We start from the raw sequence: 54,901 nt of genomic DNA on the forward strand, positions 1-54,901 counted from the left end.
CGGAGACCCCTCCCCGCCCTCCCGTCCCTATCTCCCCCACCCACCCCCCCTCCCCCCCCCCTCCCCCCCCCCCCCCCACCGCGCCCCCACCCCCCCCCCCCCCCCCCCCCCACTTCGTGAGTGGGCGCTCGGCGCTCGTCCGCTGAGCCGGACGAGGCCGGCCCTTGGCCCGTAGGGGCCCTGTTTGGATCGGATCGGTGAGCCTCTCGGCGGTCGGGGTACTCGAAAGGTCCACATGGACGGCACATCAAAGAAGGGGCGTGCCATGCCTGCGGGGTCGAGCAGCAAACGCGAGCGGCAGTACGAGCATGTCAAGGAAAGCGCGCTGGAACGCGGTGAGTCCACGAGCAGGGCCAAGGAGATCGCGGCGCGAACGGTGAACAAGGAGCGGGCCAGAGCGGGCGAGTCGAAGACCGCGAGCAAGGCATCGCTCCGCGACCCCAAGTCGGCGTCTCAGCGCGGTGGTGAGCGTTCCCATTCCGGCGCCCAGGGACCCACCCGCGACCAGTTGTACGAAGAGGCCAAGAAGCGCGACGTCCACGGCCGCTCGTCCATGAGCAAACAGCAGCTGAAGGATGCGCTGGGCCGCTGAGAGAGGTCCCGCGCGGCCTTGTGCGGTAAGCCTCCGTGCGGCGGGGCCCGGCGCACGGAGGCACCGCACCTGCTGTGGGCAGAGCATGCGTCACGGGAAGGGCGCCGCCCAGCACTGCCGCGCGTTCGGGGCGGGCGGTCCATCCCGTGGTTCGGCGCCCGTGGTTCGGCGCGTGGCCGGTCCGCGGTCGACCCCGCAAGACGCGGACACGGCACCAGACGAGGGCGCGGCAAGGGCGCGGCCCTGTATGCCGGCCGTCGGCAGAGAGGAACGTGGATGCAGAGCGACGGACAGGACGACGGGCGCGATGAGTCGCCTCAGGAGCGAGCCGACCGCAAGTGGGGTGACCTGCTGCAGGAGATCCGTGTGGCGCAGACCGGCGTGCAGATCCTGTTCGGTTTTCTGCTGACAGTGGTGTTCACACCGACCTACCGGCAGCTCTCGGGGCCGGACCAAACGCTGTACATGGTCACCATCGTGCTCGGAGCCATGGCCACGGGAGCTTTGGTGGCTCCCGTGGCATTCCACCGGATCGTGTCAGGGCAGCGCATCAAACCAGAAGCTGTCATCTGGGCCTCCCGGCTGACCCTCCTCGGCCTCTCACTGCTGCTGTTCACCATGACCTCGTCCCTTCTGCTGGTGCTTCGCACGGCCACCCACGACGACGGGTACGTGCCATGGATCGTCGCGGGTGTCGCGGCGCTGTACATCCTGTGGTGGCTCGTGATCCCGATGGCACTCCGGATGCGCAACACGAGCGATAAGGACACCGGCGGAGGGGAGTGACCGGCACTCGGTACAGGACGCTCACGGCACGGGCGATGACGAGGAGCGATGGGAGAAGCGCGGGTACGCCCTCGTCGCGCCTCGTGAGTTTCGCGCATGGAGAGCGGCATCGTGCCCGTTGCCGAATTGCCCGTCCCGCTTGGGCTTACGGGGCGTAGGTGAGTGTGACGACGCCGGTCGCGCCCGGCGTTGCCGCGACGAACCGCAGCGAGCGCGGCAACGCGGTGTCGAAGAGCCGCTTTCCCGTGCCGACGACGACGGGGTGGACGCTGAGGTTCAGCTCGTCGATCAGGTTGTGCTGGAGCAGGGTCCGCATCAGCGTGAAGCTGCCGTACATGACGATATTGCCGCCGGGTTCCTGCTTGAGCTTCGCGACGGTCTGCGCCGCTTCACCGGTGAGGGCGGTGGCGTTCCAGGGCAACGGGCCGCTGAGCGTGTTCGTGACGACGGCCTTGGGAAGACCGTGCATCGCCTCGGCGTACGGTCCGGTGTTGTTCGACCAGGCCTTCTCGAGGATCTCGTAGGTAGCCCGCCCCAGCAGGAAGGTGTCGCTGGCCAACAGGGCGTCGGTGGCCCGCTGGCGAGCGGTGTCGTCGAAGTACTCCAGTGCCCAGCCGCCGCGTTCGGTCTCGCCGAACCCGCCCGGATCCTGGACCACGCCGTCGAGCGTGACGAATGCTCCAGCGATGAGCTTGCGCATGATGATCTCCGTCCTGGGGCCGGTGATTCCGGCTTTGTGGAATGAAGACCCGGGCCGGCTCCAAAAGGAATCGGCCCGCCCCCCCCGGGGCCGGCCGAGGGTTCGCGACAGTGCCTGATCGCGCCCACTCTCCTCCTGCACTCCGCCTGGCTCGAGGCGCATGAAGGGTGGGAGCGGCCTGGTGTACATAAAAACAGTTCGGGCTGTTGCCCGCTGACGAGGTCGACTCGCCGGCTGGCTTCGCGGCCTGGGTGACGAGGTTTGCTGCCGAGTCGGATGCCGTGTGAGGTCGACGCAGGCCCACCAGGTGAGTCGCGTCTGGCGATGGATCGTGGAGGACGGTCGGGTGCTGGGAGGGATCGCGCTGAGATGGAAGCTGACTGAGGATCAGGACATCGTGCCCATGGTCCTGGAGGGCCTGACCCGACCTGGGCCGCCAGACCATGGGGTCACCAGGCCGCCAACAGCGCGGCCGAGGTCGCCGTCCTCCTTGGCCCCGACCCGCGGCCGACCGGACACAGCCGCGGCCGCGGCGCGGGCATTGGTGGCGGTTCACCCGGGCAGTGACCGCCCCGCTGGTGTCACGCTCACCGATCTCGTCGCGGATGAAACCGCCACCGACCTTCGGAGATGACGTCCACTTTGTTGTCACTGACGCGAATTGCCGTGTCGTCGTCGATGAAATAGATCGGGAAGTCCGCCCGCTCGACGATGCGATCAGCCCAGGCGTCGTCCCGCTCCGGGAAATCCGGCGAGTACAGGTGCGGCTTCAGATACCAGTCGAAGAGACCGAACGGCGGCTCCACCGTCGTAGCGCCGAGCACGTGCAGGTCCGCGGCATCCCCGATGACGTCGGAGGAATGTTCGGTCAGATTCCGGCTGAAGATCATCGATCCGGCGCTCACCCCCACATAGACCCGGCTCTCCAGCGCTTCCAGGAAGCCCTCGGCCAGACCGTTGCCGGTGATGCTGCGCGCGAGATGGTAGTGACTGCCGCCCTCGACATAAATAACGTCGGCGTGCAACAGCCGGTCAAGCACCATCTGCCGAGGCAGGCCGTTCAGCTCCAGGATGTCGAACTCCCGCCAGCCGAGACCGTGCAGTCGGTTCATATCCGCGACGAGCCACCCGTGGTCACCGGGCTCGGCGGCGGATGCCGTGGGAACGTACACGATGTTCGCCGACTCGAACGGCTTTCCCAGCAGGTCCCGCAGTGCATCCCGCAGCGTCGCGTTACGCAGGCCGCTCGCCGTCAACAGAAGTTTCACCGGGCGAGCCAATCATGGCTGCCAGGCGCGCGCAATGCACCAGGGGGCCGCCACCGCCGTCATCCCTGCTGAACCAGGCTGCCGGCTCGGCCACCCGCTGCTACGGAACGCTACCCATGCCCGGACCAGCAACAGTTCGTAGCGTCGGCGGGCTGTCCCCAAGGACTGCTGCTACTTCTCGTGAACATCCACGGGTCTCAAGATCATCAACTGCTGTCCAAACAGGCAGACAAACGCTGCCACTTGAAGTGAACGAAGCCACCCGGGCGAACGTCGGGAGGGCAGATCGCGATTGTCCAGGCTCGGCTCAGCGCCAGGAACTACTGTCGCGAGCATGGTCGAACACGATGTCCTCCGTGTAACCCGCGAGGCCTACGACGATGTTGCCCCCGTCTATGCGCAGCGGTTCCGCGACGAGCTGCGTGAAAGTCCTTTGGACCGCGCGATCTTGAGTGTGTTCGCCGAGGCCGTAGGTGCCAGTGGGAACGGTCAGGTCGCGGATCTGGGGTGTGGACCTGGCCATATCACCGCTCACCTGGACGAGTTGGGGCTGGCGGCGTTCGGTGTCGATGCCTCTTCCGCGATGGTCGAGTTGGCTCGGCAGGCCTATCCGGGCCTGCGGTTCGACCTGGGCTCGATGGCCGCGTTGAACATCGCTGACGGCGCCCTGGGCGGCGTACTCTCCCGTTGGTCCATCATCCACACTCCGCCGCGAGAACTCCCCGTCATCTTGGCGGAGTTCCACCGCGTGCTGGCACCTGGCGGTCACCTTCTGGTCGGCTTCTGGGCCAACGAAGATCCGTCTCATCCGACGCAGGTCTTCGATCACGCAGTCGCGCCGGCCTATCGCTGGTCGCCTGATCACCTCTCAACGATGCTGCGCGAGGCAGGGCTGGCCGAAGTGGCCCGGATGGTTCGCGAGCCTCAGCCCACCGACCGACGGCAGTTCCAGGCGATTCATCTGCTCGCACGCAAAGCTCCGGCAGGGGCTGTCTGACGGAACGTATGGCCGCGTGGCCGCGTGAGATTCATGCAGGGTGTAGGCGGTGCGGAGTCAGGCGCACGGTGTGCTGGGTGGCTTCGGGCAGGGTGCAAGCTCTAGTTGGCCGCGGTCGACGCGGTGCTCGCCGCTCATGCCGACTGCTCGCCGCGCTGCCGCAAGGACGCCGAACTGCGACGAGAACTCCACCGCGATCAGCAACGTGCCGCACGCCTGGGCGGGCGCACCCGGCTCCGCCCGGAGCCCGCCGCGCGCAGCGGCCTGCCCCCAGGCAGGCCGACGCAGCGTCAACCGCCCCAGAAGCGCGGCCCATTGGAGCGCGCCGCGACCCGCAATTGCCCTCACTGCGACCGGCCGGTCACCATCGCCGCGTTGCTGGCCACCTCCGAGGCTGCCCGCCCGTCATTTCCGGCCGCATCCCTGACGTGGTCCCGATGCGCCGCTCCTGAACGCACCGGATGGCACGGGCCCGTCGGCCTCCTGCCGGCAGGCACCCACGGCCTGTCGGTCACATCGACAGTTTCTCCCACTTCGCCTCCACGCTCCAGGTCCGAGTGCCGCGCGCGAAGTCAGCGAACACGGCGACGACTTGCTCGAGGTCGGGGAGCACGCAGCGGTAGTGACGATCAGGCGAACCGTCACGGTGCTCGACTCCGAAGCCGCCCGACGCCGCACCGGCCCGCGACCCGGTCCCGACCTGGACATACCGGCCCTCGCTCCCCTCCAGGATCACGAACCAGTTCTCCGCCGACAGGCGCCGCACCGCCCGCTCAACGCTCTCGGTGTCCGGATCCTTCACCTGCAGGCCGACACACGACTGCAGCCGCAGCGCGGCCGGTCCCCGCAGGCCAGGCGGGACATGGACCACCCCGGCCTGGGGATCGAAGCAGACCAACCCGTGTTCACCGGCCAGTTCGACGACGCGCGGAGCCACCTCGGCCACACGGCCCCACCCCATCGGCATCAGCACGCATTCCGCGGAGACGTCCAGGCCGGCCGACCAAGGCGAATCTGGAGCCGGCGCCTCGGGAAACTCCACAATCAGGGACTCGTGGAACCTCGCCACGGCTGGGCTCCCGACAACCACTCCAGATACGCCCTCGCACAGCTGCCCGTGCTTCTGCACCGCCTCCGCGCGAGACGGACGCGTCTGCTCGAACCACACCGCAAGATCAAAACTCATGATGCCCCCACCCGCCGGAGCCCGCCCCCGATCGCCGGCGATCCTAAGCGGCACCACTGACAGCCCCAGGGTCACCTCCCGGAACGCGCTCTTCGCTCCCCACCCTCCCGACACCCTTCAAGATCCAGCAGAGTGGGGAGAAGAGCATCCTTGGGGAAAATTCGGGCCCTGGCCGCAGTTCCGTGAACGACGGGTGAGGTTGTCCGGTCACCCCAGCGATGCGCTCGCCGCACGCAGCTCGCCCAGGGCCGCCAGGGTGTACCGGGCGAGCCCGTCCTTGGCGTCACGGTCGTCCTCGGACCATTCGGCGTACCCCCGTTTGAAGGCGAGGACGCCCAGCTCGCCCGCGAGAGCCGCGGTCGGATCGGGTACGCCGCGGGCGGTCAGAGCGGTTGTCATCGAGGCCGCGAGGCTGACGCTTTTGAGGGCGTCACGCTCTTGAAGTTCGGCGCTGGCGGCAACGGCCGCCTTAAGGCGAGGGGCGAGCTCGCGATTCATGGGGTGCATCGCGCTCGCGGCGCGTTCGAGACCGGCAGCGACCGCCTCGATCGGGCTGGCGTCACCGGGCGCCTCGGCGATTCCCTCGGCCAGCAACAGGCTCAGCGTCTCCTGCCCGGCCACCAGCAGCTCGCGCTTACTGACTTCAGCTCGTCGGGGTGAATCTTCACGAAGTTCCTGATGGGTGTGGGTAGGTGACTGTATCCGTGGTGTGTGAGGTATGCGGATGGGGGCGGACTGACTCCGGCCGGACGTCAGCGTCGGGAGACGGTACGGATGCAGGCGGCTGAACTGTCCGAGCAGAGGATCAAGCCGTCGGAAGTCGCACGACGGCTGCGGGTGAGCGTGAAGTCGGCCTATCGGTGGCACGGTTTGTGGCGGGACGGCGGTGTTCAGGCACTGGCCTCCTGTGGTCCGAGCGGGAGCCGGTGCCGCCTGTCTCCGCGGTGTCTGGAGAAGCCGGCCGTGTTTCTGGAACAGGGTCCGGCCGCGCATGGCTGGGTGGAGGACCAGGTGTGGACGGCAGCGCGGGTGGCCACGCTGATCGGCAGGAAGTTCCACGTTTTCTACAGCGTCTCCGGGGCCACCAGGTTGATGCACCGGCTCGGCTTCAGCCCGCAGGTCCCGGCCCGGCGGGTCGCCACACGGTGACGAGCAGGCCGTCACCGTGTGGCGGGAGGTGACCTGGGCGGAGGTAAAGGGATCCGGGCGGCCTGCGGGGGCTACGTCTGCTTCGAGGACGAAGCCGGCTTCACCCGACGGCCGCCCCGAGGACGGACCTGGGGCCGACGCGGAGTGACTCCGGTCGTCACCATCAGCGGCCGGCGTTCGGGGCGGCTGTCGGTGGCCGGGCTGATCGCGATGCGCCCGGGTTCCCGGACCCGGCTGTGCCACCGTCTGCGCACCCACACCACTGGCAAAAGCACACGTCGCAGCATGGACGAGCGGGACTTCATCGAGCTGATCGACGGAGTCCACCAGCTGGTCAAGGCCCCGATCGTGCTCGTGTGGGACCGGCTGAACACTCACGTCTCCCGCAGGATGCGCGACCTCGTCGCCGAGCGTGAGTGGCTGACGGTGTTCCTGCTGCCTGCCTACTCACCCGGCCTGAACCCCGTCGAGTGGGTATGGGCCCACGTCAAACGAAGCCTGGCCAACCTCGCAGTCATGGCCCTGGACCGACTCGAAGTCCTCGTCCGCAACCGGCTCAAGCGCCTTCAGTACCGGCCCCACACCCTCGACGGCTTCATAACCGGCACCGGCCTGACCCTCGGCATACCAGCCTCACCCTGAAAAGCCGAAGTCAGTAGGGTAGGTCAGGGCGGTCAAGGGTGGGCGAATGCCCAGCGGCCGGGATCCAGGCCCAGGTCTGCTTCATGCCCCACCACGACCACCGGATCGAGGTCTACTACGCGGCTACCGGCCGCTACCTCGGCCCGGCGGGCCTGGCCGACCTGGCCATCGAGGAACAGGGGAGCGCCGTACGGCGGTCACGGGCAACCCGGGCCGTCCTGGACGGTGCAACTCACCTGCCAGGCGGTCCACGCGCCGTTGGAGGAGCGGACCCGGAACCAGTAGTTGCCGTCGCTGCCGATGGCCGCGATGGTGAAGTTCGAGAGACTGTCTTGCAGATGGCCGATGACGATCTGGCTCTTCACCCACCCGCCCATGGACACCCATCCGTTCCAGGAGCCGTCGGGGTAGCTCCAGTTCGTCCACACCGCGTGATCGGCACCGACGACGAACTCCTCCGTCGTCCCGTTGTCGAGTTTCGTGGACGAGACGCCGTACTCGCAGAAGTACTTCTGGCCCTTGTCCGTGCAGTAGGTCGCCGCCTGTGCCGGCGCCGCTGCGGCACCCACCCCCGCGAAGGCGGCCAGGGCCGCAACCGCTGTGAGGGCACTCTTAAATCTGCGCACGTACATGCTCCTTTGCCAAGTGGTGTGGTCGTGTCGAGGAAGGGGGAGAACCAGCGCCCCAGCACTCCTGACAAGTTGATCACGGGCATGAGGGGGAGGACCATGCAGATCTACCGGCAGAAGTAGCCCCCACTACCGGCAGAAGTGGCCCCGCCCCCTCGCCGCCCAAACCACGTCGGACCGCCCTGTTCCGCTCCAGCCCCGACCCGTTCCCGACGGCCTGCCCGCACGAGCCGCAGACCCTGCCGAGACTCTCTTCGCGGCCATCATCTACGTCCTGGTCAGCGGATGTGCCTGGCGCCAACTACCGCCCTGCTTCGGCTGGGTCAAGGCGACAGTCGACGTCAAGCCCGCCCCGCCCAAGCGCGCCACCGGCGTCGGGGACTACGACGTCGACATCAATGGCGAGGGCCTGGCCGACTACCTGGTGGTCGACGACAACGGCGCCACCCGCGCCTGGCTCAACACCGGTCCGGGCAAACACGGCCGGCTTCTCCAGACACCGCGGAGACAGGCGGCACCGGCTCCCGCTCGGACCACAGGAGGCCAGTGCCTGAACACCGCCGTCCCGCCACAAACCGTGCCACCGATAGGCCGACTTCACGCTCACCCGCAGCCGTCGTGCGACTTCCGACGACTTGATCCTCTGCTCGGACAGTTCAGCCGCCTGCATCCGTACCGTCTCCCGACGCTGACGTCCGGCCGGAGTCAGTCCGCCCCCATCCGCATACCTCACACACCACGGATACAGTCCCCACCCCGGCCGAGGCCATGAGACGCTGGTCGAGAGAGCTCGCTTACCGCTGATTCGCGACGACCAGTGGAATCCGCCTGGCGCCGTGCCCGCGCCTGTGCTCGGCCGTCAACGTCAGGTCCACCGGCGTGGTCACCGGGCCGTCCGCGCACAGCAACGCGTCGGTCAGCTCGAACAGCGTGTCCCCACGCGCGGTCAGGCAGTCGAAGAAGTCGTCCCGGAAGTGTGACCGCGACCGCGAACGCCTCCCGCCGGACGTCATGTTGCAGCAGACTCATTCCCCCGCGGCCTTCGTACTGGGCATGTGCCTCTTTGGTCGGAGCACAGAATCAGACGAAGGCCGTGTTCATGTCCCGGGAATCCCCGTACGGGCGATCACGTTCGAGGCCGTCATGGGATCAGCCCCGGACCGCTTGGACGTCCGGCGGACAGTGGAAGATAGGTGGTTACTGACTTCGGCTCGGCAGGGTGATCTTTCGCAAAGGTTCTGGTGAGGGCGGGTTGTTGGCCGTATCCAGTGGTGTGTGAGGTATGCGGATGGGGGCGGACTGACCGCTTGAACACCCACGTCTCCCGCAGGATGCGGCAGTTGATCACCGAGCGTGAGTGGCTGACGGTGTTCCTGCTGCCTGCCTGCTCGCCGGACCTGAACCCTGTCGAGGGCGTGTGGGCCCACGTCAAACGCAGCCTGGCCAACCTCGCCGTCGTCGTTCTCGACCGACTCGAAGTCCTCGTCCGCAACCGGCTCAAGCGCCTTCGGTACCGGCCCGACACCTTCAACGGCTTCATAGCCGGAACCGGCCTGGACCTCGACGCGTCAACGTCACCCTAACCAGCCGAAGTCAGTAACGCGATGCGCATGGGTCCTGGTTCCTTTCGTCGTGCTGTGCTGTGAGGGGCGTTCCGAGAACCGCAGAAAGGTGCAACGGGGGCTGCCCGACGGACCGGCGGCCCCGCAGGGCCGGGGGACTTCGCTCGTCGATGCGGGCTCCAGCCGTCCTGCGGCGCAGGGGAGTTCCGCGCGGCGCACGCCGGAGGCAGCTCGGGGCCGCGCGGTCAGCGAGCGGTGGGGGCACCCGTCCACACGGGAGGTGTCTCCCAGCCGGCCGGAGGCTGCCACTGCGCCCACTCCTGGTCCCACCAGGGCGTGTTCCGGTCGAGCAGTTCGGCGACCCGGTCACCTTCGGCGTGCACCGCGGCGGCCTGCTCGGGCGTGAAGCCGCCGGTGCGGGCGCGCTGCTCGAACTCGTCGACGTCCTTCCACCGGTACGGCCCTCCGTCGGCGGGGACCCACAGGTCGAGTTCGTGGTCCAGGGTGTCGAAACCCGCCGCGGTCCTGCGGTACGGGTCCTGGAAGTTGATGTACCACCCGGAGAACTCGCCGGTCGCCTCGTCCCGGAAGACCCAGACGGCGTAGGCGTCGCCGGGGCGCTGGAGCTGGAGGACGCCGCGGCTGCGCCAGTGGTCGGCCACGTCGTGCCAGGGGTGGGGACCCCAGGTGAAGTCCCCCTCACCGAAGGAGAGCCGGGTGCCGTGCGCCAGATGCACCGCGAGCAGATCGGATCGGTCGGCGACCACCCGGACCGGGTAGCTCAACCATGTCCGTCCGTCGAGGACTTCCCGGCGCAGGATGGTCGCGCCGGGTGCGAACCGGCCCGGCTCCGCGGTCCCGGCTTCGTTGTCGGTGGGCTCGGCTGCACGCAGCGCGCCCTCAGAATTGTTGCGCATTGAAGTATTGATCCTCGTATTAAACACGGATCCGGCATTGCGCGGACCCGAAATGCCCGCTTCGCTGGAGGGTCGAACTCGCCACGCAGTCCCTTATTCGTCGAAGCGGTCAACTGGTGCCGATCTGACCTTTATTGACGGTTAGTTAGCGGCGTGCGGATCGTAGACACAGCCGCGAGACGTTGGCAACTCTTCTGGAACGGCGCGTCGTTCGCCTGTCGGGCGATGCGTGATGCAGGCCACAATGACTCGATTTCGCCGATGTCTTGTCAAGATCACGCGGAGTGTGCAAGGTTGACGGAAGTTATCACGAACGTTTGCGCACTCCGGGGTCGGTGAAATTCCGAACCGGCGGTTACAGTCCGCGACCCGACCGCCTCCAGCGGCCGGTTGACCAGGTGAAATTCCTGGACCGACGGTGAAAGTCCGGAAGGGAGGCAGTGCGCGGCGAGCAGGGTCGTTCCCGATCTCTGTGGAAGTTCCGCACGTCCTCACGGGGACTGTGGCGTCCCGACGGGAAAGTGTCACGTGCCCTTGTGCTCGTCGCGTGTCCCAGGCCCCGGAAGTCCGCGCCGCCAGCGCGAGGAGAGACTTCGATGGGCCGATTGCCGGGCAGTGCCCCTGCCGGCGCGCAACCCCGCCCGACCGGTCGCAGCGCCGAGTTCCAGGCGTGTGGGGCCCGCTCAGCCGGCCTCGCGCCCCGACCTCGCTTCCACCGAACGCTAGGACCACGGGCATGACCACTACCGATTCGATGCCGTCTCCCACCGCCGAGGGCGTGCAGCCGCTCGATCCGATCGACCACGCGGTCGCGGAGATCGCCGCGGGCCGGGCGGTCGTTGTCGTCGACGACGAGAACCGCGAGAACGAGGGCGACATCGTCTTCGCAGCCGAGCTGGCCACCCCTGAGCTGGTCGCCTTCGCCATGACCGAGTGCCGGGGCCTGCTCTGCGCCCCGATGCCGGGAGGCGATCTGGACCGGCTGGAGCTGGATCAGATGGTTCCCCGCAACACCGAGAGCCACCGCACCGCCTTCACGGTCTCCGTCGACGCCGCCGTCGGCATCAGCACCGGGATCTCCGCCGCGGACCGGGCGCTGACCCTCCGTCTGCTGGCCGAACGGAAGAGTTCACCCGGCGACTTCGTGCGGCCCGGACACATCTTCCCGCTGCGGGCGCGTGACGGCGGCGTGCTGGTGCGGCCCGGTCACACCGAGGCCGGTGTGGATCTGTGCCGGCTCGCCGGGTTGCGCCCGGCAGCGGCCGTGTGCGAGATCGCCAACTCCGACGGCACCATGGCCCGGCTCCCGGAGCTGCGCGACTTCGCCGAGCGTCACGGACTTGCCCTGATCTCCGTCGCCGCCCTCATCGACCATCTGCGGCGGTCCGAGGGGTCGGCCCCCGTGTGCTCGGCCCAGCCGGGAGCGACCCTGGGCTGACCGACGGGGGAGTGCCACGAGGGAAGGACCACGGGCCCGGCAGGCCCGCAGATGTTTTGCAAAGAGCATTTGCCGGGCCTCTTTCCTGCGTGCCCCAAATTGCGAATCCTGATGAATTCACCAAGAATTCTCGTGGTATTTGACATTGCGCCGTTGGGCATTCAATACGCGAAAGCGACCACGAGTCGGGGGGAGGAACCGGCATGCTCGACAAGGGTGCCATGGAAATGCTCAGAGGAATTTGAGAAGAGGTACTCGGCATTTCGGTCGACGATGTCGAAGCCGATTTCTTCGACCTCGGCGGCGATTCGCTGCTGGCGCTGGCGATTTCCACCCGCGCTATCGAGTCCGGCCTCGCGATGCCGCGGTCCGCAGTTCTGCGCCGCAGCACGCTCCGCGAGCTTGCCGAGGCGGTCGAGGATCCCCAACTGTTCGAACGTGCCTGACCGATGGCTATCGTTGTCGTCTACGACCAGGGTGCGGCCTCGCCACGCGAGATCATCGGTCGGTTGGGCACATCGGAGCCCGTGGTGGTGGTGGTGCTCGCGGACTCCGGGCACGCCCGCCAGGTCCGCCCGCTCCTGGAGGAGAACTGCGCTGGTCCCGTACCGCTGGCCGACGGTGACGACGCCGTCGTCGCCCGTCTGCGCGCCGTTGGGGCCAAAGGCACCCTGACCTTCAGCGAACGCATGCTCACCGACACCGCGTTACTTGCGGAACGGCTCGATCTTCCGTTCAACTCCCCGGAAACCGTCAAGGGGTTGACCGACAAATCCGTTCAGCGGCGTCGGCTGCACGAGGCCGGCGTGGACGCCGTCCGCAGCGCGGTCGTCACCACCGCCGGACAATGGCCGGACGCACTGGCACAGGTGGGTCTGCCCGCCGTGGTCAAACCGGTGCGTGGCGAAGGCAGCCGGAACACGGTCCGGGTGACGGACCCCGACCGCGGCGCCGCCGTGATCGAGGAGTTCCTGCGCGCCGAACCGGCTCTGGTGGTCGAGGAGTTCCTCGAAGGGGGCCGACTGGGCCCCCTTCGGCGACTATGTCTCCGTGGAGAGCGCCGTCACACCTGATGGCACGCGTCACTTCGCGGTGACGGGCAAGCTGCCGCTGGCACCTCCCTTCCGGGAGTCGGGCCAGTTCTGGCCCGCGCCCCTGCCGCCGGAGCAGGAGGCCGAAGTAGTCGCCCTGGCCGATGGCGCAGTGCGCGCACGGGGTGTCACCCACGGCCTGGTCCACACCGAGATCAAGCTGACGCCCGCCGGGCCCCGCCCGATCGAGGTCAACGGAAGGCTCGGCGGGAACCAGGCCGACCTGGCCACACGTGCCGCAGGGCTCGATCTCGTCGCCCTGGCAGGCGAGTTGGCCCTGGGACGCAGCGTCCCGCTGCCCCCCGTACGTCCGGAGCGGTCCACTTCCAGTGCTACACACCCGGACCCACCTCCGGTACCGCACCGGCGACCTGGCGCGCCGACTGCCCGACGGGCGGCTGGCCTACCTGGGCCGCAACGACCAGCAGGTCAAGCTGCGCGGACAGCGGGTCGAACTCGGCGAGGTGGAGGCCGGCCTGAGGGCCGCTCCGCAGATCTCGGACGCCGCCGCGCTGGTCACCCGCGACGGCATCGGCAACGACCTGCTCACTGCCCTGGTCGTCCCGGCCGAGCCCGGTGAACTGGACGTGGCGGCCCTGCGCCGGCACGCCCGCACGACCATGCCGGCGCACCTGGTGCCCACCCGGTTCCACCGCGTCGGCGAACTGCCGCTGACCTCGTCCGGGAAACCCGACCGGCGTGCTCTCGCGGAGTGCGCGGCCGAGGCAGCCGTGCCGCGCGCACGCATCCTGGTCGTCGACCCCGTCGACAGCGGGGCGCTGTGAGCTGCACCGGCGCCACGACGTGACCGTGGCACTGCGCCCGCCCGCCGATGGGCTGGCGCAGTTCGTGCGTGACAAGGAGGTGATCGTGCTGCGCAGCGGCGTACGGCTCGACGCCGACGTCATCGCGGCGGCCGACCGGCTCAAGGTGATCGCCGGGGCCGGCTCCGGGGTCGACAACATCGACCTTGAGGCGGCCAGGAAGGCGGGCGTGACCGTCTTCAACGTCCCCGCGGCCTCTGCCCCGGCGGTCGCGGAGCCTGCCTTCGGGCTGATGCCGGCGGTCGGCAGGCACATCGCCCTCGCCGACCGTCAGGTCCGGTCCGGTATGTGGAACAAGGCCGCGCTGTCCGGAGCGGAGCCGGCGGGCAAGACCCTCGGACTTGTCGGCGTCGGCCGCATCGTCGGAGGGACGGGCCACTCGGGGCGGCGAACTGTGCCGCCTACTGCTGAACCACCCCGCCGCCGGCACGATCCTGCCGACGGCCCGCAACGGTGAGGAGCTCGAACGAGTCCACCCCAACCTGCTCGGCAGCGGGCGGAGGTTCCTCACGGTCGAGCAGCTCCGGGACCGCGCGGACGAGCTCGACGTGGTGTTCTTCTGCACCCCGTCCGGCGAGGCGATGCGATCCGCCCCGTACTTCCTGGAGCGCGGGATCAAGGCGGTTGACGTGAACGCCGGCTTCCGTCTCGTCGACGCCGGCCGCTACAAGGCGGTGTACGGCGTCACCGAGCTGTACCGCGAACAGATTGCCGCCGCGCGGTGGCCAACCCCGGCTGCTACGCCATCACCACCGTGCTCGGGCTGGCTCCGCTGCTGCGCTCCGGCCTCGCCGACCTCGACACCGCGATCCACCTTGCCGCGGTCAACGGCACTTCGGGGGCGGGCAACGAGCCGGTCACCGACGTGATGCACGCGGCGGCGTTCGCTTCGACGCTGCCGTACAGCCTGGAAGGGCACCGCCACGCCCCCGAGCTGGAGACCCATCTGACACCGCTGGCCGACCGTGATCCGTGCGTCGACATGACCACGGCCCACGGCAAGTTCGTCCGCGGCCTCTACATTCAGGCCAGCGTGCGCATTCGCGCCGACGCACGGACCGACGTCGACCCGGCGGCGCTGCTGGACCTCTACCGGGACCCCTACGCCGACGAGCACTTCGTACAGGTCGGCTCGCTTGCCAAGCAGGGGCGCCTCAACTCCAAGGAGTACGGGGTCTACCCGAGCCTGAACGCCGTCACAGGCTCCAGCTTCTGCCACAGAGGCGTGGACTACGACCCGGTCCGCGGCTTCGCCGAGGTGATCGCGGTGACCGACAACCCGGTCAAGGGCGCGGCCGGTTCCGCGATCCAGAACATGAACGTGATGTTCGGACTGGACGAGCGGGCCGGTCTGGTCCACTACGGCCTGGGAACGGGATACGGCTGATCTCCGGGCAGCGGCTGCGGCCCGGCGAGCGCTGGATCCACCCAGCCGGCTTCAAGTCGGCCCGGCGCTCGCCGGCACCGGCCGGATCGACGTCGAACTCGCCGACCTCGCCCGGCTGTCGGCGGCCGGGGCCCGGGTGGCGCTGCTCAGCCACCAGAGCGGCGCCAAGGACGGCACCAACCTGCCTTGAGCGCCTGCCTGATCGCGTCCACCGCAAGCCCTCCGGCTGGACCAAAGGTCAGGCTGGGGGGCTTGCGATGTGACTGATCGTCAGAATCGGACAGTACCCGCCGCCTTGGTGCGTCCTACGGCGTGCGGAAGGAGTCCGCGTAGATGTGCCGGATGAGGTCGGTGTCGATGTCCGGGGTGGGATCGTTGTCGAGATTTCCGCTGATGCCGTCGACGAACGTGTCGATGTCGCGTGAGGTGAACCCCCAGCCCTCCAGTCCGGTCGCCAGCCCCGCCGTGTCCAGCACGCCGGAGACGGCTTGGTGGATGTCGTTGTGGCCCAGGGCCTCGGCGATGTCGGCGAAGCCGTCCTTGGCGTGCGGCTGGACGGTGCGCAGCCAGGCAGGGTAGAGCAGGGCCAGGCCCCTGCCGTGCGGTACGTCGATCCGCCGGACCGCGCCCATCGCCTGCTGGAGGCGGTGCGGCAGACAGGTGCTCGCACAGGCGACGTTGACGCCGCCGAGCAGTGCGGCGTGGGCCATCGCCTCCCGGGTCTGCGGGCTGGTGCTCCCAGCGGCGACCAGGGGCAGATGGTCGCGGATCAGCGTGATCGCGTGCCGCGCGTGGGACCGGCTCTCGTCGGTCGCGCGGGCCGCCACATAGCCCTCGATCGCGTGGGCGAGCGCGTCGAAGGCGGTCTCGACGGCGACCGCGACCGGGAGCGGCGCGGTCAGGTCCGGGTCCACGATGGCGACCTTGGGGAAGATGTCGTCGCCCCGGATGCCGGACTTGAAGCCCCGGACCACGTCGGTGACGATGGCCCCCTTGGTGACCTCCGACCCGCTGCCGGCCGTCGTCGGCACGGCGATGACGGGGAGGGCGGACGGTGAGGCGGCGAGCGTCTCGCCGATGAGGTCGCGCACGGTGTCGTACGAGCCGGCCACGGCCACGGCCTTGGCCGCGTCGATGGCGCTGCCGCCGCCGAGGCCGATCACGACGTCGCAGGACCGCGACTTCGCCAGCGCCACGGCCTCGTCGATCTCGTCGGACCGGGGGTTGGCGCTGATCCTGTCGAAGACGGTCACCGACAGGCCCGCCCGGCGCAGCGAATCCGCCGCCCGGTCCAGGAAGCCGTAGCGGCGCATCGCGGTGCGTCCGCACACGATCAGCGCGTGCCCGCCCCACTGGGCCGAGAGCGCGCCGACCTGGTCCAGGGTGCCGCTCCCGAAGACCACGTGGGTGGGTACGGGGAACTCAAGCCGCATGGTCACCGACTCCCTTCTTCCGGTTGTCCTCGAGTGCCTCGATGACGGCGCAGGTGCCGTCGGCGAGGTAGTGCAGTGCGGAGCCGCCGCCGGTGGACCGGGGACCGGTCCAGGGAAGCTCCGCGACGGTGTCGCCGCCGAGCAGCAGGGTGTGCGGCTCGCCGGGCTCACGGGCGCCGAGCACCGCTGCCGCGGCGCGGTGGTTTCCCTCGGCGTGTCGGCCGGGGGTACCGGCCACCAGGACCCGGCCGGCCTCCCGCACCGCGTCCACCGCCCACCGCTCGAGGTCGAAGTCGACGATGGCCCAGCCGTCCGGGACGCCCTCCTCGACGCCTACGGTCCGGGTGGCGCCTTCGGGGCCGGTGATCAGGACCGTACGGGGCAGGTGGATGCGGGCCCGGTGCCGGCGGCCGAGTACGGTGCGGGCCACGGCAGCGCAGCGCTCGGCCTCGGTGCCCAGCTCGGAGCCGCCGATGGCGTAACCGCTGACCGCCAGAAGGGTGTTGAGCACCACCCCGCCGGGGATCACCACGTCGTACGCGCGCGTCAGGCTCTCCAGCCCCACCACTGTCTTCTCCACTTTGACGCCGCCCAGCACGGCCACCGAACCGGCCGCCCCGCCACCGGCCGCCCACGGTCGCAGCAGCTCGGTTTCACCCAGGAGGCTGGAGGCCGCGTAGCCCGGCAGGAAGTCGAGGATGCCGACGTTGGAGGCGTGGCGGCGGTGTGCTTTGGAGAATCCGCCGACCGCCACCCGGTCGCCCAGGCGGGCGAGCGCGGCGGCCAGTTCGCGGTCGCCGCGTTCCTCGCCCGCCTCCAGCCGGACGTTGCCGAACAGGGCGATCTCCCCGTCGCGCAGCTCCGCCGCCCAGATCTGGGCCTGCCGCGAGGAGCATTCCGGCAGATAGCGAACTTCTCGGCCCAGGCGCCGGCCGAGGTACCCGGCCAGATGGTCCAGGTGCCGGGCCGTGCCGTCCTTCGCGCTGCCCTGGTGGCTGAGGAGCGCGACCCGGGCGCCCGCCGCGGCCAGGCCGCGCAGGTCGTCCAGCTCGGTGTCGATCCGGCCGGTGTCCGTCAGCGCGGGGCCGACGTTGAAGCCGGCGGAGTAGACCCAGCGCTCTCCGGGCACGACGGGATGATCGCGCAGCAGCCGCATGGTGCTCACAGCCCGTAGTGGTACAGGCCGGTCCGCTCGTCGAGGCCGAACATCACGTTCATGTTCTGGATCGCGGAACCTGCCGCTCCCTTGACCAGGTTGTCGGTCACCGCGATCACCTTGACGAAGCCGCGGACCGGGTCGTAGTCCACGCCTATGTGGCAGAAGTTGGAGCCGGTGACGGCGGTCAGACTCGGATAGACGCCGTACTCCTTGGCGTTGAGCCCGGCCTTCTTCGGCGCGCTGTTGACGCGGACGAAGAACTCGTCGGCGTAGTGGCGCTCGTAGAGGTCCAGCAGCGAGGCCCGGTCGGTCTGCCCGCGCTCCTGCGGACGGACGGCCAGGCTCGCCTGGATGTAGATGCCCCGGGCGAAGTTGCCGTGTGCCGTGGTCATGTCGACGCACAACTCCCGGCCGGCCAGCGGCGCGAGATGATTCTCCAGCTCCGGGGCGTGGCGGTGCCCTTCGAGGCTGTACGGGAGCATGGAGCCGAACACCTCGGCGTGCATGATCTCGGTGCGCGGCTTGTTCCCGGCCCCGGTGGTGCCGTTGACGGCGGCGAGGTGGACGGGGATGTCGAGGTCGGCGAGGCCGGAGCGCAGCAGCGGAGCCAGCCCGAGCACGGTGGTGATGGCGTAGCAGCCGGGGTTGGCCACCAGCCGGGCTCCGGCGACCTGTTCGCGATGGAGTTCGGTCACCCCGTAGACGGCCTCGGCGAGCAGGTGGGGGGCGGCGTGCGGCGCGCCGTAGACCTCGGCGTACCGCTGTGGGTCGCGGAAGCGGAAGTCGGCGCTGACGTCGACGACCTTCACCCCGCGGTCCAGGAAGAAGGCCGCTGAGCGCATCGCCTCGCCCGACGGGGTGCAGAAGAACACCACGTCGAGGCCGTCCGCGCGGCGCCGGAGCTCATCCACGTCGACGAAGCTCAGCCCGCAGCCGAGCAGATTGGGGTGGACCCGGTCGAACTCCTCCCCGCCCCGGGCCGTGGGCGTGATGGAGCCGACGCCGGGGTGGTTGAGCAGCAGCCGAGCGAGTTCGCCGCCGGCGTAGCCGGTGCCTCCCACAATGCCGATATGCAGGGTCATGCGTTACCTCGCGGAGTGAGGATGATCTTGCCGGTGGTGGTCCTGCCCTCGGCCATCAGGCTCATGGCCTCGGCGGTGTCGGCCAGCGCGAAGCGGTGCGTGACCATGGGGCGGGGGTCGATCTCCCCGGCGGCCAGCCAGGAGATCACGGTGCGGAAGTCCGCGGCCGTCGACAACGAGGAGCCGATGACCGTCACCTCCCGGCCGACGAGGGCGTTGGCCGCCATCGGCACCGGGCCGTCGAAGAAGCTGACCACGATCACGGTGCCGCCGGCCCGCACGGCGCCGACCGCCTCGTCGAGCGCGTCGGGGTGGCCGGCCGCGACCACGACGACGTCCGCCTCGGCGGACGGGTCGGCCGGGGCGAGGACGTCGGCGTACGCGTCCGCGCCAAGAGCCAGGGCGCGTTCGCCCTTCTCCTGGCCGACGTCGGTGCAGGTGATCCGGGTGAAGCCGAGCCGGCGTGCCGCGATCAGGCAGGCCAGGCCGATGTTGCCGGATCCGATGATGCGCATCGTGCGCCCCAGCGCCGGGCCGGCGAGCCGGATGGCGTGCAGGCCGATGGAGAGCGGTTCGACGAGCGCGCCGAGCTCCGGATCGAGCCCCGAGGGCAGGACGAAGGTCATGTTCGGCCGGAGCGTCACATACTCCGCGAAGGACCCCTCCCACCCCAGGTGGCACAGGTTCCGCTTGTCCCGGCAAAGGTTGGTGAGCCCCTGGGCGCACCGGTCGCAGCTCTCGCAATGCGCGTAGGCAGCCGCGCAGACCAGGTCGCCGACGGCGAAGTCGCCCGCCGCCCGCTCCACGACGCCGCACAGCTCGTGGCCGAGGACGACCGGCGCGGTCTTGTAGGGGTGCGCGCCCCGGTACGTGGCGAGGTCCGACCCGCACACGCCGGTGGCGAGCACCCGGACCAGGAGCTCCTCCCCGTCGGCGGCGGGCACGGGACCGCTCCGGTACTCGATCCGCCCGTACTCCGTGAGCACGGCGCTGTTCATCGGCATGAGGTGGCCACCTTCCCTCCGGCGAGCACCTCGTGCAGCGAGTCGATGAGGATCCGGCCGATGCGCTCCTGGGAGTCCGCCGACATCGCGCCGATGTGCGGCGTGATCACGACGTTGTCCAGCTCGGCCAGGCGGCCCGGGTTGCCCTCCTCGGCCACCACGTCGAGTGCGGCGCCCGCGATCTCGCCGTCGGTGAGCGCCCGGTACAGGGCCTCCTCGTCGACCACGGGCCCCCGCGAGATGTTGACCAGCAGCGCCGAACGCTTCATGGCCCGCAGAGCGCGGTCGTCGATCAGGTGGTGCGTACGGTCGGTGAGCGGGACGGCCAGGCACACCACGTCGGCGGTGGCCAACAGCTCGTCCAGGGAGGCCATTTCGACTCCCCGCCCACGCAGCTCCAACCGGCGCTCGGGCGTGTCCCGGTCGACGGTGGCGATCACCCGCATCCCCATGCCGTGCGCCAACTGGGCCAGGCGCGAGCCGATCTGGCCCAGGCCCACCAGGCCGAGGGTCTTCCCGCCGAGTTCGATGCCCGCGAGGGCGGCCTTGTTCCAGACTCCGGCCCGTACCTGACGGTCGGCCAGGACGATGTGGCGGGCGGCCGACAGCATGAGCCCCAGGGCCAGTTCGGCGACGGCCGGCGCGGAGACGCCGGGAACGTTGAACACGGCCACCCCGGCGGCCCCGGCGGCGTCGAGGTCGATGTTGTCGACCCCCGAGCCCGCCCGGGCCACGACCTTCAGCCGCGGCGCCGCCCGTATGACGTCCGCGTCGATGCGCACACCGCTGCGCACCACGATGACCTCGACGTCCTCGACCAGTTGCACCAGGCGGTCGGCCGGGGGCCGCAGCTCGACGTGGACGTCGTAGGTGCGGCGCAGTTCCGCCAGAGCGCTCTCGTGGATGGGATCCACCACCAGCACCCGGGTGCGTGCGACGGCGGGCGCAGGCAGCGGGGCACCGCCGGCTTCGGCGAGTTCCTGGACCGCGCGCCGGTCCAGCTTGCCGGACGGGGTCAGCGGCAGCGTGTCCACCCGCAGGAAGCGGTTGGGCACCAGGTAGGCGGGCACGGTGGCGCGGGCGTGGCGGCGCAGCGCGGCGACGCTGAAGGCGCCGTCGCCCGCCGGGACCACCAGCGTCACGAGCACGGCGGTGCCGTCGGCGTCGTACGTCACCGCGGCGGCCGCGTCGTGGACGGCCGTGTCGGCCCGCAGCGCCTCCTCCACCTCGGCGAGCTCCACCCGGTGGCCGCGGATCTTGACCTGCTGGTCGTTGCGTCCCAGGTACTCCAGGGCGCCGTCCGGCAGCCAACGGGCGAGGTCGCCGGTGCGGTACCAGCGCTTCCCGTCGAACGTGCGGAAGCGGTCGGCGGTGAGCTCGGGCCGGTGCAGATAGCCCGCCGCCACCCCGGTACCGGCCACCCACATCTCGCCGGCCTCGCCGGCGGGCGTCACTGCAAGGTCCCCGTCGCGGAGTTGGACCGACAGATGGGGAAGCGGTGTCCCGATGGGCGAGCGCACGGTGCCGGCGAGGTCCTCGGGGGTGAGCTTCCTGACCGTGGTGAAGACGGTGGTCTCGGTGACGCCGTATATGTTGACGAACTCCGGTGCCCGGTCCCCGGCGGCGTCCGTGTACGCCCTGACGACGTCCAGGTCGACGTTCTCGCCGCCGAAGACCACATAGCGCAGGGCGAGGTCGGGCGCGCCGGAGTCGGCGTACTCACGGGCCAGGAACCGGAAGACGGAGGGCACTTGGTTCAGCACCGTGACACCCTCGTCGGCCAGCAGCCGCAGGAAGTCCTCGGTCGCGCGGGCCGCCGCGGCGGGAATCACCACGGCGGTACCGCCGGTGGCCAGGGGCCCCCACAGCTCCCAGACGGAGAAGTCGAAGCTGAAGGAGTGGAAGAGCGACCAGCGGTCCTGCGGTCCGAAGTCGAACAGCGGCAGCGTGGCTTCGAGGAGCGCCAGCACGTTGGCGTGGGTCACGACACAGCCCTTGGGCTGCCCGGTGGACCCCGAGGTGTAGATCACGTACGCCGGGTCCTGCGGGTCCGGCGTGACGGCGGGCCTGGCGCCGGGCGTCACGCCGGGCGCGGGCGGGCGGGGGTCGATGACCTCGACGCCGTCCAGCCCGCAGGCGGCCGCCTGCTCCGGACCGCCGACCAGGATCTTCACCTGGGCGTCGGCGACCATGTAGTGCAGCCGCTCGCGGGGGTAGGTCGGGTCGAGCGGTACGTAGGCCGCTCCCGCCTTGAGGATGCCGAGGATCCAGCCGGGCACCCGGTGGGAGCGCTCCAGGAGCACGCCCACCAGGTCGCCACGGCCCACCCCGGCGTCGACGAGCAGCGCGGCGACGGCGTCCGACGCCTCGTCGAGCTCCGCATAGGTGATCTCCCGGCCGCTCTCGGAGAGGGCGGCGGCCTCGCCCCGCAGCCTGACCGACCTGGCGAACAGGTCGGTCAGGCTGCGGGCGCCGACCAGTGGGTCAGCGCTGGTCATAGGTACCTCCGACGGACATGACGTCACCCTGGTCGACCGGCTTGTAGAAGTCGGTGGGGTGCGCGTCGCCGCCGAAGTCGCCGAACATGCGCCGGAGTCGGGGCGACATGCGGTCCAGGATCTCCTGGGGCTGGCTGAAGTAGTCGTGCGGACGGTGCCACAGCTGGCCGTAGCGGAGGATGAACGTCTTCCGCTCACGGTGGGTGTTCGGTGCCACGGCGTGCCAGAGCGAGTACGGGAAGAGGAGTACGTCTCCCGGCGCGGCCTTGACGTCGATGGCGTCGTCCGGCAGCACGCCGCGGCGCAGCGGCTCGTCCAGCTCCTCCATGTAGCACAGCGCGTTGTTGCCCGTGGGCAGCTTGCGGTGGCTGCCGGGGATCAGCAGGAAGTTGCCGCTGTTGGACTCGGTGACGTCGGTGAAGAAGACCTGTGCCTTGACCTGGAGACCGGGGCTGCCCGGGGTCAGCTGGATCCGCTGCAGGTACTCGCCGCCGTCGGTGTGCCAGTACTCCAGTGCCTCCTCCTGGAGGGACCGGACGAAGATTTCGGTCCCCAGGATCTGAACGCTGCCGTTCAGCAGGGACATCAGCGGCCCGACCAGCTTGGGGTGGTCGAGGAAGTAGTCCATCTCCGTGGTGCGGCTGACCGCGTCGCGGACACGGACGGTGTGGCTGCGGTCGGTGAAGCTCGCATGGTTCTCGATCGTCGGGGCGCCCTTGGCGACCACGTCGTCGATGAGTTCGAGGCCCCGGGCCACCTCGTCCTGGTTGAAGACGCCCTTGAGGTGGATGTAGCCGTCACGCTCGTAGCTCTCGAACTGCTCCTCCGTCAGCGGCGTCCAGTCGCGCTCGCGCTGCGTCACCAACGTGGAGTCGCGCATGGTCGAAACGTGCATCATGATGGATCCTCTCTAAAGAATCAGGTAGCGCGCCGTCAGCGGCGCTGGGTGGCCCAGGTGCCCAGCAGGGCGTCGACGCCGTCCCACAGGGCCTCGACATCTCCTCGCGCATACCAGTCGGTCTTGAAGTTGACGGTCGCCGTCACGCCGTCCTCGTCCTCGACCCAGAAGGTCGCGATCGAGGCGTCGTGCCAACCGACGGCGATCGGCAGCGGCCGGGTCCGCACCCCGGGCATTCCGACGGTGCCCACCGTCTTGCGCATGCCGAGAGGGCGGGCGTTGAAGGTGACGTACGGGACGCGGGACTGCCGTCCCACGGCGTCCGGGTCCATCCGGTCGATCAGTGCGGGCCAGGGCACATGGCCGTCGTCCAGGGTGCCGAACATCCGCTGGCGGAAGTGCCGCAGATAGTCCTCCGTGTCGGGCCGGCTCCCAGGCTCGCTGGTCAGGACGGCCTTGCTCGCCAGCCAGCCCGTGGTCTGGTACAGCTCGGGCAGCTCCCGGTTGGCGGTCGAGAGCGTGGTGGCCACCGACTCGCTGCCGGAAAGGGTGAACAGCGAGCGGTGCAGCGCGGCGTGCATGAGGTTCAGGGCGGTCATCCGCAGCGGCCTGGCCACCGTGCTCAGGCTCTGGCAGACGTCGAGCGGCAGCCGGCGGCTGAAACCGTCCTTCTCCTCATAGCGGACGGGCGAGTGCCCGCTGAAACCGGAGATCGGCATCGCCGGGATCGCCCCGACTCCGCTCAGCCCCGCTGCCAGCCGTTCCAGGGCCTGCCTCCCCTCGGGGGAGTCCATTGTCCGGTTCTGCCGCCGGACGAAGTCGGGGAAGGTCATCTGCACGGGCGGCAGTTCGAGCCCCGAGCCGTCGCGCTCGGCGGCGTAGAGCGCCGACAAGTCGCGCATCAGGACGTTGAGCGACCACCCGTCGCTGACCAGGTGTTCGGCGGCGAAGGCGAAGTACGTCTCCTCGTCAGGGCGGCCCATCACCAGCAGCCGGGCCATCGGACCCCGCTCCAGGTCGAAGGGGACCGCGCAGGCCGACCGCAGAGCCGCCACGTCGGCGTCCTCGGTCCCGGCGGTGGCCAGCTGCTGGAGGTCCACCGGATCGGCCAGCCCGATGTGCCACATCATGGCGTTCAGGTCGAAGCCGCTCAGCAGCACCGGGTGGCGCCGCTGCAGGGCGTGCCAGGCCCGGTTCATGGCGGCCAGGTCCAGAGGCCCGGTGAACGCCATGGGGAGGACGGCGTGGTGGGGGTTGAAGACCCCGCCCTCGGCGTCCTCCAGGGTCTGGCCCAGGCGGTGCCGCTGGTTCCAGGAGACCGGCATCGACTCACGCATGATTGAGCTCCCCCACCGGTCGCACGAGGGAGGCGCCGTCATGGGCCCGTACGCCGCCGTCGGCCCGCAGCGGGCGCAGCAGCAGCTGCTTCGGGTCGCACATCACCTCGACGAGCTCGGGGCCCTGGTGCGCCAACAGCCCGACGAGGTCGGCATCGAGCGTGGCGGCGCGCTCCAGCTTGCGGTACGGCAGGCCGAACGCCTTCGCCACATCGCGGAAGTTCAGCGCCTCCGGCTCCTCCAGGGCGGGGCCCTCGCACAGGGCTTCCTGCGATTCCCGGATCGAGGCGTAGCCTCCGTTGTTCAGTACGAACACCTTTACGTCCAGGCTGTACTGACTGATGGTCGCCAGCTCCTGGATGTTGAGCTCGATTGCTCCGTCGCCCACGAGCACCAGTACCTGGCAGTCGGGCCTGCTGAACGCCGCACCTACCGCCATGGGTACCGCGGCGCCCATGTTGAGGAACGCCGCAGAGGTGATCTCCCGCTGAGAGGCGGAGAACTCCAGGGTCTGGCCGGTCACGTAGTAGGCGCTTCCGGTGTCGACCACGAAGACATGGCCGGGGCCGGTGTGCGCGTCCAGCCGCTCGACGAAGCGGTACGAGTTGAGGGGTTCCCGCAGCTCGCCGCCGGCGATCGTGGGGTGCGCCTCCTTCAGCTCGGCGCAGGTGGCCAGCCAGCGTTCGCTCGCGGCCGGCTCGGTCGACTCCGCCGACTCGATGAGCAGCGCGTCGAGCAGGTCGCGTACGTCCATGCACACCGGGAAGTCGATGCGCACACCCTTCTTCTTCAACTGGGACGGGTCGATGTCCACCGCGACGACCGTCGCGTCGGGGTTGAAGCTGTCGGCGTCCTCGCCGACGAACGCGGTCGACAGGCTGGACCCCAGGGTGAGGACCAGATCCGCCTGAGCCATGATCAGGTTCGGGTAGAGCCGCCCTCGGATGCCGCCCTGGCCGAACCACAGCGGCGAGTCGTACGGCAGCAGATCATTGCCCAGCCGGGAGGCGACCACCGGCAGCCGCAGCCGCTCGATCAGCGTCCCGAACTGCTCCTCGGCCGCGCCCTGCCGGATCCCCTGGCCCGCGATGACCAGCGGCCGTTCGGCGGAGCGCAGCATGGCCATGATCTGTCGGGCGGCCTGCCGCGCACCCGCACCCCTCGGCTCGCCTGCGGCGGACGGTGCCTCGTGCAGGGCCGCCGGGTCGATCTCGGCCGCTTGCACGTCGAGCGGGATGTCCAGCCAGACCGGGCCCGGCCGGCCCGAGAGCGCTTCGCGGACCGCCCGGTCCAGGTGGGCCCGGATGTCGGAGGGTTGTTCGACCACTGCGGCGTATTTGGTCATGCTGCGGGCGCTGTTGACGACGGCGAATCCCTGGACGCCGAAGGATCGGGCGTCGTCGTCGATGTGGCGGGTTTCGACCTGGCCGGAGATGACCAGGACGGGTACGCCGTCGGCGTAGGCGTCCACGAGTCCGGCGAGTGCGTTGACCGCGCCGGGGCCGCTGGTGACCAGGGCGACGGCGAGGTTGCCGGTGAGTTTGGCCGCGCCGGTGGCCATCAGGGCGGCTGCGGTCTCGTGCCGGGCGCAGACGCAGAGCAGGTCGGGCTGCTGGGCGAAGGCGTGGTCGAGATGGATTGAGCCGGTGCCGGAGAGGCTGTAGCAGGTGCGGACACCCAGTGAATGCAGGTAGGAGGCCACGTAGTCGGCCACGCGCATGGTCATCGCAACCACTGCCGTACTCGATGCGCCAGTGCCTGTGCCGTCAGTCCGAAGTGTTCGTAGAGGAATTCGGCGGGGCCGATGGGGGCGAAGACCTGCGGTATGCCGATCTGCAGGACGGGTACGGGGGTCGTGCGTACGACGACTTCGGCGACCGCGCCGCCGAGACCGCCGTTGACGACGTGGTCCTCGGCGACCACGAGCCGGCCTGTCTCGCGGGCCGCCGTGGCGATGGCCTCGGCGTCGATCGGCTCGATGGAACCCAGGTGCAGGACGCGGGCGTTGACGCCGTCCTCGGAGAGGAGGTGGGCGGCCTCGACGAGTCGGGTGGTGAGCAGGCCGCTGCCGATCAGGGTGACGTCGGTGCCGTCGCGCAGCTGGGCCGATCCGCCGTAGCTGAAGGTGTGGTCGGGTGGGAACAGTTCGGGGGTGTGGAGTTTGCTGACGATCCGGATGTAGACCGGGCCGTCGTGGGTGAGGGCTTCGTGGAGTGCGGCGACGGTGTCGCGCGGGGTTGCCGGTGCGAGGACCTTCATGCGGGGGATGGCGCGCATCCAGGCGAGGTCCTCGACCGCATGGTGGGTGCCGCCGAGTGCGCCGTAGGCGAGTCCGCTGACGAAGCCGCAGAAGATGACGTTGGAGTTGGTGTAGGCGGCGTTCTTGATCTGTTCGAGGGCTCGTGAGGCCATGAAGCAGGAGGCGGAGTAGACGAAGGGGCGTAGGCCGCTGTTGGCCAGGCCGATCGAGACGCCGACCAGGTTCTGTTCGGCGATGCCGACGTCGATGAAGCGGTTGGGGAATTCGGCCTGGAAGCCGAGCGCGGAGTGGGTCTCGGCGGAGTCGTTGTTGACGATGCAGATCCGCTCGTCCTTGTGCGCCAGCTCAAGCAGGGCGGCGGAGAACGCGGTGGCGCAGTCAGTCATTGGGGGCCTCCTCAAGCTCCTGGAGCGCTTGCTGCAGAAGTTCCGGCGTGATCTGGCGGCTGTGCCATTCGAGGTTGCGTTCCATGAAGGACACGCCCTTGCCCTTGGTGGTGGAGGCGATGACGCAGGTCGGTTTGCCGGCGGTGAGCGGCGCGGAGCGGAACACGTCGAGCAGGGCATGGATGTCATGTCCGTCGACGGTGCGTACCTCCCAGCCGAAGGAGCGCCATTTGTCGTCGAGTGGTTCCAGGGCGTTGATGTCCTCGGTGCTGGCGCCTTTCTGGGCGAGGTTGCGGTCGACGACCGCAACGAGGGTGTCGAGGTTGCGGGAGGCTGCGAGCATGGCGGCTTCCCAGTTGCTGCCTTCTTGGAGTTCGCCGTCGCCGGTCAGGACGAAGGTTCGTCGGGTGGAGCCCTGGATGCGGGCACCGAGTGCGGAGCCGACGCCGAGGGAGAGGCCGTGGCCGAGTGAGCCGGTGTTGAACTCGATGCCGGGTACTCGGGTGGAAACCACGGTGCTCAGGCGCGAGTTCCGGCCGCCGAAGGTCGCCAGTTCTTCTTGCGGGAGCAGGCCCTTCAACGCCAGCACGCTGTACATGGCGGCGGAGGCGTGTGCCTTGCTGAGGATGAACCGGTCCCGGTCCGCGTCGTCGGGTCCGCCGCGAAGCACGCCGAAGTAGAGGGCGCACAGGATATCCATGGCGGACAGATCCGCACCGATATGGCCGATGCCGGCCTGGCTGACGGTGGTCAGCGCGAGCGCTCGGGCCCGCGCCGCCTGAGAGCGCACCAGCGCCACGTCTTGCAACAACACTATGTCCCTTTCTGGTCAATGTTTGACGGAACGTCAGGCAGTGGGGGAAATACGGCTGTCAGACGCCGAGCTGCTGCCACTCGTCGAGCTGCTGGAGGTCGAAGACGTCCTTGACCCCGGAGATGTTGTCCTCCAGGTGAGCGGTGTGGCCGGTCTCGTAGATCGACTGGAAGGTGGAGCGCAGCGAGGTGATCGTGGCGCGCAGCCCCTGGTTCGCGTAGATGACGGCCGAGACACCCGCGGCCCGGGCGTCGTCCGCGTGCCAGTCGGGGTAGGTGGTGGGCACCACGACGACGGGCAGCCGGTCGTCCCAGAGGCCGAGGAATTCGAGGACCTGGTCCTTGGTCTTCTGCTTCGAGTGGACGAGCACCGCGTCCGCGCCGGCGTCGGCGTAGGCGGTACACCGCTTGATGGCCTCGTCGACACCGAGTCCGCTGATCATCGCCTCCGTGCGGGCTATGACGAAGAAGTCGTCGGTCCGTTGGGCCTTCTTCGCCGTCTCGATCTTGTGGGCGAAGGCGCTCACATCCAGCAGAGTGTGATCCGCGGTGGCGAAGCTGTTCATCTTCGGGAAGATCTTGTCTTCGATGCTCACAGCGGTGATGCCGGCGCTCTCGTACTCGGCCACCATGTAGGCGACGTTCATGCTGTTGCCGAAGCCGGTGTCGCAGTCGGCGACGACCGGCACGGAGAGCGCCTTCTGGATGTTGGCGGCCGCCTCCAGATAGTCCGTCATGCTCAGGAGGCTGGCGTCGGGGAGGCATCGCGCCGCGGAGATCTCGAAGCTCGACGCCCACACGGCCTGGAAGCCGCTCTGCTCGGCGATGCGGCCGCCCAGGGAGGAGTGCGCACCGGCGATCTTGGTGAGGGGGTTGTCGGCCAGTACCTGCCGGAACGAGGGGTAGCTGTTGCGGATCATAAAGTCTCCTCTGGTGCGGCGACATCAATGGATGCCGCCGGGTCCGATGGGGTGTTTCGAGTGAAGGCCCACCCGGCGGCAAGGCCGGTGCCGAGGAACAGCGCGGCCAGGATCAGCCAGCCGGTGGCGCCGAGACTCATCGTGAGCACGGTGATGAGAGCGGGGCCCAGAAACTGCTGGAGGCCTCGCGAGAGAGCGAATACGCCTTGGTACTCGCCCATGCGGTCGGGGGGCGGCAGAGCGAAGGCCAGTCCCCAGCTGCCCGATGCCTGGGCCAGCTCGCCCAGGGTGAGCGCGATCAGCGAGGGCACCAGGAACACCGTGGCCCAGACCGCTCCTTTGCCCCCGGACAGCGCGAACAGCACGCAGGCGACCGCCAGCAGCACTCCTGCCCGTACGAGCAGGCGACCGGAGCCGTGCACGGTTTCCGAGCCCCTGCTCGCGACGCGCTGGAAGAGCACCACCATGATCGCGTTCAGTGCGATCAGAACGGCCGCCAGGGCTCCGGGGGCGCCGGTCCGGTGGACGATCCACAACGGCATGCCCACCGTCAGGACCGGCAGATAGAACTCCAGCAGACCGCTGAGCCCGGTCGCGAGCAGAAAGCGCCGATCCCTGATCGCGGCCCAGGACCGTTTGGCGGGCGCCGTCGCAACGGGCTTCGTCCTGGCTGGCGGCCGGAGCCGGAAGGCGATGACGGCGCAGCTCAGCTGCAGTACCGCGTTCGCCGTGGTGATCGCGATGAAGGCGGATCGGCTGCCGTCGGCCAGCGCCAGACCTGCCAGGGCCGCCCCGCCGGTGAAGCCGAGATTGAAGAGGCTGCGCATCTGGGCGCGCACCCCCGATGCCTTGGCCTTGCCGAACAGGGCATGGATCAGAGCGCCGCGCAGCGGGCCGCCGGCCCCTGTTTCACAGACTCCGATCAGGGCCGCGACCACGGTGAACTCGGCCACGTTGTCGATGAACGGGTAGGCGAAGAACAGGGGGCCGAGCAATGCGTAGCTGATGGCCAGCGGAACGCCTGCCCCGAACCGATCGGCGATCCGGCCGACCGGCATCGAGCAGAGGAAACCGCAGATGCCCGCGATCGACATGGCGAACGCCAGTTGGTCGGCGGAGAATCCCGCGGTCCGGGTGAAGAAGATCACGCTGGAGGTGAGGAAGAGACCTGTGCCGAGCGACTGAGCGAACGTCAGGGCGGCCATCGGGCGGGCCGCGCCGGGCTCGGGGACCAGGTCGCGCAGCAGGTCGAGGGGTAAGGCGAGTTTGGTGGGCAGGGGGTTTCTGGGCATGGGGGATCCCCGTTCGCAGCGGGAGGGTTTCGGATCAGCTGCCCGCGAGGAGTTCCCTGGCGGACGGTGGCTCCGGGACGGACCGACGGACGGTGGGGGCCGGCTCCGGGCAACGCCCTTACCTTGCCGCGCCGTTGACGCGGCGGAGTGTGCAACGCTCGGTGGGGCCCGGTGTGCTGAGCCGGAAGCAGATCCGCTCCGGCGGGCATTCGGCTCCAGCGTGATCTCATCCGCCGGTGTGATGAGGTCCAAGTCGGCCGCCCGGAGGGCGAGTTCCGCCTGGTGGCCGCCCGGCCGACCGTTGACCCCGATGACGCGCGGGAACGTGCCGGTCACGGCATGGTGGACACCTTGCAGCGGCAGCGGCGCTCACCACCGACACACAGTTCGCGTTGTGGTGCGAGTCCACCCCTGCGCGGCAACTCCTCGGTTCAGACGTTTTCGAAGAGCTCCGGCTTTTCCACCGCTTCCGCGAGCTGTCTGATGGTGCTCCGACGAAGAACTCCGGAACGCGGCATGGGAAGGCCCGCATCGATCGCGCGGGTCGCGATCGTCAGCGCCATGAGCGAATCACCACCGAGATCGAAGAAATCGGCGTCAATATCGGTGACAGGCTCGCCGAGAGCTTCTTCCCAGAGGCGGGAAAGCGTTTGGACAATACTCTCGTTCAACATGTCGATCCTCTCGAATCCGCCGCCGGGGCAAGAGCGTACCCAGGGCGGTGGTATACGTGCTTTCGGCTTGGGCTGCCGGCGGAATTTGTCACGCGGGCAGCACAGAATGCCCCACAAAGCCTTTTTGACTTCCCCCTTGACATCCCCCGCGAGCCGTTGCAGCCAGCCGTTCACTAATCTCCACTCGCATGGTTGACTGGTCACGTCAACCGAAATTACTGCGAGGTAATACGACTGCCATGATCCAATCACATGACAGTCGCCGAAGCAATCTGACCCGGACCATGGAGTTGGCGAACCGACGGTCTGTCAGGGCGCCCTTTCTCTGCGCGCCACTCCTCCCATCAGCCCGCTCCTCGCTCCACGAGGGCGACGACCTCGGCGGCCGCCGCTCGTACGGACGCCTCCTCGTGCGTGGTGAAGCCGCCGGAGCGCACCCGCTCCTCGAATTCGTCGACGTCCTTCCATCGGTAGGGCGAACCGTCGCCGGGGATTCACAGGTCCAATTCCTGGTCCAGGGTGCCGAACCCGTCCGATGTACGGCGCATCGGCTCCTGGGAGTTGACGTACCAGCCCTGGAATCGGGAGCCCTCCCAACGCGCCCGCGCCGAGTAGCCCTCCCGGGCCGCTTGTGGCTGCAGCACGCCGTCGGACTGCCGGACGTGCTCGAACGCGCCCCAGGGGTGTGGGCCCCGGCGGAACTCGTGGGTCCCGAACGTGAGCGGCGTGTTCTTGGCCAGATGCACGGCCAGCGTGTGCCCGTCGTCGGCGGCCACCCGCACCGGACAGCGAATCCGTTCCCGGTCGTCCAGGATTTCGCGCCGGACAATCACTGCAACGGTGGTGGCCCTGCGGTCGTCTGCCGCGAGCGGTAGCGCTCGCTTCGAGCGGCCGGCCCGGCAAGGTTCATGGACCGGTTCGCCGAGGGCGGCTCGATCCGGTTTCGCATCGCATCGGTGATCACTAGTTGGAAGGACCTGGAACAGGGGCCTTGTGGGCGACGCCCCCCCTAGAAGCCGATATCACTGGTTTGGTGGGGCTGTCCTTCAGGACGCCAAAGAGGAACCTGGACCAAGCCTGGTTCAACGAGCTCGAACCCCGTGAAGAACTCCTCGATGTTGCTGTGTGAGCGCAGGTCCATGGTCGCGCTTGCGTTGTTGTATACGGCCTGCGCTTCGCTGCGTTCGGCGAAGTCATCGGTTGCGTGGGAGAGCACGAGAAAGCTGTCGGCAGGCAATGCGTCATGCAGTTCAGCGAGGATCCCGCGAGGTTCCTCTTCATCTGTTACGAAGTGGAGGACCGCTACGATCAGTAGGGCCACCGGCTGCTCAAAGTCAATAATCGCGCGGACCTCGGGGTGGTCAAGTGTCGAGCGGGGTTTCCGCAGGTCGGCCAACACCACTTCTGTTTACCCGGAACGGCCGAGGACTGCATCCGCGTGTGCTTTAACGATCGGATCATTGTCGACGTAAGCCACCCGGCTGCCGGAGGACACCTGATCGGCTATCTCGTGCACGTTCGGCGATGTGGGAAGCCCCGTGCCTATGTCGAGGATCTGATGCACTCCACTGCCCACCACGTACCGGACGGCACGGTGCATGAAGTCCCGGTTGGCCCGCACGCCAGGCCGCACTTCAGGAGCTGCAGCAATGAGAGCGTCTCCTGCCTCTTGGTCCACCAGGTAATTGTCCTTGCCGCCCAGCAGGTAGTCGTATACGCGGGCCGGGTGTGGTCTGCTGGTGTCGATTTCGTTGGCTTGGATGCCATGCTGCGGCACGTGACGTTCCTCTCAAGGCCTGCGGCTCACTCGCCGGCCACTGGCAGACTGCAGCTTCCCACATCAACTCTCCTGTTGCCCAAAGGAGTTCAAGCGTACTCTGAGTCGAAGGCCTGTCCGGGCCTCGAAGAAGTCGTCATCGGCTATGTCCTGGCCGTCCCGAAGTCCCAGCACGTGCCGCGCTTCGGCCGCATCGGCCATCTCTTCACGCAGGCACCGGACGAGGCATGGGAAAAGCGCTCATGCGGCGACGGCGCCAAGGGCCCACGCGTCTACCACTGGGCAGTCGTCCAACTCCCCGCGATCGAGGACTTCGATGGCGAGACGCCCGCACACCAACGCTGGGCATTGGCCCGTCGCAGCGTCGCCAGGCCCGATGGGACTGAGCTGCCCCGAGTTTCGTGGCGGCCAGTTTGCGTGGTTTCAGGCGGCGTTCATTGCTGCCTGGGATCGGTAGTGCTGGGTCTCGAATTCCTCGGGCGGGAGATAGTCGAGTGCAGGCGCTCGGTGTTGTACCAGCCGACCCATTGAACGACGGCACGTTCGACCTGGTTAGCGTCCCGCCAGGGCCCTTGATGCTCGATCAACTCTGCCTTGAAGGAACCGTTGAGGGCCTCGGTCGTCGCGTTGTCGTAGCTGTCCGCTACGGACCCGACGGAGGCAGTCGCGCCAGCCTCAATGAGCCGCTCACCGTACCGAATTGATACGTATTGACCAGATTCAACCAGCGGATGCAACACCGGCTTATGTGATCGATAGCAGATGGTCGTTGAGGGCTTCGGCGGGTGTCTTCCAACCGAGGCTTTTGCGGGGGCGACTGTTGAGCGTGGCAGCGACCGCCTCGATGTCCTCCGCTGCCCATCGGGAAAGGTCAGTGCCCTTCGAGAAGTATTGGCGCAACAAGCCGTTCGTGTTCTCGTTGGTGCCGCGCTGCCAGGGGCTGTGCGGATCGGCGAAGTAGACCGGGACGCCGGTCTCGATCGTGAACTGAGCGTGTGCCGAAAGCTCCTTGCCGCGGTCCCAGGTCAGCGACCGCCATAGTTGCCCGGGCAGGGTGCCGATTGTCGCCGCAAGCGCATAACAGGGCCTGGTAGATGGCCTCGTGGCTGATCCGCATGGACTCATCATCCGGGAAGTCGACCTTCAGCCGGCTCGCGATCTGCTCTGGGCTCCACGTCATGACCCACTGGCGGTCGCCGCGGTGCGGCTTGTTCCTTCCCTTGCACCGCGTGCCCTCCGGTCCCAGTGCCGTCCCGTCCGGGCGGCTGACCTGGCCCGAGAGCCTTTCCTGCACGTAGTCCCGCAGCCGGTCGTTCGCGGCCGGCTTCGCTGTCTTCGGACGCTGAGCCACAAGGTCGGCCTTCCACTGCGCGACCGACGCCCGGTAGTCCAACCGGCCGCCCCGGGTCGCGGCGTTGCGCCGTAGCTCCCGGGACACCGTCGAGGGATCCCGGCCGAGACGTCGCGCGGTCTCCCGGACTCCGATGCCCTGCGCCTTCAGGATCGCGATCTCTTCACGCTCGTGAAAGGACAGGTACCGGCCGGACTGCGGGGCAAGATCCATCGGTGGCATGCCGCCACCGTGCCGGAACCACCTGCAACCCGCTGCCTGGGATACGCCGACCGCAGCTGCCGCCTCCTCGGCGAGCAGCCCCTTCGCGATCTCCCGCCAGAACTGACGTTCCACTTCCAGCCGAAGCGCCGGCGCACCCGGGGACTTCATCGGTGACCGCCCGGTCAACGCCGCCATCCACCCTGCTGGCCTGCCCATCAACACCTCCGAGGACGAGGTGTTGCAACGACCGATTGAATCCGCCAGTTCGAAGGCCGTGAGGGTGAGTCTGCTGCCCGATGCTGTTCCGGCCGAGGCGTTCGCGAACGCCTCACGCTTTCGGGACGACCTTTTCGACTGTCTGACCACGCGCGGGGACGAACTGTTCGAGCTGGTGGACGCGTTGCTATGTGCGGACGGGCCGGTGACCACGCCGGTGGACCTCACGCTGACGGCCGAGCACCGGCGCGGGCACGGTGCGATGTATAAAGCATCACCGAACGCGACCAGCTCAGACGCTGAGCACGGCTTCAGAAGGGAACGACCAGCCCGGCTTCTCGCAATCCAAGCAATGCCCTGCCCATGCACTCGGCGGCCGAGGCCCCATCGGCCCTCATCCCACCCTCCAAGGGCCCACCAGAGGCTGCGAAGGTCCATGCCGGCTGACCGTCACGCATGCGTTCCGCGTCGACCCGGATCATGGCACCGACACCCTGCTCGCCGAGCCACTCCAGGATGGGCAGCGTCGCGTCCTCGATACCGCTGTCCAGATCCACCCTGGGCCGCCGCCCCGTTTCCTTGGCCATGGCCACAACCCTACTCAGGGGCTGGATTGGGCTTTCGCACGCTTCCAGACGGCTCAGACCATAAAGAACAAGCTAAGAGCGTCCGCCGGTAGGTCATCGGATACGGGGTTTCGTGGGCGGGTGTCCCGGCGGTAGGTCTCGGCGTGTCGCTCGCGCTCGGGCCTGTAACCGTCGGTGGAGCCACGCTTGGGGGCCTCACTCTTCGGCGATCCATTGGGAGAGGGAGAGCAGGGTGGTTTCGACGCTGTTCGTCATGTAGTCGCGGAGTGTGTCGAGGTCGCCGCGGGTGGTGCCCAGTACCGGGTCGAGGCGCAGGAGTTGCCAGGACTGCTCGACGACGGTTCCGCGTCCCTGGGGGTGGAAGGTCCAGCTCCACTGCACGATGCCGTCTTCGGTGCCGCCGACCACGAAGGTGAAGGCGTTGCCGGGGTCGGCTCGTACGATCTGGGAGCGGGTGGTCCATTCTCTGCCGTCCTTCTGATTGCGGCCGCTGAACCAGGCGCCGGCCCGGGGCCCGGCGTCCTGGTCGAACGTGACGTCGGTCGCGTTGGGGCTCCAGCGGCCGATCGCGGACACGTCACTGACCAGGTCATAGACCCGGGCGGGTGCGGCATCGACCCATACGCGTCGGGTGAAGGCGAAGGCTGATGCGTTCAGAGTTTCGAAGAGGTCGTGTTCGCTGGTGGTGGTGCTCAAGGCGTCCTCCGGGGTGTGTGCGGGGTGGTGCCGGGTCGGCGACGCCCACGTCATCACCAGTCCTGTCGGGGAGCCAGACCCGCTGGTGCCTATCCACAGTTGGGGCAGGCTGTGCGTTTCGGGTCGGCCCATACTCGGATCCATGACCGGAAAATCGCAGCTCGGGGACTTTCTGCAGGCGCGGCGCTCTCAGCTGCGTCCCGAGGATGTCGGGGTGCCCACCTACGGGGAGCGGCGGCGTGTGCCGGGTCTTCGGCGCGAGGAGTTGGCGCTGCTGGCGGGTGTGAGTGCCTCTTACTACACCCGGCTTGAGCAGGGGCAGTCGCTGAGCGCGTCGCCTGAGGTGCTGGACGCGATCGCCGGGGCTCTGCGGCTGGACGAGTCCGAGCGGCGGTACCTGCACGACCTGACCCAGGTGGACAGGCCTCGTACTCGGGGCCGGCGGCCTGCGCCGGAGCGTGTGACGGAGGCGACGGCTCAGTTGCTGGACGTGCTGGCGGACGTTCCCGCGATCGTGCTCGGCCGGCGCAGCGACGTGCTGGCGTGGAATCGCCTGGGTCACGCGCTGTTCGCCGGGCACCTGGACCCTGGCGCCCCGGACCTGTCGGCGCAGCGTCCCAACATGGCCAGACTGGTGTTCCTCGACGGTCATACCCGCGACCTGTACGCGGACTGGCCGGGCAAGGCCAGGGCGGTGGTGGGGAATCTGCGTCTGGTGGCGGCCCAGCATCCGCAGGACACGGCGTTGCACGCGCTGCTGGGTGAACTGAGCGCGAAGAGCGGTGAGTTCGCCTCGATGTGGGCCGACCATCGGGTCAAGGCGTGTGCCGTCGCCGCCTATGAGATGCGGCACCCCCTGGTCGGCCCGCTGACCGTCGTTCAGCAGACCCTCAGCCATGGGCCGGGCCCCAACATGGTGGTCGCCACCACGGAGGCGGGCTCGCCCTCACGGGCCGCGCTGGCCCTGCTCGCCCAGGTCATCACCCAGGACACCGTCCCGGCCGACCCGGCGCAGCCGGTGCCACGGGCCGACGCCGGCTGACCTCACGCAACGCCACCGGGCGCTCGGCCGGCACGTGCGAGCACCCGTTCCACCCGGGCACGGCTGACGACCAGCCGCCGGCATCAGCCCTCGGGGCCGCAGGGCCCCGAGCGGAATCCACCTGTCTCCACCCGTGCGTCGGCGTGTTGCTGTCGCATGCCCGAAAGCCAGTGAAGGAACCATGTTCAAGAAGATCTCCGCGCCCGCCGTGTCGGCGGCCGTCCTTGTCGCGGCCGCTGCCGCAGCGCTCAGCCCGGCTACGGCGTCGGCCGTCTCCGCCCCGCTGAGCAGCGCACGCATCGCCATGCACTTCGACCTGGCCAAGGGCCAGACGCCGGAGAACGTCGCCCTGGCACCGGGCGGCGCCGCGTACGTCACCTTCGCCGAGGGCCGCCAGATCGCCGAGGTCTCCCCCAAGGGCGCCATCCGGATCCTGGCCACCCTGCCCAAGCCCGCCGACGGGGGTGTCCACACCCCGGTGCTGGGCTTCCCGCTGACCGTCGGCATCGTCCGTGCCCACGACGGAACCCTGTACTTCCTCTACGCCACCGGCACCCCCGACCTCACCGGCGTGTGGCGCCTGCGCCCCGGCGGCGAACCCCAGCGGATCGCCGCGCTGCCCGCGAGCGGCCTGCCCAACGGCCTGGCGCTGGACGCACGTACCCGCACCCTCTACGTCACCGATTCCGTGCTGGGCACCATCTGGAGTCTGCCCACCACCGGCGGCACCCCCACTGCCTGGTCCACTGCCCCCGAGCTGGCCTCCACCGGCTTCCTCGGCGCCAACGGCCTGAAGGTCCATCACGGTGCTGTCTGGGCCACCAACCTCGACAAGGGCACCATCCTGCGCATCCCCATCCTCCGAGACGGGCGCGCCGGTTCGGTCCGGACCGAGGCCACCGGCCTGCCGGGGATCGACGACTTCGCCTTCACCGGCCGCGGCGACCGGCTGCTGGCCGCGCTCAACGGCCCCGGTGAGGTCGCGCTCGTCCAGCCCGACGGCAGCCACTCCATCGTGCTGACGCCGGCCGACGGCCTGCAGAACCCCACGTCCATCGCCCTGCGCGGCGCCACCGTCTACGTGCTGAGCGCCGCCTACGTCACCGCCAAGGACCCCAACCTGCTCCTCGCCCACCTGAACGACTAGCCCCGCGCCGGCCGAAAGCGCACCCCCGGGGAAGCACACCGGCCCCTCGGGCCGCCCCGCTCTGTCAACTCCCGCTCAGCCCGTCACGGCCGCCCCGGTCTCCCGGAAAGCCCGCACGTCAGGAGAACGTCATGCAGAACACGCACGAGCTCAAACTCGGCGACATCACTGTCACCCGCATCGAGGAGATGCACGGTCCGATCATGCCCCCGGACCAGTTCTTCCCCGACCTGCCCGAGCACGCCTGGCAGGAACACCGCGAGATGCTGGTTCCCGATCATCTGGGTGCCGACGACGCGATAGTCAACATCGCGATGCAGACCTGGCTGCTGCGCAGCGAGGGCCGGACCATCCTGATCGACACCGGCGTCGGCAACGACAAGACCCGCCCAGCCGTCGCCGGATGGGACCACCTGCGGCTGGACTACCTCGGCAACCTCGTCCGCGTCGGCGTGCGGCCCGAGGACGTCGACCTGGTGGTCAACACCCATCTGCACGTCGACCACGTCGGCTGGAACACCCGCCTGATCGACGGTGCCTGGGTACCCACGTTCCCGAACGCCACCTACCTGATGCCCAAGGCCGACTTCGAGTTCTGGAACCCGGCGAACAACCCGGACATCGCCGGCGGCGTCAACGAGAACGTCTTCGAGGACAGCGTCGCCCCCGTGCACGCCGCGGGCCAGGTCCAGTTGTGGGAGGAAGGCCACACCATCGACGCCGGCCTGCGCCTGGAAGCAGCCCCCGGCCACACGCCCGGATCCAGCGTCGTCAAGCTGACCTCCGGAAGCGACCGGGCCCTGTTCGCCGGCGACCTGATGCACACCCCTCTGCAGGTCGCACACCCCGACCACAACAGCTGCTTCTGCCAGGACCCGGCCCAGGCCCGCACCACCCGCCGCAGGCTGCTCGGCTGGGCCGCCGACACGGGCGCCCTCGTTCTGCCCGCCCACTTCAGCGGCCACAGCGCCCTCGAAGTCGAGCACAAGGGCAGCGGATTCGCGATCAAGAAGTGGGCGCCGATCACCCGGTACTGACCCCGACTCCACCCCGCCGCCGCTCCGGCCACCCCGGAGCGGCGGCACCCACCTGAGCAACCAGCAGCCAGGAGAGCCGAGATGGCACCCGCCGATCCCGCCACCGTCACCACCACCTCAGGCCCGATCCGTGGTCGCCTCCACCGACACGGGTCCGTCTTCCTCAATGTGCCCTACGGCGCACCGCCCGTCGGACGCAGGCGTTTCGCCGCACCGAGCCCGCACGAACGGTGGACCGGGATCCGTGACGCGACGCAACCGGGACCGACTGCGCCCCAGCCCGCCCGGGACTCCTTCGGCACCCTCGACATGTCGCCCTACTTCGGCCCGGGCTGGCAGCGCGGCGACGACTACCTCACCGTGAACATCTGGGCCCCGCAGCCGGATGGACCGCCCCGGCCGGTCATGGTGTTCGTGCACGGCGGCGGGTTCGTCGCGGGCTCCATCCGTGCACCGCTCTACGACGGAACGGCTTTCGCCCGCGACGGCGTCGTCCTGATCACCGTCAACTACCGCCTGGGCATCCCCGGCTTCCTGCACCTGCCCGACGCCCCGGACAACCGCGGCATGCTCGACGTCCTGGCCGCCCTGCACTGGATCCGGGAGAACGCCGCACGCTTCGGCGGCGACCCCGGCAACCTCACGCTCTTCGGCCAGTCCGCCGGAGCCGTCATCGTCGGCGGCATCCTGGCCGACCCGGCATCTTCGGGCCTGGTCCGACGGGTGATCATCCAGAGCGGCAGTGGCACCGGCGCCTTCACTCCCGACCAGGCGGGCATCGTCACCGCGGCGGTCGGACGCGAGCTGGACCTCGACCCCACCGCCAAGACCCTGGCCGACGTCCCCGACGAGCGCCTCGTCACCGCCATGGCCGGCCTGACCGGCCTGGACCTGCGCACGTCCACCCACCACGACCCGCTCGGCGGAATCACGTCCTTCAGCCTGGTCAGCGAGCACCAGCCGGCCACCGCGGTCGCCGCCGGCCAGGGAGGCGAGGTCGACCTCCTGATCGGCGCCAACCTCGACGAGGGCAGTCTCTACCTGGCCCCACTGGGACTCCTGGCGAACACCACTGACGCCGATGTCCGGGACACCGCGGCACGGTTCCACCCCGAGCCCGACGAAGCCGTCCGTGCCTACCGGGCACAGCACCCGTCCGCCTCAGCCGCCGATCTGCGCACCACCATCCTCGGTGACGGGCTGTTCACAGCCGGCACCCGGAAGATGGCCGCCGCACACGCGAGCGCCGCGACCGGAGGGACGTACTGCTACGAATTCGTCTGGCGCTCCGACGCGAACGACGGGCGACTGGGCGCCAGCCATGTCATGGAGTTGCCGTTCGTCTTCGACCGCCTGTCCCTGCCATCGCTGCGCGGCCCACGAGGGCTCCTCGGCAACGCCGAACCGCCCGCCCCACTCGCCACGCGGATCCACCGATCGTGGATCCGGTTCGCCGAGACCGGCAATCCCGGCTGGCCCGTCCACGAACCGGCCGGAGGCCACGTCCAGCACATCGGCGTCGCCTGACCGCCAACCGCGGCCGAGCGCGCCGAGCGCCGCCGCGCATGGCGCGTCGACGGCAGGGAAGGCCCGGCTTGGCGTCGCGTTCCGGATCGGGCGGCTCCACGCGCGTTTTGGTCCGCTGTCCGGTGGTGGCGTCGCCGGCCGGCCGTTCGACGAGGCGGAGGCTCTCGGTGTACGGGGCCGGCGTAAGGCCTTGCGTCTGAACTGAAGCGTTCACGGGAACTTCCGGTGACTGCCAGTGTCAGTGAGGTTTTCTCAATGAAGATCACTTCCAGTGGTTGTTGAGGACCGGTGCAGCGCGGGCGATGTCACCGATCCGTGTGGGGCTGAGGCTGATGCGCTTCAACGTGCGCCAGCGTTCCTTGAGTTCGGCGGCGGTGCGTTCGCCGAGGGCTCGGACGTGTCTGATCAGGGCGTTCGTCGTGCGGGTGTCGATGTCCAGGGCCTTCTCGGAGCGGCCCTTGGGGCGGCGAACGGGGGCACGGATCCCGATCCCGGCGCCGATGTATCCCTTGTCGGCCGGGGTGGGCAGGCCATCGGCGCCGGCTTTGTACAGCGTCGGCAGCACGTGCAGCCGCGCGGCCGTGATGTCCGGCGTGGAGCCCGGCTCCACATCCGGGATCCACAAAGGCGTGCCGTCTGGAGCGGACAGGAACGGGATGTTGCCGCCGAAACTCTTGTGTTTCTGGATGGACCACAGGTCGTTGCCGTTCTCGCGGACACCGGCGACCCGGTCGCATGCGATCAATGCGCCGTCCAGTACCAGGTGTGTCATGCCCTCGGCGCGGCAACGGTCCAACACCGCATGCAGGTCGGGGTTTGGTCTGCGAGGACGTCGATGCCCTCGTGCAGGTAGAGGTAGAGGTAGAGGTAGAGGTAGAGGTAGAGGTAGAGGTAGCCGGTTGCCTGGGTTACCCCGGCGTCCCGGGCAAGACAGTGCACACAGCCTCGCTCACGGAACCAGCGCAGTACCAGCACCGCCTGACGGAACGGGCCCAGCGCCCGCGCCCCCTTCGGGGTTCCGATCCGTCGACGGTGCACGGCCAGCAACCGGGCCAGGTACTCCACGACGTGGCGCGGGACGTCGGGCGTGGCGATGTGGGTGACCAACGTGAAGCCTCTGGTGGCTGCGGCAATGATCTTGCGGTGAGAGCTGTCCTACCAGGGGCTTTACGTGCGTCTGCGGTCGGGTGTGGTCCGTCCGGCCCACCTTCGCCAAGCGGTGGTTCACACCGCTTCGCGCAGGTCATTTCGCTGAGAGAACGTCACTGGCCGGCCCGTCCTTCCCAGGGCTCGGCGGACCAGCCGGCTAACGTGCCACGCGGTAGCGGAGGTAGACGACTCCCGAGCGGAAGGTGCGGGTCTCGACGAGTTCGAGATCCACCCGGCGCTCGTGCCGGGGGAAGAACGGAATGCCACCGCCGACCAGCACCGGGTGGACCCTGGCCCGGTACTCGTCGACCAGACCCGACGCGGCCGCCTCGGCGGCGAGAGTCGCGCCGCCGATCGCGATGTTGCCGTCCCCCGGCTCGGCTCGCAACCGCTCGATCTCCTCCGCCAGGCCGCCGGAGACCCGGCGCGCATTGCCCTGTACCGCCGAGAGCGTGGTGGAGAACACCACCTTGGGGAGCGACTTCCAGATCGCGGCAAACTCGAGCGTTGAGAAGTCGAGCGATGGATTCTGGTCGGCGGTCTCCCAGTACAGCATCGTCTCGTACAGCCGTCGTCCCAGCAGGTGGACGCCGACCTCTCGGATCTCGTCGGTGGCGGAGCGAAAGACCTCCTCGTCGGGCGCCGTCCAGTCGAAGCCGCCGTCCGGCCCGACGATGTAGCCGTCCAGTGAGACGTTCATCGAATAGGTCACGCTGCGCATCAGAAGTCCTCCTCGGTGACGGGTTCGACAGTACGACCGCCGGACGCCGCAGGACTCATCGCGGCTCGCGAGATCCCCTGGGCCGAGTCACCTCACGAGATCCTCGCGGTGTCCGGCCTCGGGCGCACCCGGCTCGCCAAGTCCGTGCACGACGCGGGATGGTCCGCGTTCGTCACCATGCTGGAGTACAAGGCGGTCAAGCACGGCCGCACCTTCGCCAAGGTGGACCGGGCCTTCCCGTCCTCTCAAGCCTGCTCGGCCTGCGGATTCCGGGACGGCCCCAAGCCCCTGCACGTGCGGGAGTGGACATGTGGCCAGTGCCATACGGTCCACGACCGCGACCACAACACAGCACGTAACGTCCTGTTCGAAGGACGCCGCATCGGCGCCGCCGGACGGGTGGAGACGCCAAACGCCTGCGGAGCGCCGGTAAGACGGGCACACGTGCCCGCACAGCGCGTTGAAGCAGGAAGCCCCCGGACGGGTCAGACGACCCAGGCCGGAATCCCTGGACTTTAGGCCAGGGAGCACGTCAATCTGGTCCGCCCATGATGTGTCGACTGTGGCGCCAAACCTGAGTGTTGAGCCAGGACGGGCTACCCGTCCGCAAGGCGTGCCGTCAGGTCCATGGCCTCTTGGGTGAGTCTGATGTGCAGGCCGGCATTGTCCTGCGTGGCGATCGGGGTGAAGCTGCCCTCCTGCCACCAGAACGCCGAGGGGCTCAGCGCGCCCGGTGACTCCTCGAAGCCCACTGCAGCGAACCGGGCCATGGCATGGAGCGAAGGGGCCACGCCTCTGTCGCGGACGACGTGGAAGGCGAGTTGATGCCGGTGCGGCAGCGCGACCAGGATTCCGTCCGGGGCCGACGCGTCCTTGGTACAGCGGCGTACGACCTCGTCGAGGACGAGGGCGAGGCTCGCTTCGAAGATTTTGGAGCATAACCGCCCCAGGCCCGGCGACGTCTTCAGACGTTCACGCCTGGGCCGTCCTGGCGCGGGGCACACCGGACTCGTCCGTTGTCACCGAGTTCCGCAGGCTGCCGAGGGTGGATCATTTCGGCCGGCGCAGTGTCCGCCGGAGCGTGTCGAAGGCGGTGGGGCGTGGCCGGTCCGACAGGAAGTCACGGATGTGAAGGGCGCATTGTGCCGGAGAGCGGAGGCTGGTGTCGACGTCCAGGTCATGCAGCTCGTGGGAGTGCACCTGGCCGTACTGCAGGGCGGCCAGTCCGCGCTGTCGGTCGCCGCGTTCGATCTCGCGGCGCTCCAGCTCGGGCAGCGGGCAGCGGACCCCGACCAGAATGGTGTCTTCGGGGACGAGCAGGTCGAGGAGGTCCAGCAGTCGCCAGCGGCGGCTGAGCGGGTGGTCGACGACGAGGTTGTTGCCACCTGCGGCCATGCCGGCGACGGCGCGGTGGAATCCCTTGACCGTGCGGTCGATCTCCGCCTGGAGGTCCTCGTCGGACATCGCGCGCCCGCCGCGCCCACCGCGCATGGCGTGGAAGGCGTCCACCGGCATGTGGAACCACGTTCCGTCGAGGAGGTCGAGCAGTGCCCGGGCGATGCTGGTTTTGCCGGAGCTGGACGTGCCGTTGAGCAGGATCACCGTGCCCCCGGATGCGGTGTCGGGGATACAAGCGTGAGCCGGGTCCGCGGTTTCCGCAGCCGCTTCGGGCGCCATGTGTCATCCCTTCCGTCCGCAGCGTAGGCCTCGAACTGGGTGTGCTGCCGTCCCGATCATCGCAGGCACAAGAAGCCGGAGAACGGCCGGTGCTACGTCCATCCCTCGGCCGAGGGGATCCCCGCGGTGAGCGGCCCGCCCGCGCCCGGCGGCAGCGGGCGGTGAAGGGCGCGCGGGCCGCTTGCGGTCACTGGCCGGGTGGGGACTTCGGCAGCTCAGACGGCCGGCTGTCCGTGGTCCGGGCCCGGCGGCCCTCTGCCGCGCCGCCTGACCGCTCTGCCGCCCGGGCCGTCGGACGGTCTGCCGTGCCTTCCTTGAAGAGTCCGTCCTCGCGGTTGAGACCGGCGAAGTCGGCGTCCGGTCTCGGGTGGGGTCCGAGGCCGGTGGCCTGCTGATAGGACGCCGCCAGAGCCAACGGATCAGGGCAGTCGAGAGTCATCGCGCTCAACTTCATCTGCAGGGGCATGGCACCTCCGGGTCGGCCAGTGGACTTCATCGATGAACAGCCTGGAGACCGCCGCCTACGGCTGAGCGGGACACCGGTCATGCTCCGGTCCCATGGTCCGGGCGTGCTGCAGCTTGCGGGTGAAGCGGTGCATGTGGGGGTCGAGCAGCTCGTCGGACTCCTCGAGCACCTGTTCGTCGGTCAGCCACCGGATGGCGTTGAACTCGCCCTGGTCGTAGGAGGTGACGGCGCGGGCGTCGGCGTCGAGGAGGTACCAGAGCGAGACATCGGTGTGCGCGTGCTGTCCCCGGGTTCGGGTGACGGTGAGGAAGAGGGGGCGCTCGCCGGTGATCGGTGATGCCACGGCCTCGATGGCCAGCTCCTCACGGCATTCGCGGACCACCGCGGCCCACGGGTCCTCACCCGGCTCGACGTGGCCCCCGGCCGGCAGCCACAGGCCCGCCTTGCGGTGCGCGACGAGCAGCAACTGCGCGCGCCTCTCGTCGAGGACGACGAAGTAGCTCACCAAGTGCATCGCCGGAACATCCGGCTTGCGCACCCGGTGGAGCGGGGCTCCGCCGGCGATCCACCGCGTGGCGGTCTCCAGATGGGCGCGCTCCAGGTCGTCCCACGGTTCGATGGCGCCGACCAGCCCCAGAAGCTGGGCACGCGGCTGATCGTCAGAGGCGGTGAGGAGGCGGCCGGTTGAGGTCATCCACACATCCTGGCAAGCGGCACTGACATTGATGCTGATACTCAGGTTCCGGTGGTCATGGTTCGGGCGCAGGCCCTCCTTCGACGCGGCGTGGCCGTCACTCGGTGTGCAGGACTCGGGCGATGGTCTGCCGTGCCGCCGCACGCGCCGGTATCACCGCGCCCAGCGCGGCGATCACCACCCCGGCCAGCGCCGGCAGCGCCATCGACCCGGGGTGCCACACGTCCAGCATCCGTGCGGGGAAGGCGGGACGGGCGTTGTGCTCGGTGGGGTTCGAGTCGTGGCTGGAGCGGGATCCCGGCTGCCCGTCCGTTCGGACGGTGTGTCAGACCATGGCGAGCCGGTCCACCAGCAGCTCCACCCTCCGCTCGGCGTCCGCCGGCGGCAGCCGTCCCGCCCGGGTCAGGGTCGCAAGGCCGTGCAGGGCCGCCCAGAACACCTCGGTGAACAGTCCCGGGTGGACGCCGTCCCCGGCGACCTCGCCGAGGCTTTCCAGCAGGGCGGCGAAAGCGTCCTTCAGCGGCTCCGGGGTGTCCTCGTGCGCGAACGCCAGGCCGCCGTCGAGCTGGAACATGGCGTCGTAGACCGCCGGGTTGCGCTCGGCGAAGTCGAGGTACGTGCGGGCGAGGGCGGTGACCCGGGTGCGAGGGCCGTCCGCGGCGGAGGTCGCGGCCCGCAGCGCCGCGGCCATCTCGGCGGCACCCTCGAGGGCGACGGCGCCGATGATCTCGCGCTTGCCGCGGAAATGGCTGTAGAGGACGGGTTGGCTGTACTCGATGCTCTCGGCGAGCCGGCGGGTGGTGACCGCGTCCCAGCCCTGCTGCTCGGCGAGTTCGCGGGCCGTCGCCACGATGAGGCGCTCGCGCTCCGCCCGTTCGCGTTGCTTGCGTTCCTGTACCGACATGATGTGATCCTAGCATCGCTAGACAATGGAGCGGCAGTAGTACTAGCGTTGCCTCATCACCTAGCGATGCTATATCTCGGGAGGGGTCATCATGCTCAACGCACTCGAGGTCGTCACCACCGTGATCGTCGGCCTGATGGTGGGGGTGGAGTTCTCCGTCGCCTTCGTCATGAACCCGATCCTCAACGCACTCCCCGAGGACAGCGGCCAACTCGGCCATGCCCACGGGGGCCGGATGCTCGGCGCCGTGATGCCGGTCTGGTACATCGGCTCGCTCGTCCTCGTCGTGGTCTGGGCCATCGCCGGATGGCACCACCACGGCACCGGCCTCGTCGTCACCGCCGGCGCGCTGCTGATGCTCAGCGTGGTCATGTCGATCCTGCTGCTCGTCCCGATCAACAACCTGAACAAGACGTGGACCCCTGACAACCGGCCCGCCGACTGGAAGCAGCAGTTGCACCGCTGGAACCGCTTCCACCACGTCCGCGTCGCCGTCATCATCGCCGCCTTCACCCTGCTCGTCGCCGCCCTCGCCTGAGCCCGCGGGCCGAGACCGCGCAGGTGGCAGCACTCCTCCGCTCCGCGGGCGGTGGCCGGCGATTCGCACGGATCCGCACCGCCCTCGGAACCCAGGACCAGGCCCCCTCTGCCGGAGGTTCTGCCGCCACCGGGATCGCGACTTCCGGGAAAGCCGGGTCGTTCGAGAACCCCGGGCCTCCGCCCCTCCGGGGGCCTCCGCCTTCTCGAACGGCCTGGCATCCCAGCAGGCCGACGGCTCGCTGTCTGACAGATGCGCTGCGACAGGACACTTCTCGGCGTTCGTGCGGTGGTGGCGGGTGTCCGCCCGGAGGCCAAGGAGGGGTTCCCCGTTCCGGGGCGGGCCCCGGCCGGGCTCGTCCGGGGCCCGTATCCCCGGCACCGGACCGCGGGGTGTCGAGCTTTCCGAAGCACTACGCTGCCGCCAAGCGCTCTTTCGGAACTCGGTACCTGGGACTGCCATGGCTGTCATCCTCGACACCTTGACCGTGCCTGCCGAGGATCGCGCCGAGCGCGTGCGGGTGGCCATGGCTGAGACAAGCGCTTCGTCCGTCGCGCTCCTGGGGGACGGGCAACCGGTCAGCGCCCGTTTGGACGTGTGGCAGCTGGGCGAAAGCTATCTGTTCCGTGCCGCGACGTCGTCGGTGCGGATGTCCCGCAGCGAAAGACAGGCGCGGCGGGATCCGGTGCCGCTGCTCGCGCTGGCGGTGCAGGAGCATGGCGAGGGACTTCAGCGGCAGTTCGAGCCACTGGGAAGAGTGCGCCCCGGCACCCTGATGGGCATGGACATGACCGAGGCGTTCGAGTTCTCCTGGTCCCGCCAGGGGGCCTCACGGGCGTTGATGATGCCACTCGAACAGCTCGACGTGCCGACGGGGCTGCTTCAGTACGCTCTGCCGCGGCTGGCTCGCAGTCCGCTCTACGACTTGGTGACGACCCACATCGTCGGACTCTTCGACGCGGCCGACGCCCTGAGCGCACACCCTTTGGCGGCGGAGGTCGCCAGTTCCAGCGTTGACCTCGCTCGCGCGCTGGTCACGTCACTGTCCCCCGATGCGGCCACTCGGCGTGAGGCTGCCGCTCAGACGCTGTGGGTGCGTATTCGCGGGTACGTGCGCCAGAACCTGCGCGATCCCGGCCTGAACGCCGGCTCGATCGCGGCCGCCCACAACATCTCGGTGCGGAAGCTGTACGGCGTGTGCGCGGCGGTCGACGTCAGCCTGGAGCAACTGATCATCGGTCTCCGTTTACAGGGGGTCCGTGCCGAACTGTCGCTACCGGCGGCACGGTTGCGTTCGATCGAGTCGGTTGCCCGTGGGTGGGGCTTTCGCAACGTCAGCCACTTCACGCGACGGTTCGGCCAGGAGTTCGGAGTCAGTGCGCGCGAATGGCGCAGCATGCGCGAAACCGCGCCGCGGCAGCGTTCGAACAAGGGCATCGCCGGTCACGCGGGATGCGTCATCTGCCGTGCGGTCAGCCGACGCTCTTGAGGGCGTCGAGGATGACCTGGGTGACGGCGTCGGGCTGAGAGATCATGATGACGTGGGAGCCTTCGATCTCGGTGATGTCGGCACCGGCGCGCTGGGCCATCTCGCGCACGACATCGCTGCCGGCGGCGGTGTCGGCGGTGGCGACGGCGGCCCACACGGGCAGGTCCTTCCAGGCGGCGGGGCCGCTCTTCTCGGCGAACGCGCCGGCCGCGATCGGGCGTTGCGAGAGGCCGTAGACGTCGGACTGCAGCTGGGGCAGGTCGGCGGTGAAGACCGCGCGGAACTTCGCGGCGTCGATGAGGACCTCGGTGGCGGTCCCGGCGCCATCGCCGGTGGGGTACTGGTACTCCTCCAGCGCGGTGGTCAGGACACTGTCCTTGGAGCGGGCCACGATGTCGCCCAGGACCTCGCCCTCGTCGGGAGCGAAGGCCGCGACGTAGACCAGGCCGACCACATTGCCGGTCTTGGGGACGGCATTGGTGATGACCGCGCCGCCGTAGGAGTGTCCGACCGCCAGGACCGGACCGGGGATCTGGTTGATCATGCCGGCCACGTACGCGGCGTCGTGGCCGATACCGCGCAGCGGGTTGACGATCGCGCGCACCGGCACCCCGGCCGTCACCAGACGCTCGGTCACGAACGCCCAGCTGCCCGCGTCGGCGAACGCGCCGTGTACCAGGACAACGGTGGGACCTGAGGGATTCGCGGAGTCAGTCATCTTCATCTCCTGGCGATGGGTAGGCGCGGCGTCGGTCATCCGACGGCGCTGAAGGCTGCTCGGCTGTCGCAGCCACCCCTAAGGTCGCCGCACCTGGCCTCTGGCCTCGGACCGATCACGCATGACTTCTTTGCTGTGCGTGCACATTTTCAGGCGAGGCACGACCGGGGTGGGAGGATCGACACGCCGGCAATCGACTGGCCGGCACAGGATTCGCAGGATCACCGGTTCACCGGCGAAGGGCGGTGCCCACCATGTCCGTCTTGCTCGACACGAGCCCGCTGCCGGCCGGCGACCGCGCCGACGCGTTGCAGTCCGTCCTCACCGGCGCGACGGCGGCGCACGACCTTCGCCTCCTCGGACCGCCGGACAGAGTCCACGCGCGCCTCGAACACTGGCAGCTCAACCCCGACGTCGCGCTGCTCCACCAGGCCAGCTCCGGTGTCAGCCACACCCGGACCGCCCGACACGCGCGCAAGGACGGGCCGGAACGGGTGGTCTTCGTGCTGCACGACGGCGGACCGGGCAGCTACGTCCACCAGGGCAACACCTACCCGCTGCACCGCGGTGCCCTGTACGTCACCGACCTCAATTCCCGCTACTCGTACACCAGGCCAGGGCACGGCATCGCACGCATCGTCCAGGTCGAACGCTCGGCACTCGGCCTGACCATGGAACAGGTCGAGTCCGCCGCCGCGCACCTACGGGCGAGCCCGTTCTACGACCTCCTGCGCGGCCACATCGCCACCCTGTGCACCACCGCCCCGGCCCTGGCCGCCGACTACCGCACAAGCCTGGCACCCATCACAGCCAACCTCGCCTCGACGCTGCTGCGCACGACGGTCCCGACCGACGACCGCACCTCGCGAGACGCCGCGAACGGCTACCTGGTGGACCGAGCCGCCCTGTTCATGCGGAGGAACTTCTCCCGCCCCGAGCTCACGGCCGAGGAGATCGCCGATGAGCTCGGCGTCTCCGTGAGACACCTCTTCCAGCGCTGGTCCACTCAGCCCGAAACCCTGGCCGAGACCCTCCTGGGCATTCGGCTGAGCGCCGCACGCTCCCTGCTGACGGTGCGGCCGCAGCTGCCGGTCAACGTCGTCGCCCACCGTTGCGGCTTTGCCGACGCGTCACACTTCAGCCGCCGCTTCCGCCATGCCTACGGCGTCACACCCACCCAGTACCGCCACAGCCCATGCGCACGTACGACCTTTCGCGTGTCGGCGAAACAGTGAACACCGGCCCCGGGCCGCCCCGAGACTCCCACGCATGCGCAACTACCGCACCCTGTTCCGTACCCCGGAGTTCACCCCGTTCCTGCTCTCCTTCGCCACCTTCGCCGCGGCCCAGACGATCGGCTCCCTGGCCCTCGCCACGCTGGTCTACCGGGCCACCGGCTCCCCGCTCCTGTCGGCGGTGAGCATGTTCGGCCCGCAGCTGACACAGCTGCTGGGAGCCACGTTCCTGCTCTCGGGCGCCGACCGCCTGCCCCCGCGCGCGATCCTCTGCGCCCTCGCCCTCGCCTTCGCGGCCGGCACGGCGGTGCTGGCGCTGCCCGGCCTGCCGGTCAGGTCGGTCTTCGCCGTCGTCCTGGCGCAGGGCCTGGTCGCGTCGCTGGGCGGGGGAGTGCGCGGGGGACTGCTGAACGAGATCCTGCCCAAGGACGGCTATGTCCTGGGCCGTTCGGTGTTCAACATGCTCTGGGGCCTGACGCAGATGGCCGGTTTCGCGACGGGCGGCGCACTGCTGGCGCTCCTGTCCCCACGGACCTGCCTGCTCCTGGCGGCGGCGCTGTACGTGCTGTCGGCCCTCGTCACCCGCCTGGGCCTCACGGCCCGCCCGCCGCGCTCCTCGGGCCGCCCGTCCGTCTCGGCGACCTGGCGCACCAACGCCCTCCTGTGGTCCTCACGCCCCCGCCGCCTGGCCTACCTGGGCCTGTGGGTCCCCAACGGCCTGGTGGTCGGCAGCGATTCGCTCTACGTCTCCTACGCCCCCCATGCCGCCGGCACGCTCTACGCGTGCGGGGCGCTGGGCATGTTCGCGGGCGACATGGCCGTGGGCCGCCTGGTACCGCCCGCGCTGCGCCCCCGTCTCGCGACGCCGCTGCGCCTGCTGCTGGCGGCTCCTTACCTGTTCTTCGTCCTGCGGCCGGGAGTGGTGCTGTCGGCCGCGGCCGCCGCCCTGGCCTCCGTCGGCTTCGCCGCGAGCCTGGTCCTGCAGGAACGCCTGATGTCGCTGACCCCCGACGACCTCGCGGGCCAGGCCCTTGGCCTGCACGCCACCGGCATGGCCGCCCTGCAGGGCGTCGGCGCCGCCCTCGCGGGCACGCTGGCCCAACTGGCCTCCCCGGCCACGGCGATGACGCTGATGGCGGCCGGGTCGGTCACCGTGACCCTGACCCTCGCGGCACTGGGCAGGCACGGCCGACGACAGCCGGCCGTCCCCGGTACGCGCCCGGACACCCAGCCGGAACCCGCCGCCACGGACTAGCCAGGGCGTGTCCGACGAATCTTGCCGGCGTGGCGTGGGGTGCTCACCTCTCGCGTGCCGGCAGGAACGGCTGGCCTAGCCAGGGTGTCGGCCATGCTGCTGGTCTACGACGGGGAAGCCGCCCCGGACGCATCCGTACTCCGCACCGGTGGTGTCCCACTCGTGCCGGGCGGGTTCGTCTGGCCCGCATGCGGCGAGTGCGGCGGGGCCATGCAGTTCCTCGCCCACGTGCCCGTCGAGGGTGGTGTGGTCGCGGTGTTCTTCTGCCAGAACGACCCCGGCATGTGCGACGACTGGGATGCCGCCTCCGGTGCCAACCAGGCATTCCTGTTCAATGGAGACCTGGCTCCGGCCACGGTCCCCGTCGAGGGTGAGACGCTCCTTGGCGCCGTCACCGCCCTGCGTCCCCGTCCAGCTGACACACCCGCCGACGATCCGGTACTGGGGCAACTGGGCGGCGAAGCGGAGTGGCTCCAGGGCGACGAGACGCCCGCCTGCTCCTGCTGCGCCGCCCTCATGATGTTCTCAGCGTCCCTTGCCGAGGGCCGCGACTTTGCCACCGCGGCCAACTTCGGAGGCGGCGGCCGCGGTTACGTCTTCACGTGCCGTCCCTGCGCCGAGGCCGCGTTCCTCTGGCAACGCTGAATCCCCGCCCCGGAACTCGTGCCCGCAATCATCCGGACAGGTGCTGGCTAGGCGTCCGGGACGAACTCGTAGGTGATGAAGGCCAGGCCGTCACCGATGGTCCGGGTGTCGGTCAAGCGCATGGTCTTCCTGCCGCCGGTCTCGCCGAAGAGCCGTTCGCCGGTCCCGAGCACGACCGGGAAGACGACCAGCCGGACCTCGTCGACGAGGTCGTGCTCGATCAGCGTACGCCCGAGCCGGTAGCTGGCGGGGACGACGATCTCTCCGTCCAGTTCCTGCTTCAGCTTCGAAACCTCGGTCACGACGTCGCCCTTGAGGACCGTCGAGTTGTTCCAGCCGGGTTCTTCGAGGGTCGAGGACACGACGTACTTGGGCATGCTGTTCAGCCGGTCCGCGAGCTCGCCGCTGCGGGGCTGCCACCGCGTCGCGAAGAACTCGTAGCTCCTGCGGCCCAGCAGCCATGCCTCGGCGCGCAGCGCCTCCTTGAGCGCGACCTTGTTCCACTGTTCGAGGTCCTTGCCCCCGGACTGGACGAACCAGCCGCCCAGCTCGAAGCCCTCCTTGCCGTCCGGGTCCTGGACCACTCCGTCGAGCGAGATGTTCTGCGGTCCGCTCATCACGATCTTTCCCATGTCGATCCGATCCTCCTTCGCGTAGCGCCGGCGGTGTCGTCGGCCGCGTAGGTACAGGCGCCGCGGCGCCGGGAAACCGGGCGCCTGCCGGCCGCCCAGTTCGTGCCTCGGCCGGCGCCTGTACAGGATGGAAGTGCGGCAGGACTGCGGCGGGACGCGGGAAGAAGGTGGCGGTGCGGATGGCGGCAGCCGATCTGATCGAACGGGCGCGGGCCGGGGACGGGCAGGCGTTCCGGGAGCTGACCGAGCCCTACCTTCGTGAGCTGCAGGTGCACTGCTATCGCATGCTCGGGTCCTTCGAGGACGCTGAGGACGCCCTGCAGAACACGCTGCTGGCCGCCTGGCAGAGCCTCGGCGGGTTCGAGGGACGCGCCTCGCTGCGCACCTGGCTGTACCGGATCGCCACCCACCGGTGCCTCGACGAGCGCCGCGCGGCCGGCCGGCGCCCGGCCAGGGAGTGGGGCGTGGACGTGGACGTGGCGGACGAATGGCCCGAGCCGACCCGGCTCGGCGAGGTCGTGTGGCTGCAGCCGTTTCCCGGTGCGCTCCTGGAGGGTGTCGGCCTGCCGCTCGGCCCGGAGGCCCGCTACGAGCAGACCGAATCCGTCTCGCTGGCCTTCGTGACCGCACTTCAGGTCCTGCCGCCCCGCCAGCTCGCCGTACTCGTCCTGCGCGATGTCCTGGGGTTCCGGGCGAGCGAGGTGGCCGGCATGCTGGACGCGACCGTCGAATCGGTCAACAGCGCGCTCAAGCGGGCGCGTGCCGGTCTGCGGCGCCGGCTGGTGCCGGCTGCGGGCCACGAACCGCCTCCGGCCGTCGGCTCGCCCGCCGAGGACGCGATCGTGGCGAAGTTCGTCCGCGCGTGGGAGTCGGCCGACATGGGTGCGCTGGTGGCCCTTTTGACCGACGACGTCTTCGTGTCGATGCCGCCGATTCCCTTCGAGTACAAGGGCCGGGACGTCGTGGCGCGGTTCTGCGGCACCATCTTCGGCGCCGGCCGCAGGTTCGACCTCGTTCCGTCGCGAGCCAACGGCCAGCCGGCGTTCGGGGCCTACCTGCGTGACCCCGGCGGCATCAGCCACGGGGTCGGCCTCTACGTCCTCACGCTCACCGGCGACCGGATCTGCGCCATGACCCGGTTCGACAACAGCGTGCTCCCCTGGTTCGGGCTGCCCCGGTCACTCCCGAGCCGGTAGCCGGAGCACCGGCCCCCCCGGGCTGGAAAGGCGCGTCAACTCGTGCGGGACGTCGGGCAGATGCCCGCCGTCCATCCGGCCCGGCGCTCCGCCGCAGGGCCGGATGGACGGCGCCCGCACCGTTGGGCTTCCCGGCGTCACCGGCTTCGCCCGCGGCTTGCCTCAGCGTCCCTCCGGGACCGCTTCCCAGGGTGTGTGCGGCGTCGTGGCGCCCGCCGCCCACGCCGGACGTTCTGCCCGCAAGTGTGCTGGACCGGGCGGGAGTTGGGGCGGCCGGGTGTCCGGCGGCGCGGTGGAGGAGACCGGCCCGGCAGGCGGCGGGGCCGCTGTTGGCCGCTGTTGCGTACGGCCTCGCGCGTGACGGCCGAGGCCGGGGTGGTCCAGGTGTTTGGCGGTCCCGGTGCAGGGGAGGCTTCGGCCGGTCACAGTGCGATCTGCCGGCGTTCCCTGCCGGGCGAGTGTGCCGTCCGGCAGGGAACGGTCCGCGTCGGCGGTCTGTGACGCCTCCGCCGGCTATAGCGTTCACTCTCAATTCATTGCAACTAACCTTGTGAGGGTGTGTTGCGTTAAGTGTGGATCCATTGCAACAAATTTCGAGCAACTACCTGCAATGATGGCGATTTGGCGCAACAACTCCGTTGCCGGATCCGTGAATGCAACGTAGCGTTTCTGTCATCGGAAACAGCGGGCCGACAGGGCGCGCGATGCCGGAGAAGGAGAGCACGATGCAGAAGTTCGACACCCCCGCCCCCGTCTCGGCCATCCTCGACATCCCCGCCGGACGCATCCAGTTCATCGCCGCCGACCGCACCGACACCACCGTCGAGATCCTGCCCGCCAACCCCTCCAGGAGCCGCGACGTGAAGGCCGCCGGACAGATCCGGATCACCTACGGCGACGGCGTCCTGCGCATCGAGGCCCCGGAGGCCAAGAACCGCGTCCTCGGCCCCTCCGGATCCGTCGAGGTGACCGTCCAACTGCCCGCAGGCTCCCGCGTCGAGGCGAAGGCGGCCGCCGCCGAACTCCGCGGCGTGGGACGCCTCGGCGACGTCACCCTCGACGGCGCCCACCGCT

The 54,901-nt window shown here is 69.3% G+C and carries 51 protein-coding genes, 14 pseudogenes and 1 riboswitch (1 of these 66 only partly in view); of the genes and pseudogenes, 27 read left to right on the plus strand and 38 right to left on the minus strand.

Annotated elements, in window-relative coordinates; translation table 11 throughout:
- The first annotated feature begins 265 nt into the window (after positions 1 to 265).
- Positions 266 to 592: a plasmid stabilization protein gene (locus ACZ6KY_RS04710; protein ID WP_469308850.1), complete on the plus strand. Its 327-nt coding sequence runs from the start codon at positions 266 to 268 to the stop codon at positions 590 to 592.
- A gap of 276 nt (positions 593 to 868) precedes the next feature.
- Positions 869 to 1,378, plus strand: coding sequence for a DUF6328 family protein (locus ACZ6KY_RS04715; protein ID WP_469308851.1), 510 nt, complete (start codon positions 869 to 871; stop codon positions 1,376 to 1,378).
- A gap of 145 nt (positions 1,379 to 1,523) precedes the next feature.
- Here the strand turns inward: ACZ6KY_RS04715 and ACZ6KY_RS04720 are convergent, their stop codons facing one another.
- The gene (locus ACZ6KY_RS04720) at positions 1,524 to 2,078 is read right to left on the minus strand and encodes a dihydrofolate reductase family protein (RefSeq protein WP_469308852.1); all 555 of its coding nucleotides are present in this window, start codon (positions 2,076 to 2,078) and stop codon (positions 1,524 to 1,526) included.
- 587 nt (positions 2,079 to 2,665) lie between these two features.
- Positions 2,666 to 3,346, minus strand: a complete 681-nt coding sequence (locus ACZ6KY_RS04725; protein ID WP_469308853.1) for a Type 1 glutamine amidotransferase-like domain-containing protein — start codon at positions 3,344 to 3,346, stop codon at positions 2,666 to 2,668.
- 334 nt (positions 3,347 to 3,680) lie between these two features.
- On the opposite strand from ACZ6KY_RS04725, the gene ACZ6KY_RS04730 reads away from it, so the two are divergent.
- Positions 3,681 to 4,343 (plus strand): class I SAM-dependent methyltransferase, encoded by a 663-nt coding sequence (locus tag ACZ6KY_RS04730; protein ID WP_469308854.1) that lies wholly within the window; start codon positions 3,681 to 3,683, stop codon positions 4,341 to 4,343.
- 511 nt (positions 4,344 to 4,854) lie between these two features.
- Here the strand turns inward: ACZ6KY_RS04730 and ACZ6KY_RS04735 are convergent.
- Positions 4,855 to 5,604 carry a hypothetical protein gene (locus ACZ6KY_RS04735; protein WP_469308855.1) on the minus strand — a complete coding sequence of 250 codons (750 nt, stop codon included), beginning with the start codon at positions 5,602 to 5,604 and terminating at the stop codon, positions 4,855 to 4,857.
- Between the two features lie 132 nt (positions 5,605 to 5,736).
- Positions 5,737 to 6,165: pseudogene (locus tag ACZ6KY_RS04740) on the minus strand (TetR family transcriptional regulator); the annotation flags it as partial.
- A gap of 75 nt (positions 6,166 to 6,240) precedes the next feature.
- Here ACZ6KY_RS04740 and ACZ6KY_RS04745 point away from each other — a divergent pair.
- A pseudogene (locus ACZ6KY_RS04745) lies at positions 6,241 to 7,320 on the plus strand (IS630 family transposase).
- 197 nt (positions 7,321 to 7,517) lie between these two features.
- Here the strand turns inward: ACZ6KY_RS04745 and ACZ6KY_RS04750 are convergent.
- Positions 7,518 to 7,946: a DUF8189 domain-containing protein gene (locus ACZ6KY_RS04750; RefSeq protein WP_469308856.1), complete on the minus strand. Its 429-nt coding sequence runs from the start codon at positions 7,944 to 7,946 to the stop codon at positions 7,518 to 7,520.
- A 241-nt stretch (positions 7,947 to 8,187) separates the two neighbouring features.
- On the opposite strand from ACZ6KY_RS04750, the pseudogene ACZ6KY_RS04755 reads away from it, so the two are divergent.
- Positions 8,188 to 8,283: pseudogene (locus ACZ6KY_RS04755) on the plus strand (IS5/IS1182 family transposase); the annotation flags it as partial.
- A gap of 102 nt (positions 8,284 to 8,385) precedes the next feature.
- Here ACZ6KY_RS04755 and ACZ6KY_RS04760 read toward each other — a convergent pair.
- Positions 8,386 to 8,682, minus strand: a pseudogene (locus ACZ6KY_RS04760) (helix-turn-helix domain-containing protein); the annotation flags it as partial.
- A 97-nt stretch (positions 8,683 to 8,779) separates the two neighbouring features.
- Positions 8,780 to 8,978: pseudogene (locus ACZ6KY_RS04765) on the minus strand (NF041680 family putative transposase); the annotation flags it as partial.
- 272 nt (positions 8,979 to 9,250) lie between these two features.
- Between ACZ6KY_RS04765 and ACZ6KY_RS04770 the strand changes: the two are divergent.
- Positions 9,251 to 9,532, plus strand: a pseudogene (locus ACZ6KY_RS04770) (transposase); the annotation flags it as partial.
- 224 nt (positions 9,533 to 9,756) lie between these two features.
- On the opposite strand, the gene ACZ6KY_RS04775 reads toward ACZ6KY_RS04770, so the two are convergent.
- Positions 9,757 to 10,428: a ribonuclease FAU-1 family protein gene (locus tag ACZ6KY_RS04775; RefSeq protein WP_469308857.1), complete on the minus strand. Its 672-nt coding sequence runs from the start codon at positions 10,426 to 10,428 to the stop codon at positions 9,757 to 9,759.
- Between the two features lie 317 nt (positions 10,429 to 10,745).
- A riboswitch (FMN riboswitch) is annotated at positions 10,746 to 10,876 on the plus strand.
- Positions 10,877 to 11,164: 288 nt separating this feature from the next.
- Here ACZ6KY_RS04775 and ribB point away from each other — a divergent pair.
- From ribB to ACZ6KY_RS04810, 7 genes and pseudogenes are all read left to right on the plus strand, one after another.
- A pseudogene (gene ribB / locus ACZ6KY_RS04780) lies at positions 11,165 to 11,818 on the plus strand (3,4-dihydroxy-2-butanone-4-phosphate synthase); the annotation flags it as partial.
- A gap of 308 nt (positions 11,819 to 12,126) precedes the next feature.
- Positions 12,127 to 12,312, plus strand: a complete 186-nt coding sequence (locus ACZ6KY_RS04785; protein ID WP_469308979.1) for a phosphopantetheine-binding protein — start codon at positions 12,127 to 12,129, stop codon at positions 12,310 to 12,312.
- A 3-nt stretch (positions 12,313 to 12,315) separates the two neighbouring features.
- Positions 12,316 to 12,939 carry an ATP-grasp domain-containing protein gene (locus ACZ6KY_RS04790; protein ID WP_469308858.1) on the plus strand — a complete coding sequence of 208 codons (624 nt, stop codon included), beginning with the start codon at positions 12,316 to 12,318 and terminating at the stop codon, positions 12,937 to 12,939.
- Positions 12,940 to 13,286: 347 nt separating this feature from the next.
- Positions 13,287 to 13,742: an AMP-binding enzyme gene (locus ACZ6KY_RS04795; protein WP_469308859.1), complete on the plus strand. Its 456-nt coding sequence runs from the start codon at positions 13,287 to 13,289 to the stop codon at positions 13,740 to 13,742.
- A gap of 25 nt (positions 13,743 to 13,767) precedes the next feature.
- Entirely contained in the window at positions 13,768 to 14,238 is a 471-nt protein-coding gene (locus ACZ6KY_RS04800) for an NAD(P)-dependent oxidoreductase (protein WP_469308860.1), read from the plus strand.
- Positions 14,123 to 14,437 (plus strand): annotated as a pseudogene (locus ACZ6KY_RS04805) (N-acetyl-gamma-glutamyl-phosphate reductase); the annotation flags it as partial. The gene ACZ6KY_RS04800 and the pseudogene ACZ6KY_RS04805, both read left to right, overlap by 116 nt.
- Before the next feature lie 65 nt (positions 14,438 to 14,502).
- Complete coding sequence (locus ACZ6KY_RS04810; protein ID WP_469308861.1) at positions 14,503 to 15,168, plus strand: Asd/ArgC dimerization domain-containing protein; 666 nt, start codon at positions 14,503 to 14,505, stop codon at positions 15,166 to 15,168.
- A 305-nt stretch (positions 15,169 to 15,473) separates the two neighbouring features.
- Here the strand turns inward: ACZ6KY_RS04810 and ACZ6KY_RS04815 are convergent, their stop codons facing one another.
- The 16 genes and pseudogenes from ACZ6KY_RS04815 to ACZ6KY_RS04890 form a co-directional block, all read right to left on the minus strand.
- The gene (locus ACZ6KY_RS04815) at positions 15,474 to 16,601 is read right to left on the minus strand and encodes an iron-containing alcohol dehydrogenase (protein WP_469308980.1); all 1,128 of its coding nucleotides are present in this window, start codon (positions 16,599 to 16,601) and stop codon (positions 15,474 to 15,476) included.
- Positions 16,591 to 17,757, minus strand: a complete 1,167-nt coding sequence (pgk, locus tag ACZ6KY_RS04820) for a phosphoglycerate kinase (RefSeq protein WP_469308981.1) — start codon at positions 17,755 to 17,757, stop codon at positions 16,591 to 16,593. Before pgk ends, ACZ6KY_RS04815 begins: the two co-directional genes overlap by 11 nt.
- Positions 17,758 to 17,762: 5 nt before the next feature.
- Positions 17,763 to 18,842 (minus strand): N-acetyl-gamma-glutamyl-phosphate reductase, encoded by a 1,080-nt coding sequence (gene argC / locus ACZ6KY_RS04825; RefSeq protein ID WP_469308862.1) that lies wholly within the window; start codon positions 18,840 to 18,842, stop codon positions 17,763 to 17,765.
- Entirely contained in the window at positions 18,839 to 19,846 is a 1,008-nt protein-coding gene (locus ACZ6KY_RS04830) for a zinc-dependent alcohol dehydrogenase (protein WP_469308863.1), read from the minus strand. The genes argC and ACZ6KY_RS04830 overlap by 4 nt, the downstream gene beginning before the upstream one ends.
- Positions 19,837 to 22,344 (minus strand): amino acid adenylation domain-containing protein, encoded by a 2,508-nt coding sequence (locus ACZ6KY_RS04835; protein WP_469308864.1) that lies wholly within the window; start codon positions 22,342 to 22,344, stop codon positions 19,837 to 19,839. The genes ACZ6KY_RS04830 and ACZ6KY_RS04835 overlap by 10 nt, the downstream gene beginning before the upstream one ends.
- Positions 22,331 to 23,242, minus strand: coding sequence for a phytanoyl-CoA dioxygenase family protein (locus ACZ6KY_RS04840; protein WP_469308865.1), 912 nt, complete (start codon positions 23,240 to 23,242; stop codon positions 22,331 to 22,333). Before ACZ6KY_RS04840 ends, ACZ6KY_RS04835 begins: the two co-directional genes overlap by 14 nt.
- Positions 23,243 to 23,277: 35 nt before the next feature.
- Positions 23,278 to 24,579 (minus strand): condensation domain-containing protein, encoded by a 1,302-nt coding sequence (locus tag ACZ6KY_RS04845; RefSeq protein WP_469308866.1) that lies wholly within the window; start codon positions 24,577 to 24,579, stop codon positions 23,278 to 23,280.
- The gene (locus ACZ6KY_RS04850; RefSeq protein ID WP_469308867.1) at positions 24,572 to 26,305 is read right to left on the minus strand and encodes a thiamine pyrophosphate-binding protein; all 1,734 of its coding nucleotides are present in this window, start codon (positions 26,303 to 26,305) and stop codon (positions 24,572 to 24,574) included. Before ACZ6KY_RS04850 ends, ACZ6KY_RS04845 begins: the two co-directional genes overlap by 8 nt.
- The gene (locus ACZ6KY_RS04855; protein WP_469308868.1) at positions 26,302 to 27,225 is read right to left on the minus strand and encodes a transketolase family protein; all 924 of its coding nucleotides are present in this window, start codon (positions 27,223 to 27,225) and stop codon (positions 26,302 to 26,304) included. Before ACZ6KY_RS04855 ends, ACZ6KY_RS04850 begins: the two co-directional genes overlap by 4 nt.
- On the minus strand, positions 27,218 to 28,024 hold the full coding sequence (locus ACZ6KY_RS04860; protein WP_469308869.1) for a transketolase: 807 nt from the start codon (positions 28,022 to 28,024) through the stop codon (positions 27,218 to 27,220). The genes ACZ6KY_RS04855 and ACZ6KY_RS04860 overlap by 8 nt, the downstream gene beginning before the upstream one ends.
- Positions 28,025 to 28,097: 73 nt before the next feature.
- Positions 28,098 to 28,958, minus strand: coding sequence for an isocitrate lyase/phosphoenolpyruvate mutase family protein (locus ACZ6KY_RS04865; RefSeq protein WP_469308870.1), 861 nt, complete (start codon positions 28,956 to 28,958; stop codon positions 28,098 to 28,100).
- On the minus strand, positions 28,955 to 30,250 hold the full coding sequence (locus ACZ6KY_RS04870) for an MFS transporter (RefSeq protein WP_469308871.1): 1,296 nt from the start codon (positions 30,248 to 30,250) through the stop codon (positions 28,955 to 28,957). The genes ACZ6KY_RS04865 and ACZ6KY_RS04870 overlap by 4 nt, the downstream gene beginning before the upstream one ends.
- Positions 30,251 to 30,681: 431 nt before the next feature.
- Positions 30,682 to 31,098, minus strand: coding sequence for an acyl carrier protein (locus ACZ6KY_RS04875; RefSeq protein ID WP_469308872.1), 417 nt, complete (start codon positions 31,096 to 31,098; stop codon positions 30,682 to 30,684).
- 170 nt (positions 31,099 to 31,268) lie between these two features.
- Complete coding sequence (locus ACZ6KY_RS04880; RefSeq protein ID WP_469308982.1) at positions 31,269 to 31,418, minus strand: DUF402 domain-containing protein; 150 nt, start codon at positions 31,416 to 31,418, stop codon at positions 31,269 to 31,271.
- A complete protein-coding gene (locus ACZ6KY_RS04885) occupies positions 31,419 to 31,757 on the minus strand; it encodes a ribonuclease FAU-1 family protein (RefSeq protein WP_469308873.1) in 339 nt (112 codons plus the stop codon).
- Between the two features lie 130 nt (positions 31,758 to 31,887).
- Positions 31,888 to 32,701 (minus strand): annotated as a pseudogene (locus ACZ6KY_RS04890) (SAM-dependent methyltransferase).
- A 123-nt stretch (positions 32,702 to 32,824) separates the two neighbouring features.
- Between ACZ6KY_RS04890 and ACZ6KY_RS04895 the strand changes: the two are divergent.
- Positions 32,825 to 33,079 (plus strand): annotated as a pseudogene (locus tag ACZ6KY_RS04895) (IS701 family transposase); the annotation flags it as partial.
- 56 nt (positions 33,080 to 33,135) lie between these two features.
- Here ACZ6KY_RS04895 and ACZ6KY_RS04900 read toward each other — a convergent pair.
- Both ACZ6KY_RS04900 and ACZ6KY_RS04905 read right to left on the minus strand, forming a co-directional pair.
- Positions 33,136 to 33,441, minus strand: coding sequence for an integrase core domain-containing protein (locus ACZ6KY_RS04900; RefSeq protein ID WP_469308874.1), 306 nt, complete (start codon positions 33,439 to 33,441; stop codon positions 33,136 to 33,138).
- 4 nt (positions 33,442 to 33,445) lie between these two features.
- Positions 33,446 to 34,451 (minus strand): annotated as a pseudogene (locus ACZ6KY_RS04905) (IS30 family transposase).
- 85 nt (positions 34,452 to 34,536) lie between these two features.
- Here ACZ6KY_RS04905 and ACZ6KY_RS04910 point away from each other — a divergent pair.
- Positions 34,537 to 34,746: pseudogene (locus ACZ6KY_RS04910) on the plus strand (NF041680 family putative transposase); the annotation flags it as partial.
- A gap of 37 nt (positions 34,747 to 34,783) precedes the next feature.
- Here ACZ6KY_RS04910 and ACZ6KY_RS04915 read toward each other — a convergent pair.
- Together ACZ6KY_RS04915 and ACZ6KY_RS04920 are read right to left on the minus strand one after the other, a co-directional pair.
- The gene (locus ACZ6KY_RS04915; RefSeq protein WP_469308875.1) at positions 34,784 to 35,059 is read right to left on the minus strand and encodes a hypothetical protein; all 276 of its coding nucleotides are present in this window, start codon (positions 35,057 to 35,059) and stop codon (positions 34,784 to 34,786) included.
- Positions 35,060 to 35,254: 195 nt separating this feature from the next.
- Complete coding sequence (locus ACZ6KY_RS04920) at positions 35,255 to 35,809, minus strand: SRPBCC family protein (RefSeq protein ID WP_469308876.1); 555 nt, start codon at positions 35,807 to 35,809, stop codon at positions 35,255 to 35,257.
- Between the two features lie 88 nt (positions 35,810 to 35,897).
- Between ACZ6KY_RS04920 and ACZ6KY_RS04925 the strand changes: the two genes are divergently transcribed.
- The 4 genes from ACZ6KY_RS04925 to ACZ6KY_RS04940 all read left to right on the plus strand — a co-directional run bounded on the left by ACZ6KY_RS04925 (position 35,898) and on the right by ACZ6KY_RS04940 (position 40,508).
- Positions 35,898 to 36,797, plus strand: a complete 900-nt coding sequence (locus ACZ6KY_RS04925; protein ID WP_469308877.1) for a helix-turn-helix domain-containing protein — start codon at positions 35,898 to 35,900, stop codon at positions 36,795 to 36,797.
- A 181-nt stretch (positions 36,798 to 36,978) separates the two neighbouring features.
- Positions 36,979 to 37,944 carry an SMP-30/gluconolactonase/LRE family protein gene (locus ACZ6KY_RS04930; RefSeq protein WP_469308878.1) on the plus strand — a complete coding sequence of 322 codons (966 nt, stop codon included), beginning with the start codon at positions 36,979 to 36,981 and terminating at the stop codon, positions 37,942 to 37,944.
- 131 nt (positions 37,945 to 38,075) lie between these two features.
- On the plus strand, positions 38,076 to 38,981 hold the full coding sequence (locus tag ACZ6KY_RS04935) for an MBL fold metallo-hydrolase (protein ID WP_469308879.1): 906 nt from the start codon (positions 38,076 to 38,078) through the stop codon (positions 38,979 to 38,981).
- A gap of 81 nt (positions 38,982 to 39,062) precedes the next feature.
- Positions 39,063 to 40,508 carry a carboxylesterase/lipase family protein gene (locus tag ACZ6KY_RS04940; protein WP_469308880.1) on the plus strand — a complete coding sequence of 482 codons (1,446 nt, stop codon included), beginning with the start codon at positions 39,063 to 39,065 and terminating at the stop codon, positions 40,506 to 40,508.
- A 262-nt stretch (positions 40,509 to 40,770) separates the two neighbouring features.
- Here ACZ6KY_RS04940 and ACZ6KY_RS04945 read toward each other — a convergent pair.
- Both ACZ6KY_RS04945 and ACZ6KY_RS04950 read right to left on the minus strand, forming a co-directional pair.
- Positions 40,771 to 41,615: pseudogene (locus tag ACZ6KY_RS04945) on the minus strand (transposase family protein).
- A 199-nt stretch (positions 41,616 to 41,814) separates the two neighbouring features.
- On the minus strand, positions 41,815 to 42,378 hold the full coding sequence (locus ACZ6KY_RS04950; protein ID WP_469308881.1) for a dihydrofolate reductase family protein: 564 nt from the start codon (positions 42,376 to 42,378) through the stop codon (positions 41,815 to 41,817).
- Positions 42,379 to 42,393: 15 nt separating this feature from the next.
- On the opposite strand from ACZ6KY_RS04950, the gene ACZ6KY_RS04955 reads away from it, so the two are divergent.
- A complete protein-coding gene (locus ACZ6KY_RS04955; protein ID WP_469308882.1) occupies positions 42,394 to 42,897 on the plus strand; it encodes a zinc ribbon domain-containing protein in 504 nt (167 codons plus the stop codon).
- A 77-nt stretch (positions 42,898 to 42,974) separates the two neighbouring features.
- On the opposite strand, the gene ACZ6KY_RS04960 is transcribed toward ACZ6KY_RS04955, so the two are convergent.
- From ACZ6KY_RS04960 to ACZ6KY_RS04985, 6 genes and pseudogenes are all read right to left on the minus strand, one after another.
- Entirely contained in the window at positions 42,975 to 43,382 is a 408-nt protein-coding gene (locus tag ACZ6KY_RS04960; RefSeq protein WP_469308883.1) for a hypothetical protein, read from the minus strand.
- Between the two features lie 46 nt (positions 43,383 to 43,428).
- Positions 43,429 to 44,055, minus strand: a complete 627-nt coding sequence (locus ACZ6KY_RS04965) for a phosphotransferase-like protein (protein ID WP_469308884.1) — start codon at positions 44,053 to 44,055, stop codon at positions 43,429 to 43,431.
- A gap of 319 nt (positions 44,056 to 44,374) precedes the next feature.
- Positions 44,375 to 44,521 (minus strand): annotated as a pseudogene (locus tag ACZ6KY_RS04970) (VOC family protein); the annotation flags it as partial.
- 55 nt (positions 44,522 to 44,576) lie between these two features.
- Positions 44,577 to 45,215, minus strand: a complete 639-nt coding sequence (locus ACZ6KY_RS04975; RefSeq protein WP_469308885.1) for an NUDIX domain-containing protein — start codon at positions 45,213 to 45,215, stop codon at positions 44,577 to 44,579.
- Between the two features lie 97 nt (positions 45,216 to 45,312).
- On the minus strand, positions 45,313 to 45,447 hold the full coding sequence (locus ACZ6KY_RS04980) for a hypothetical protein (protein WP_469308886.1): 135 nt from the start codon (positions 45,445 to 45,447) through the stop codon (positions 45,313 to 45,315).
- Positions 45,448 to 45,540: 93 nt separating this feature from the next.
- A complete protein-coding gene (locus ACZ6KY_RS04985) occupies positions 45,541 to 46,119 on the minus strand; it encodes a TetR/AcrR family transcriptional regulator (protein WP_469308887.1) in 579 nt (192 codons plus the stop codon).
- Between the two features lie 91 nt (positions 46,120 to 46,210).
- Between ACZ6KY_RS04985 and ACZ6KY_RS04990 the strand changes: the two genes are divergently transcribed.
- Together ACZ6KY_RS04990 and ACZ6KY_RS04995 are read left to right on the plus strand one after the other, a co-directional pair.
- Entirely contained in the window at positions 46,211 to 46,657 is a 447-nt protein-coding gene (locus ACZ6KY_RS04990) for an anthrone oxygenase family protein (RefSeq protein WP_469308888.1), read from the plus strand.
- Between the two features lie 460 nt (positions 46,658 to 47,117).
- Positions 47,118 to 48,146: a helix-turn-helix domain-containing protein gene (locus tag ACZ6KY_RS04995; protein WP_469308889.1), complete on the plus strand. Its 1,029-nt coding sequence runs from the start codon at positions 47,118 to 47,120 to the stop codon at positions 48,144 to 48,146.
- Here the strand turns inward: ACZ6KY_RS04995 and ACZ6KY_RS05000 are convergent.
- Entirely contained in the window at positions 48,130 to 48,864 is a 735-nt protein-coding gene (locus ACZ6KY_RS05000) for an alpha/beta fold hydrolase (RefSeq protein ID WP_469308890.1), read from the minus strand. The genes ACZ6KY_RS04995 and ACZ6KY_RS05000 overlap by 17 nt on opposite strands.
- Before the next feature lie 263 nt (positions 48,865 to 49,127).
- Between ACZ6KY_RS05000 and ACZ6KY_RS05005 the strand changes: the two genes are divergently transcribed.
- From ACZ6KY_RS05005 to ACZ6KY_RS05015, 3 genes are all read left to right on the plus strand, one after another.
- On the plus strand, positions 49,128 to 50,099 hold the full coding sequence (locus ACZ6KY_RS05005; RefSeq protein WP_469308891.1) for a helix-turn-helix transcriptional regulator: 972 nt from the start codon (positions 49,128 to 49,130) through the stop codon (positions 50,097 to 50,099).
- A 34-nt stretch (positions 50,100 to 50,133) separates the two neighbouring features.
- A complete protein-coding gene (locus ACZ6KY_RS05010; protein WP_469308892.1) occupies positions 50,134 to 51,354 on the plus strand; it encodes an MFS transporter in 1,221 nt (406 codons plus the stop codon).
- Positions 51,355 to 51,447: 93 nt separating this feature from the next.
- Positions 51,448 to 51,999, plus strand: coding sequence for a hypothetical protein (locus ACZ6KY_RS05015; protein ID WP_469308893.1), 552 nt, complete (start codon positions 51,448 to 51,450; stop codon positions 51,997 to 51,999).
- Positions 52,000 to 52,046: 47 nt separating this feature from the next.
- Here ACZ6KY_RS05015 and ACZ6KY_RS05020 read toward each other — a convergent pair whose 3' ends face one another.
- Positions 52,047 to 52,631, minus strand: a complete 585-nt coding sequence (locus ACZ6KY_RS05020; RefSeq protein ID WP_469308894.1) for a dihydrofolate reductase family protein — start codon at positions 52,629 to 52,631, stop codon at positions 52,047 to 52,049.
- Positions 52,632 to 52,810: 179 nt separating this feature from the next.
- Here ACZ6KY_RS05020 and ACZ6KY_RS05025 point away from each other — a divergent pair, with 179 nt between their 5' ends.
- Both ACZ6KY_RS05025 and ACZ6KY_RS05030 read left to right on the plus strand, forming a co-directional pair.
- On the plus strand, positions 52,811 to 53,827 hold the full coding sequence (locus ACZ6KY_RS05025) for an RNA polymerase subunit sigma-70 (protein ID WP_469308895.1): 1,017 nt from the start codon (positions 52,811 to 52,813) through the stop codon (positions 53,825 to 53,827).
- A gap of 725 nt (positions 53,828 to 54,552) precedes the next feature.
- Positions 54,553 to 54,901, plus strand: the 5' portion of a protein-coding gene (locus ACZ6KY_RS05030; protein ID WP_469308896.1) for a DUF4097 family beta strand repeat-containing protein. It continues 320 nt past the right edge of the window; 349 of the gene's 669 nt are visible here — the first part of the coding sequence; it begins with the start codon at positions 54,553 to 54,555; the stop codon falls past the right edge of the window.

Source organism: Streptomyces sp. NPDC042002 (assembly GCF_055588305.1).

Coding starts and splice junctions, on each gene's coding strand:
- ACZ6KY_RS04930 (WP_469308878.1), top strand. CDS start 36,979: ATGTTCAAGAAGATCTCCGCGCCCGCCGTGTCGGCGGCCGTCCTTGTC.
- ACZ6KY_RS04855 (WP_469308868.1), bottom strand. CDS start 27,225: ATGACTGACTGCGCCACCGCGTTCTCCGCCGCCCTGCTTGAGCTGGCG.
- ACZ6KY_RS05015 (WP_469308893.1), top strand. CDS start 51,448: ATGCTGCTGGTCTACGACGGGGAAGCCGCCCCGGACGCATCCGTACTC.
- ACZ6KY_RS04720 (WP_469308852.1), bottom strand. CDS start 2,078: ATGCGCAAGCTCATCGCTGGAGCATTCGTCACGCTCGACGGCGTGGTC.
- ACZ6KY_RS04950 (WP_469308881.1), bottom strand. CDS start 42,378: ATGCGCAGCGTGACCTATTCGATGAACGTCTCACTGGACGGCTACATC.
- argC (WP_469308862.1), bottom strand. CDS start 18,842: ATGACCCTGCATATCGGCATTGTGGGAGGCACCGGCTACGCCGGCGGC.
- ACZ6KY_RS04715 (WP_469308851.1), top strand. CDS start 869: ATGCAGAGCGACGGACAGGACGACGGGCGCGATGAGTCGCCTCAGGAG.
- ACZ6KY_RS04965 (WP_469308884.1), bottom strand. CDS start 44,055: ATGGCGCCCGAAGCGGCTGCGGAAACCGCGGACCCGGCTCACGCTTGT.
- ACZ6KY_RS04710 (WP_469308850.1), top strand. CDS start 266: ATGCCTGCGGGGTCGAGCAGCAAACGCGAGCGGCAGTACGAGCATGTC.
- ACZ6KY_RS04730 (WP_469308854.1), top strand. CDS start 3,681: ATGGTCGAACACGATGTCCTCCGTGTAACCCGCGAGGCCTACGACGAT.
- ACZ6KY_RS04865 (WP_469308870.1), bottom strand. CDS start 28,958: ATGATCCGCAACAGCTACCCCTCGTTCCGGCAGGTACTGGCCGACAAC.
- ACZ6KY_RS04850 (WP_469308867.1), bottom strand. CDS start 26,305: ATGACCATGCGCGTGGCCGACTACGTGGCCTCCTACCTGCATTCACTG.
- ACZ6KY_RS04975 (WP_469308885.1), bottom strand. CDS start 45,215: ATGACCTCAACCGGCCGCCTCCTCACCGCCTCTGACGATCAGCCGCGT.
- ACZ6KY_RS04830 (WP_469308863.1), bottom strand. CDS start 19,846: ATGCCGATGAACAGCGCCGTGCTCACGGAGTACGGGCGGATCGAGTAC.
- ACZ6KY_RS04935 (WP_469308879.1), top strand. CDS start 38,076: ATGCAGAACACGCACGAGCTCAAACTCGGCGACATCACTGTCACCCGC.
- ACZ6KY_RS04990 (WP_469308888.1), top strand. CDS start 46,211: ATGCTCAACGCACTCGAGGTCGTCACCACCGTGATCGTCGGCCTGATG.
- ACZ6KY_RS05025 (WP_469308895.1), top strand. CDS start 52,811: ATGGCGGCAGCCGATCTGATCGAACGGGCGCGGGCCGGGGACGGGCAG.
- ACZ6KY_RS04925 (WP_469308877.1), top strand. CDS start 35,898: ATGACCGGAAAATCGCAGCTCGGGGACTTTCTGCAGGCGCGGCGCTCT.
- ACZ6KY_RS04835 (WP_469308864.1), bottom strand. CDS start 22,344: ATGACCAGCGCTGACCCACTGGTCGGCGCCCGCAGCCTGACCGACCTG.
- ACZ6KY_RS05010 (WP_469308892.1), top strand. CDS start 50,134: ATGCGCAACTACCGCACCCTGTTCCGTACCCCGGAGTTCACCCCGTTC.
- ACZ6KY_RS04775 (WP_469308857.1), bottom strand. CDS start 10,428: ATGCGCAACAATTCTGAGGGCGCGCTGCGTGCAGCCGAGCCCACCGAC.
- ACZ6KY_RS04980 (WP_469308886.1), bottom strand. CDS start 45,447: ATGCTGGACGTGTGGCACCCCGGGTCGATGGCGCTGCCGGCGCTGGCC.
- ACZ6KY_RS04815 (WP_469308980.1), bottom strand. CDS start 16,601: ATGCGGCTTGAGTTCCCCGTACCCACCCACGTGGTCTTCGGGAGCGGC.
- ACZ6KY_RS04845 (WP_469308866.1), bottom strand. CDS start 24,579: ATGCGTGAGTCGATGCCGGTCTCCTGGAACCAGCGGCACCGCCTGGGC.
- ACZ6KY_RS04920 (WP_469308876.1), bottom strand. CDS start 35,809: ATGACGTGGGCGTCGCCGACCCGGCACCACCCCGCACACACCCCGGAG.
- ACZ6KY_RS05020 (WP_469308894.1), bottom strand. CDS start 52,631: ATGGGAAAGATCGTGATGAGCGGACCGCAGAACATCTCGCTCGACGGA.
- pgk (WP_469308981.1), bottom strand. CDS start 17,757: ATGCGGCTGCTGCGCGATCATCCCGTCGTGCCCGGAGAGCGCTGGGTC.
- ACZ6KY_RS04840 (WP_469308865.1), bottom strand. CDS start 23,242: ATGATGCACGTTTCGACCATGCGCGACTCCACGTTGGTGACGCAGCGC.
- ACZ6KY_RS05000 (WP_469308890.1), bottom strand. CDS start 48,864: ATGACTGACTCCGCGAATCCCTCAGGTCCCACCGTTGTCCTGGTACAC.
- ACZ6KY_RS04870 (WP_469308871.1), bottom strand. CDS start 30,250: ATGCCCAGAAACCCCCTGCCCACCAAACTCGCCTTACCCCTCGACCTG.
- ACZ6KY_RS04940 (WP_469308880.1), top strand. CDS start 39,063: ATGGCACCCGCCGATCCCGCCACCGTCACCACCACCTCAGGCCCGATC.
- ACZ6KY_RS04915 (WP_469308875.1), bottom strand. CDS start 35,059: ATGGCCAAGGAAACGGGGCGGCGGCCCAGGGTGGATCTGGACAGCGGT.
- ACZ6KY_RS04995 (WP_469308889.1), top strand. CDS start 47,118: ATGGCTGTCATCCTCGACACCTTGACCGTGCCTGCCGAGGATCGCGCC.
- ACZ6KY_RS04985 (WP_469308887.1), bottom strand. CDS start 46,119: ATGTCGGTACAGGAACGCAAGCAACGCGAACGGGCGGAGCGCGAGCGC.
- ACZ6KY_RS04790 (WP_469308858.1), top strand. CDS start 12,316: ATGGCTATCGTTGTCGTCTACGACCAGGGTGCGGCCTCGCCACGCGAG.